The organism is Lonepinella koalarum, assembly GCF_004565475.1.
Classification (GTDB): Bacteria; Pseudomonadota; Gammaproteobacteria; order Enterobacterales; family Pasteurellaceae; genus Lonepinella; species Lonepinella koalarum.
Map to the genome: position 1 here is coordinate 1 of NZ_SRHX01000014.1, position 42,648 is coordinate 42,648.

A 42,648-nucleotide genomic window follows, 5' to 3' on the forward strand; every position below is an offset into this window, starting at 1 on the left:
ACCAACAACAAAAAATCACTTGAAATCCCCATTATCTCACAGGAGAAATACAATGCTAAACACAATTAAACAATGGTTCAAAAGCAAAAACAGCCTAATCACCACCATTCAACGCCTAGACAAAGAGCTAGACGAAGCCAATGATAAAACACAACAATATTCAAATGCGGAAAATCACATTCAAACCTTACTGGAACGAAACCGAATCATGTATAAAGAAAAGGGCATCGAAATCGCTCAACTACAAGCCAAACTACACAACCAACAAATCCAATACGAAAACAAGATTTCAGGCTTGCAAAAAATCATTGAAGGCCAAGCTCAAGATATTTTGCAACTCAAAGCAAAACTGGAAAAGAAAAAACAACGGTATTTTAAGAAAGGGAAAAAGTAAGGGGGAGTTATGGAGATTGATGTTTACACCGATTTTCTTTCTGATGAAGAAGTTGAGCATTTAACAGGAAGAAAGAAACTTAAAAAAGTAATTGAAAAATTAAACGAACAAGGCATACCCTTTGTCATCAATGCTCACGGTAAAGCCATTGTAAGGCGAGATTACCCGACACAAAACAAAGTAAAGCCCCAAATCATAACGCCTACCACAACACCCAACGAAAACAGATGGATGCCTGCTGTTCTAACGAACTAAGGGGGAATTATGGCTCGCCCACGCAAACGAGAAAATCAAGGCTTGCCGCAAAATATGCTTTGCCGTACACGTAAACGGAAAAATGGCAATGTCATCTATTATTTCTATGTACTCGCTGACGGCAAAGAAAAATCACTCGGCAAAGATAAAGCTCTCGCTATTTTAGAAACAGCCAAACTCAATTTAGACCGCATCACTCCAACTGGTATCATCACGTTCATTGATGTCATTGCTAAGTATGAAGTAGAAGTTATTCCCAGTAAAGCAAGAAGTACTCAAACCGCACATCGTTGTTATATCAGTAAGTTAAAAAAATTTTTTGGTGAGCCACCTGCTACCCTTGATCAAATAGAACCAAAACACATCAAAATGTATTTGGAATGGCGGAAAAAAAGTCCAGCATCGGCAAACAATGAAGTGAAAATATTTCATCATATTTGGCAAATGGCGAGAGAATGGGGCTATACAAAATATCCTTGTCCAAGCGAAGGAATTAGCAAACATAAACTTGATAAAAGGGATGTGTATATTGAAGACCATATTTATCAAAAGGTCTATGAATTATGCGATCAAGATATGAAAGATTTGATGGATGTCGCCTATTTAACAGGACAACGCCCTGTAGATGTTGTTAACATTCATCAAAATCATATTTTTGATGGCGTTCTTCACATAACACAACAAAAAACAGGTGCTAAGCTGAGAATGGCGATTAAAGGCGATTTAAAAGAAATATTCGATCGCAGACAAGCTAAATATTCAGGCTATTTATTTCTTAATTCTCGTGGAAGAAAATTAACCCCTGCTATGCTCTCCATTAGATTTAGAAAAGTGAGAGAGCTAGCCATCGCCACTTATCCATCACTGGAAAAAGAAATAAAACAATTTCAATTTAGAGATCTTCGTGCTAAAGCAGGCACAGACAAATCCCTAACCGCAGGGGATGACGCAGCCAGAAAACAGCTAGGTCACTCATCTATCCAAATGACGAAACGTTACATCAGAAGGGATGCTATCGTGGAGCCTACTAAAGTCTAGTTTCGGAACGTTTTACTATATTTCGGAACGGATTTTTAGTTATCTTCTATAATAGATTGATTTTGAAAGTTAAAATATTAGCTTTATTCTTTTTTCATTTACCGTTAGTATATAGAAATTATTGAATTTTGTCCCGACTCCATTAATTTTAGGATAACTAAGTATGTCAGAAACTGACGAGAAATCACTCTTTTTGCAAGAAACAAAAGGTATCAAGCCACTCAAACAAGATACTTATGTTCCGTCACAAAAACTGAATAAATTTAAACTCAAACAAAAAGCGGAATTGAAAGATAATCGAGAAAAGCAAGATACCTTATTTTACTTTTCCGATCAGTATGAGCCGTTATTAAACGAAGAAAGTGCGGTGAAATATTTACGAGAAAATGAAGATAGCTATTTGTTAAAACAACTTCGCCGTGGCGATTTTTCCCCAGAAATTTTTTTAGATCTGCACGGTTTAACCCGTGAACAAGCTAAATTAGAATTAGCGAGTCTAATTCAAGTCTGCGAAAACGATAATATTTTTTGTGCTAGTATTATGACTGGTTACGGCACATTTACCCTAAAAAAGCAAATCCCCCGCTGGCTTGTGCAACATCCCAAAGTACGAGCATTACATCAAGCCCCTAGAGAATGGGGAGGTGATGCGGCTATTTTGGTGTTGGTGGATGTGTAAAAAGGCATAGTAGACAAAATAGTTGGTATTTATTATTTTAATAATTCTTACCAACTCTTTTTATTCAGAAAATCCTATAAGAACAAAATCTTATGTTTAGTTGTTAATCCTTGATGAATTGATAGCATTTGTTTCAGTTCCTTAAATAGTATTTCGATCCTATTTATCGTTTTTCAATATTAAGTTCAGGATATTTCTCAAATATAAATAAATGATTTTGATGTCGCTTTAAACTTGAATAAGCACTGCGGATTTTTTTATGTTTATATAGAAAATACCTTTCTTGCTGGGATATTTAGAGCGTTCTTCTAAAAAGTCCTTATATTTCAAATACCATAAATGAAGTGATTTATAAAATTCATTTTTGCTTCTTGATTTAAGTATTTTGACTAATTCTTTAAGTTCCTTTCCTGCTTCTGATTTTGGATTTTGAGTTAATAATCTAATAACGCTCGCAACCTGATAAAATTGGCATAACTAGATTAGTGTGTTAAAAATGTCTTTCAATAATCCACCTTTACCATCGCAAGTAATGGATTGTATTATATAACCTTTTTCCCTGAGTTTATTGATAGCTACGGCATAATAAACAGACTTTTCTGTTTTCACAATTTGATGATAAATGACCTTCTTCATATGTAAATCCATAAAGACCATTACGCTGAAGTTTCTACCAAAGAAAGTGGTATCTATGATTAAGTTCAAATAATAGTTTTGTGGTTTGTTTAGTGGGGTTTTAGGAGCTTTTAATAAATATCTTTGAATAGTTCTTACTGAACAATGATATTTTTCTTCGAGTTGTTTGTAACATTATTTTCCTTCCGTGTAATCTTGCCAAATTTTAATTGGCTCTAATTTCTTTGTTAAGGAAAAAGTTTTATTACAAGATGTGCATTTGTAGCATTGAGTATTATTTTTAAAACCATTCTTCTTTATCGTCAATTTATGGCAAAAGGACTGTTTTTTTAGTCATAATTTAGAAAAGTAGGTTAAAGCTAAATTACTATCGGTATTATGTAGCAAATGCACAAAGCTATACTAACTAAATTATGTTAAGGTTTCCATATTAATCAATAGTGGAAACCTTTTTATTATGGCTCAAAAATATTCAAAAAGTGAATTAGCAGAGATGATTTTAGCGTTGCAAGAACGTCAGCAGATAGTGCGAGAGAATATGGATGAGATAGATAGTTTATTAGCTCGTTTGGCTAAATTTGTGACGAATAAGCCTACTCAAGATCGCTCTCTGTTTCATTTGTCGCTTAATTCATTGATTGCAAAAGTGCTGAAAGAACATCAGCATCAATGGCTTTCAACCATTGAAATTGTTGAACAAGTGGTAAAATTAGATAATCAGTGTGTTGATGTGGAAATTGGCGATCCGTTTTATATGGCGGTTAAACGTAAATTAAAACAACTACATAAACAAAAAGTCATTATTGGCGGTGGATTTCATTGGAAAATTAAGTAGTTGGCATTTTATAATAAGAATAAATTTGTAAAAACGAGTGATTTTTTTACCGCACTTTTTCAATCCATTTCCATTGAATAATTTTATGCTTTTTCACTACGATTTTTTCAATAAGCCCTTTTTTCACTAATCTAATCAGTGCAGTACCGATATTTTTCGTATGATATTCTGATATAGCTGTATTAGGCTGCTTATCTGCAATTAAAACAGCTTCGGTTAATTCTAATACTCGCCAATAGCGTTCAGGTTCGGCTTTCATTACCTTTTGAATTAACTGCGTAATTTTACCGTTAAATTGTTTACGATAAACCCGATACTGAAAATGCTCGGTATCAAATTGTTGAATATCTTTGCTATCCACGTCCATTACGTCTAAGGCTTGTTTTAGCCATTTTATACGGCGTTCAACCAGTTCAAGATGGGCTAATACTTGCTCTTTTTCTCGTTCAAATTGAGCGATTTTCTGTTTGATTTGGCTTTTATAAATCTCGTCTGCCATTAAATAATTACCCTTTCTATTTGTCTGTGATGACCTTGCCAATAACCTTTCCACGCATTTTCTGATGAAGTGGCAAGGCATTTAGTGGCAATATCCTTAAAAATCGTGAAATTATCTTGCTTGCGAGTATCTTCCCGATAAGCGATTTCATTGGCGTAATTATCAAGATAAATGTTACTCATTTTATGCACTTGTCCGTGGTACATACGTTTGAAACGTGCAAAGTAACTTTCCGCAAGGTTATTGGTAATGCCATCATCACTGCGATACTCTTTTTGATGATTGACACGGTGCAAATCATAACGAGCCATCAGTTCGTCATAAGCACTGTTTTCATCTGCGTGAATACGGCTATTTGGTTCAATGTAGGTTTCAGCTAGTTTGTTCACAATGTCGGTATTTTCTGACAAAATCGGAAAAGTCAGGGTTTTCTTTGCGCCGACTAAGTGCGGATTAGATAAGGTTTCTTGTTTAGAATAACGCTCACGCATCACCAATATTGCACGTTTGTTAGGATTAGCATTTGTTTTTAAACGTCTATCTACTCGGTCGGTTTTCTTATTCTTAGGGCGTGGGGCGGAATGGACATAAGTACCGTCAATATGGATTTCGCCTGATAAAGGGAAAAGCTGTTTTTGAACTTGCAAGCTCTCACGGATTTTATGAGATAAGGTAAAGGCGGTTTTGTACTGCACATTTAAATCACGAGAAAGCTGGCAAGCGGAAATGCCTTTTACGGCATTAACAAACAAAGCGATTGCCATTAAATAGACTTGAATCGGTAATTTATGGTAGGCGAAAATCGTACCTGATGTAACGCTAAAGGTATGTCGGCAATGTTTGCAACGCCACTGCTTGCGACTGGAAATAAAATAAGCCTGATGATTTACACCGCATTTCGGACAACAAACCATTTTCTCACTTCCCCAACGCAATGAGCAAAGCAAGCTAAACGCTTGTTCGTCCGACAAGGTAACAACCTTGCGGAGTGAAAGCGTACGAGCTTTGACGGAGAGTAGGAAGTGTTGTGTCATTTTCTTTAATATCGTTTGTGTAGTTTGTCTGGTTGTTATACAATATTGAGTATGTTTTGAGTGATAAATATACTCAAAAACAACATAAAAGTCAATAGGAATACATAAATGAGTATAGTAGATAGACTAAAATCGGTAATGGAAAATCAAGGGTTAAGCATCAAAAACCTTGCGAATCAATTAGATATACCTTATCGCACGCTGCAAAATTATTTATTGAATGAACGCACACCAAGCATTGATGTGTTAGTGAAAGTGAGCCAACAATTAAATGTAGATTTAAATTGGTTGGTTTTGGGGCAAGAAAATGAAAATTCGCCCACAAATAAAGACACTTTGACGAAAGAAGAATTAGATCTAATTACCCACTATCGTTCAATGGATAAAAATATACAAAATGCGTTTTTGATGTTATTTGAAAAAACATCAAAAAATTAAATTTATTACTTGACACTTTAATTAGACACCCTAATTTAGGATGTCTTTATTCAAAAATGAGCATTTATTACTTGATTACCATTGATAACCAACGGAAGCTGAATAACTTACATCTTTTTTGCCTGACATATTTGAGCCGACACCGAGTTTAATACCCACCTTGCCATTATCTGAAAGGCGAGAATAACCTACGGCAAGGGCAGCATAGTCACGATAACCGCCAACGCCAGCTGTGACTAATGAACGCTCTGAACCTGTGGCTTGCATTAAACCACTTAACGCATTGGCGGAAGCAAGTCCACGTCCTAAGCGTGGCATAATAGACAAAATGGTTGCTAATTTCTGATCAATTATGCCTATTGGACAAAATGGTTGCTATTTAGTATTTTCTTTCACTGAATAGCAACTTTTCTTATTCAAAAAATCCTGTATAAACAAGATCTTATTCTTTGTTTTTAGACCGCTGTGTACTGCTAATTTCTTCTTTAATTCTTTAAATAGTCCTTCAAGCCGATTTGTTGTTTTTTCGATCTTTAATTCGGGATATTTTTCAAAAGTAAATAAGACATTTTCATGCCGTTTTAAACTGAAATAGGCACTTCTAAGTTGTTTGTGTTTGAATGGCTTTCTACCGTTTTGTTCCGCTTTTTCTGAACGCTCTAACAGGTAGTTTTTGTGTTTCTGATACCATTCATTTAGATGACGATAAAACGTATTTTTAGTGCTATTTTTAAGTGTTTTAACCAGATCTTTTAACTCTTTTCCAGCTTCAGATTTTGGGTTTCTTGTGAGCTTTCGTGTACCCAACCACTTAAAATGAGAAAACATAAAATCAGGAATTAAATCAAATTTAGCGGAATTAAATTGAACACTAAACCATATAAACAGGGGCTTGGCGTAATGTTAAGCCTTTTTTATGGGTGAAATTTAGGTGAATGGGAAAAGTGGTAATAAATTCTTAAAAAGGCAAATTTAACCGCTTAAAGTGAGAAATTACTAAGGGGATTTAAAAGCGTTTAAATTGGTTTTAAATCCCTTTTTATTGAGTTTAAAAATCTCGGTAGCCACGGACGACTTGTCCGATGATGTTGAGTTGGTTGGCATCGTCTTCAGTTAGCACGATTGGGCTGTAAAAATCGTTATCGCTGATCAGTTCTATGCTGTCAAAATTGATTTTTACACGTTTAACCCACATTGTTCCCATGTGGTTTAAGACGAATATTTTACCTTCAGTTAAAGTTTGTTTTGAACGGTCCACGATGATTTCTTCGTTATCACTTAGCGTGGGTTCCATACTGTCGCCATGAACCTTAAACATTACGCAATTATTAGGATTTAAGCGGTTCCTGATTAGCCACGCACGTTCAACTTTAACCCAGTCTTGTTGATAAATTTCTTCATTTTCGCAACCAAAGCCTGCGGAAACATCAATTTCCCGAAAGTCCACAATATCGCAATAATCTTCATCATCCGTCTGTAAATTTAATGCTTTTCCAGAATAAGTTGGAGATTGGATTATGTCTGGGGTAAAGCCCAGTGCTTGTTGCACACTTGGGGGGAAAGATGTGTAATGGTATTCATAAACACGCCCTTTTACATTCTCTTTTCTCTTTCTTTCCCAGTTTTCCAATTTTGCTTTTTTGGTTATACCTTGAACAGTTGCAGGTAGCCCAGCAATTCCTAAAAGATCTTTTAATTCATACCAGTCTTGGATCATTTCAAAACCCCTAGATTTAATCCCTAAATTAAAATTAGTTTAAATCAGTAACTAATTGATATATAACAATATAATTTAAAATGGTAAAAAATATTGAAATTTTGTTTTAATCTCTTGTTGACTTTTGTTTTAAACTTGATTTAAACTTAGGATTAAACCAAGGGTGTAAGTCAAAAAGGTTACACCGTAAGTGTAACCCAAAAAGATTTTATTTTAAATAAAAGGATAGCTTATATGAAAAAAGATTGGAGTCGAAAGCGAATTGTTTACGAGTTACACGAGAGAAATATCACTTTAGGTTCTCTCTCTGTACAAGCAGGATTAGCACCGTCAACACTTAAAAACGCATTAAGAGCCAGTTATCCAAAAGGCGAACGAATTATTGCGGAAGCTATCGGAGTTAAACCAGAAGTCATCTGGGCTGGTCGTTATGCCGAAAGGGGAAAACAATATGTGGGTAGAGCTTAAAGATATTTTGGGGGTTGGTGGGCTACCTGCAACTGTTCAAGGTATAACCAAAAAAGCAAAATTAGAAAATTGGGAACGTCGTAGAAAAATAGGTGTAAAAGGTAAAGCCTACGAATACGCCCTATCCTCCCTCCCCCAATCCGTACAAGCGGAACTGCTATTAAAGCAACGGGTGGAAACGGTGGGAAACGAACCAAAATCGCTAAATTATCTGCCAGAAGTGATTTGGGCTCCGTTCGACAATGCCACAGAAAAACAACGTAGTGAGGCTCAGAGTAAGCTCACTCCCTTATATAAATTAGCTGATTTAACCGAGCATGGCATTAAATTTACTGATGCCTTGATCATGGTGGCAAATGAATACGGTTTTGCCAAAGGGTCTTTAAAAAGATGGTTTTACAAAGTGCGGTCATTTTCTCGCTCAGATTGGCTCCCTTTGTTGCTTGATAAACATAGTGGCAAACGTCCTAACAAAGAAGCTGATTTTAGCGAAGAAGCGTGGGACGCATTTAAAACCGATTATTTCCGCAAGGAACGCCCCCAATTTGGCGGTTGTTATGAACGGTTAAAACGAGCAGCGAAAGAAAAAGGTTGGATCGTCCCTTCGGCGAGCAGCATTAAACGCAAAATTGCCCGTGAAATCCCTAAAATCCAACAAGTGTATTTACGGGAAGGGGAAGATGCGGTGAGTAAATTTTTCCCAGCGATGCAACGCACGGTGGCAGAGCTTGAAGCGTTGGAATGGATCAACGGTGACGGCTATCAACACAACGTGTTTGTGCGGTGGCATAACGGCGAAATTGTCCGCCCTAAAACATGGCTTTGGCAAGATATTCGCACCCGTAAAATCTTAGCTTATCGGGTGGATTTAAGCGAAAACTCCGACAGTATCCGTTTAAGTTTAATGGATTTAATTTGGAAATATGGTATCCCGAAAAAGCTCACCATAGACAACACTAGAGCCGCTGCTAACAAATGGATGACAGGGGGCGTGAAAAACCGTTATCGCTTTAAAGTGAAAGAAGATGATGTGAAAGGGATTATCCCGTTACTTGGCATTGATTTGCACTGGACATCGGTGCAATTTGGCAAAGGACGGGGACAAGCCAAGCCCATTGAACGTGCCTTTTCGCATGGTGGTTTAGGTGAACTTGTCGATAAACACCCAAGTCTTGCAGGCTTTTACACAGGTTCAGGGGTTGCTGACCAACCTGACAACTATAACGGTGGTAAAAAAGGGGTGGATTACGGCACGTTTATTATGGCACTAGAAGACGGCATCCGCACCTTTAATGAACGAGAAAAACGAGAAACGGAAATCTGCCAAGGTGTGTACAGTTTTTCCCAAGTATTTGAACGGGATTACGCAAAAGCCCATATTCACAAGGCAAGTAGCGAACAAATGCGATTTCTAATGCTAATGAGCGAAGCCACCAGATTGAAAAAAGACGGCACCTTTGAGTTGGACTGTGGCGGAAAGGTAAATAACTGTAAGAACCGTTATTTAGCCACCGATTTAATCGGTACACCGCACAAAAAAGTAGTGGTGAAATTTGACCCTGCGGATTTACACAACAAAGTGTGGGTGTATAGCTTAGACGGCATTTTCTTAAGCGAAGCTATTTGTGATAAAGCTCTTGCCTTTGGCGATAAAGCGGCAGGACGTGAACATAACAAGGCTCGCCGTCAATTTGTGAAAGCCCAAAAACAAATGGCAAAAGCTCAAATCAAGATGACCACGCAAGAAGTGGCACGTTTTCAACCTGAATTTGAAGAAGAGGAACCGATTGAGCCGAAAATTATTGAGCTGTTTCAACAACAGGGCAACGCCGTACGCAAAGTGGAAGTCGGCTTGTTAGAAGATGAAGACACTAACGATTACGAACAAGCCCAATTTCAAGGCTTACGAGAATTTGCCAAAGAAAAAGGGTTAAAAACCACGATTTAAACCGAATTTTAATCACATTTAACTGAAATTTAAGGAGTACAAAATGTTTAATCAAATCCAACAAGCACGCCAATGCAGACAGATGAAAAAGGTGTCCCGATATAAAGCACGCCTTGAACAATATGAAGAAGCCTATGACTTTTTCAAAGCGGATTATTTACGCCAACAGGATGTGGCTATCGCTGAATGTTATCTTCGCCTTGTGAAAGTGGCAGAAAAGGAAGGCTGGCAAGTGCCAACCTTGCTGGAGGTGAAAGAGTGGGTTGAAAAGCCGTTGACACTTAAATCTTGCAAAATTGAACGGCGGAGATTTCAACAATAGGCACTCGGTCAAAACGCAATAGAAAGGCAATGCGATCTTGACAAGAAATAGGCAATAACAACTGGGTTTCATCGAGTTTTACTAAAGCCTTAGTGAGTTCATCTAGCTTGTAATGCAACACAGACAGGAACCCTGAAGAAAAACCAAAAAGATTTTGACTGTGATCAATGGTTTTAGGCACAAGCACCGCAGGTAATAGGTTAATCAGATCCACATAGCCTTTTCGAAAACTCGCCAAACTAGGTTTGCTTTCCGTATTAGCAAAGGAAAGCGGAAATTCATCTTTTAAAATTTGAATTTCACTCAATAAGGTTTGCGTATTCATCAGGGCTAACGGTTTTCCTTTTAGTTCTGCGGTATCAAATAGGCTAAGTGTTGAAATTTTCATTGTCATTATTCCATAAATTAAAGGGCTTTTATTATGACACTAAACACCCAAATCAAACAACTTTTAACCACAGGGCAGATCACCCAAACAGATCTCGCTCAACAGGCAGGGATTTCCACTTCCGCATTGAGTACCTATCTCAAAGGCACTTACAAAGGCAATGTGGAAAACGTGGAAAAATCCCTAGCCTTATGGCTAGAAACCCAAACCAAAAAGCAACAAGTGTTTGTGGAAGCACCGCAGTTTATTGAAACCCAGACCGCCAAAAACGTGTTTTACACGCTGGATATGGCACGCTTAATGCAAACTTCTATCACAGTTTACGGGGCAAGTGGTGTGGGAAAAACCAAGGCGTGCAGAGAATACACCCAACGCAATAACAACGTATGGATGGTGACTTCTAGCCCAAGCCGTTCCAGTTTAGGGGCGATTTTATACGACATCGCTTTAACCCTAGGGGTGAATAATCCGCCCCGTCGCAAAGACAATTTAAGCCGTTTAGTGATTAACAAACTGGAAGGCACCCAAGGCTTAGTGATTATTGATGAAAGCGACCATTTGACCTATGAAGCACTGGAAGAAATCCGCTTTATTCAAGAGAAAGCCGAAGTGGGTTTTGCCTTTATTGGCAACATTGAAGTGTATACCAAAATCCAAGGGGGCGTGAATCAAGCCAGCAAATACGCCCGAGTGTGGTCAAGAATTGGCAAACACTACGAAATCAAAGCCAGTCGCAAAGATGACATCAAAGCGATTGTGGCGGCGTGGGGGCTGGATACTACCGACAAAGACTTAATGAAAGTCGCTTGTGAGATTGGCGGTAAAGCAGGGAGCCTTAGGATTTTAACCCAATATTTACGCCTTGCTGGCATCACTGCCAAAGGACAAGGCACAGCGATTACCCTTGAGCTAATTTTGCAAGCTCAAGCCCAAATGAAAGGAGCCAACTAATGGACAGCAAAGAACAAAAACTCGCCCACAAAGTGGTGGGCGGACGCAATGATTTAACCCTTAAATATCTCAATCAAGTACAAAAATGTATTGAACATTTAGACCGTATCGGGCTACACGTGATCAACGTGGAATTTTGCAAAATCAAGCCAACGGTACGAGTACAAGCCCCTTATTTAGACCAAGAACAACGCCTTGTCAACGACTACCGAGCCATCCGCTTTATGAATGGCAACGACAGCGGACGCTTTCAAGAATATCAAATGATGGTCGAAGGCATTCGAGTCGTCTGGCGTGCGTATTTACATTAATTTTATTAACCACAGGAGAAAAAACAATGGCGAAAGCAACCAACCGAATCAAAGCCCCGACCCAAGCCTTGCGAGTGCAATCTCGTGACGAAGTGGAAGTGGCGATAAAACAGCTAGGCGACAAGCAGCGAGAGCTACAGCGCCTTGTCACCTATCAGAATGATGAAATCACGGCAATTACAGCAAGTTATGCTGAACCGTTGCAAGTGTTAAAAAATGAAATTAGCCACCAACAACAAGCTATTCAAGCATGGTGTGAAAGCCACCGTGATGAATTAACCCAAAACGGCAAACAAAAAACCGGCTACTTCAACACCGGCGAAGTGCAATGGCGAACCAATCCACCAAGCGTTCGCATTACCAAAGCGGATCAGGTGATTGAAAACTTGAAAACGCTGGGGATGTTGGAATTTATCCGCACCAAGGAAGAAATCAACAAGGATGCGATTTTGTTAGATCCAGAGAAAGCCAGAACGGTGAATGGCATTGCCATTAAATCGGGCGTGGGAGAGTTTGTGATCAAGCCGTTTGAGCAAGATGTGAAGTAAGGGGGAGCGAATGTTATCCGAACTGTATCCCTACGCTTATTTGGCCTTTATGGCGTTTATTTTTTGGTGTTTCGTGAAATATTAAAACCGTTTTCAATGCCCTTTAAAGGGAAATTTAAGGGGCATTTATAAACGATTTTATTGACGCAAGGAGCAACTATGACAACAAAGAAACCCACATCCATTGAAGACAAAGCACGCTACCGCCACTGGAGCGAAATAGCCAGTGATGCCGAAAAGCAAGGTGATTACCGCACTGCTGCCGAAGCGTGGAACTCGGCGATGCACTGTGCCAATCTTAAAAATCAAGAATGGTGTGCAGGGCGGCGAGAATTTTGCGAACGAATGATAAAACGACCATTTCGGGGGTAACAATGAACATCAGAAAACCGAGTTTTAACGAGCAACTGGATGATGTGTATCAAAGCCTTGATACCGCCCGTTATTTGCACGCCGAAGACGAGCCCCAATCCGCCCTGAAAATGCTAAAACAAGCACAACAGGAACTAAAGCAAATGATTTGGCGGTTGACGCCAATCACCCATTAATCAATTAATTAATTAACCCAGTTCAACAGGAGAACACAATGAAAAACAGTGATTTTATTAAAATGACCAGCGTGAGTATTTACAGTATGGCGTTTCCAACCGATAAACTGGTGGAAACCTTAGAAAATGCCATCTTTGATACGGTGAATAATCAAAAATTTGAACTGATTCACAACCCCATCACAGGGGAAAAAGTGCATAAATTAGGCGAAAATGGTTTGTTTTTCTCCATCCGTGCAGAATACAAACCGATAACAGCAATCATGTTATCCAGTAAATATTATGCCATGATGCAAGATAATCCTGAGGGACGAGCGGAAGAGGAAATAATACAATTGGCCCATACGGAATTAATGCAGACACTTCCTACCGTGTCAGAAATTTACAACTTTTTCTATAATACCGAAACCGAATTATTGATGATGAACAGCCGTTCACAGCGAGCCAAATTGGCATTGACACAATTAATTCATCTGTTCGGCTTGGCAGGGATGAAAAGCATCATTGTATCGGATGAGAAATTAGGCTTAAACCAAAAACTTGAAGATTATTTAAACAACGGCACACCATTATTTAAAGGCGTTGAATTTGATTTTGAAGCCACGCTGGTGCGTGAAAATGCCGATGAAAAAGCCTATCTCACCTGTAAACATGTAGATCAACCAAGTGGCAAGGAAAAAGCCTTGCAAGCCTTGAAAGACGGCTTTGCAGTGCAATCCTTGAAAATGAATTGCCTTGATGACGTGAAATTTAAACTGGATAGACAGTTAGAAATCCGTTCTATGCGTTGGACAGGCATGGCGAAAACCGCCAACAAATTAGACCGACAAGGCACAGGGTGTACTGGTATTTTTTATGGCTTTATCCAAAATCAATTTGACGTATTAAATCGGATTGAAAAGCATACGTTATTAACCTTTACGCAAGACACTAAGCTAGAAACCTTTGCCTAAAAGTTATTTACAGCTCATTGTGTTTTACGTTGTAGCAGTGAGCTGAATAATAAGTTTTACCCCAAAAGGAGTCACCCAAATGAAATGTAAATGCCCTGCTTGTGGGGCGGTGTTATCCCTTGATGTGTTGTTACAACATGAGCAAGCAAGTCAAGCCGTCTTTTCTGCCTTATCCATTAATGGCGAATTTGGTCGCTTGGCAGTGCAATATTTAGGACTCTTTCGCCCTGAAAAAACCATGCTGACAATGGAACGGCTGACGAAAGTGTTGAATGAATTGTTAGATATTGTCAATGCTGGGGGATTTAAACGCAATGGTCAGCAAGTGAATACCAGTTTAGACAGTTGGATTGACGGCTTAAATGCGGTGTTAACTAACCGCCATGCGATTAAACGTCCGCTCACGTCGCATAATTATTTATTAGAAGTGGTGAGCCAACGCCAAGGGCGAGTGGTGAGAGTGATAAACCACGCTGAATCACGCCGATTTGAAAGCAAAACCGGCAAAGCGGTGGCAAGTCTGGTGGAGTTTGCCAATGAGTAAGCCTTTGCCGCCAGAAACGAAATGGTTAAAAAGCGTGGTCGCTCAGGGGTTGGCAAGATTAATTGTGTTAGGTTTACCAGGGCGACCAGCGGAAGAAATGGCAAAACAGGTGGCAACTGTTTGGGTTGAAGCCTTGCTGTTTAAATTCAGTGGCTGGGACGAAAAATTAGACAGAAAACGTCTAGAAAAAGCCTTTATGCAATTATGCTGTGATTGTGACAAATTCCCTAGTCCAAAGTTATTACTAGATTGTTTACCCCCTAGGGATATTGTATGCCTACCATCGCCTAAAAGTGAACCGCTTAGCCCAGAACGGCAAGCCGAACTGGCACAGCGTTTTCAAGAGTTAAGACAATTTCTTGGACAAGCGAGCCAAACAAGACGAATAACCCCATAAGGAAAAAGCATTATGCACTACACCAAACCCAAATTAATTCAGCTGATCCACATTGCCAAGCAAAAACTCGGCATAGATGAATTTAGTTACCGAGCCATGTTGCAACGCATCGCTAAAAAAGATAGTTGCAAAGCCATGACCCTTGCTGAATTAATGCAAGTCATGCACGAATTAGAACAAAAAGGCTTTAAAGTGCGTGCAAACCATCGAAAATACTCGCCAAGCTCAAAAACTGCGGTGGTAAAAAGCCAAATTTCCAGCAAAATTAGAGCGATTTGGATTGATATGGCAAAACATGGCATCATTCGTGACGGTTCAGAACAGGCGTTGAATGCATGGGTACGTTCCATTGCCAACCCCATTTTAAATCGTCAAAACCAACCTATTGTGTTAAACGTGGGGGCGTTAGATGACAGAATGGCAAGTCTAGTACTAGAACGGTTAAAACAATGGCAAAAACGCACCGCAAGCAATTAGTCAAAAAATCTTTTCCATAAGCCAAACGGAACCGCTATAATTTTAACCATAGATCATTCTTACGGAGAGCAGACAATGTTAAACGAACAAATTGACAATTTTCAACAAAAAGCCCCTGAGCTATTGTCAGATCTTGCCAAACGTATTGAACTGGGCGTATTGTCTAAAATGTCGTCTGCCAACGATGAAAACCAGCAACAAGCTCGTCAAATTGGCATTGAAATTGCCCATGATATTGCCAACGCTTGGGGCGGTGAAGTGATTTATATTCCACGTAATTTGATTTTGTTATTAAGCGAACGTGATCGGCAAATTTACGCCGAATTTAACGGCAGAAACCATAGCGAATTGGCACGCAAATACAAAGTTTCTATGCAATGGGTATATCAAATTGTGAAGAAAATGCGAAAGGAAGAGATTGACCGCCAACAACCGCAGTTGTTTTAGTATTCTTTAAACTGTTTTAAAAGACAAGAAGGTTATTCATGTTTAAGCTTTACCTATTTTCTGGTAAGGCTTTTTCAGCATTCAATAATTAACTAAAAAGGTAAATTAATTTTATATAATATTGATTTTTTGTTTTTGGTTGTAGTAATCTTACACAAACTTTAATTCAAGTGAGGAGAACAATATTATGGCACTTACAGAATTTGGCAAAGCGGTTCGTAAGGCAAGAATTGATGCTAACGAAACATTGCTTAGTATGGCTAAAAAAATCGGAACAAGCCCAGCCTTTTTGAGTGGAATGGAAACTGGGCGAAAAAAAATATCTAATGAATGGATAGAAAAGGTCGTTGCTTTTTTCAATGAGAAAAAAGTCAAAATTGAGAATCTATCTGAATTGGCTCACATCTCTAATGCTACCATTCCCGTTGAAGGCTTGCCATTAAAACAACAAATGTTGGTGGCTGGGTTTGCAAAATCCGCCATGACAGCAGAGCAACTTAAAAAATTTGCAAATTTTTTGGAAGAAATTAATCATCAAAAGGAGAATAATTGATGAGTATACAAAGTCTTTTGTATCAAATGAACGGTTACCGAGTATCCCCAATGACGAGAAATGATATAGCACAAATTGCGACGCCAATAGCTAAACAATTTGGATTAAACTCTAAAAACAGAAAACAATTAGACAAAATCTTAGAAAAAGTCAGCGATATTGCCACTATAGACATTCTTTCTGATGAAGAGTGGCAAGAACTCACCTTAAATTTCACTAAAGGTCATTATAGTCCAGCAGAACTTACCATTCGCATTCCTGAGCGAACTTACATAGAGGCTTGTCAAGGCGATTATGATGCTCTTAGACAAGATTCACGAAAGAGTGTAGCAATTTTTTATAAAAATTACCACTTTTCTAAGTTTAAGTTGTAATAAATTCGCTCTTCTATCGTAAAAGGGGACGCTTATGTTCTTTGAAACGACACAAAACAGTGGTGTTGTGGTGGTTTATACCCCCTATATCACTAAAAATGGTAAACGTATCTACCGTAAAAATGGTGGTATGTTCCGTTTTGAAGTGCCAGCGAATGAATATCGTTGTCACATCTGATCTTTAAAGCCGTTTAAAATTAATTTTAAACGAAATTAATTACACTCCAGTTATTAAATTAAACTTGATAACTGGAGTTTTTTTATGACCATTCAAATCAACAAAATTGTGATCCACTGTTCCGCCACACGTAACGGCAAATCCCTTGCTCGCAATGGGTTAACTGCTGCCCAAGTGATTGACAGTTGGCACAAACAACGAGGTTTTAAACGCACTGAGGCGAACCGCAAAGACTTTAATCCTAATTTAGGTTCAATCGGCTATCACTATGTAATTGATATCGACGGCACGGTAGAAACGGGGCGGAAAATTGGCGAAACAGGGGCGCATGTGAAAGGGCATAATACCAACAGTATTGGCATTTGCCTTGTGGGCGGAATCACGGCAGACGGCAAGAACCATGGCGAATACACGGCTCAACAATGGTGGGCATTGTATGATTTATTGTTGAATTTAGAACAACGTTTCCCGCATGCCAAAATTTACGGACACCGTGACTTATCGCCTGATTTAAACGGCGACGGCAAAATCACTCGCAATGAGTGGCTGAAAGATTGCCCTTGTTTTGATGTGTGGCAATGGCTGGATAGTGGTGAAGTGATTAACGTAGATCATTTATTTAAGGGGTAGATTATGCAAATTTTTATCAATATTTTAACCCTTTTTGCAACAGGGTTTTCCTTGGCTACTGGGGCGATTTTTGCGGTGGTAATTTTTGAATATATCCGCAATCGGGTCATAAAATGGAAAGTAAGAAGAGAAATCAGAAATGAGCGTTAAGGAGCTGATTAGTAACCATGATGGACGGCTTTCCACGACGGCAACCATTCAATTTTTCGGCTTTGTGGCTGCGGTGGGCGTCATGCTGTATAGCGTGTATATGGATAAATCCTATGTTCCCGAATTATTTAGCACGTTTTTATTTGCCTGTGTTGGCACCGCTGCCACCAAAGGCGTGACGAATGCACTTCAGAGGACAGAGGACGGAAGGGGGTAAACCATGAATTTGATTTTAATTGGTGTTGTGTTGGCGGTGATTGGCGTGGTTGTGGGCTGGTTTAAATGGTTTATGGCAAGCCGAGAGGTGGAAAAATTACTAAAAACCACGGCAATCTTGCAAGAAGAAAAGGCGACACTACAACAGCAAAAAGCCGTAGTCGAAACCCAAGTAAAAAACTATCAGGTGAAACAGAACAATGAAAAAAACGCTCGCAATATTGACCGCACTGCTATTGTTGACCAGTTGCACACCCAAGGTGATCTCCGTGACTAATTCAAGTTGTGCAGGCTTTAGTTTGATTACCGCAAGCCGACAAGACACCACTGAAACCCTACGCCAGATTTTAGTGCATAACAGCAACTATCGGGCAATTTGTGAGCAAGGGGGCTTACAAACAGAACCACAAGGAGAGCCACACAATGAGTGATTTTTTAGATGCACTGCAACGCCACTGGGGGCTGATTGTTACCGTGGCAGGAGCAGTATGGGCAATTATGAAGTTATCCATGGACAGCAAATATCCCAATAAAAATGATTTAAAAGCCGTCTGTCAAAATATTTTTGAAGTGGAAGCTCGTATTACCCATATCGAAGATACCTTAGAACATCTACCGACCATGGAGCAAATCAGCGAATTAAACGTCTTGATGACCGCCATAAAAGGCGAAATGGGGACGGTTAATTCAAGGTTGAGTACGCTCACCTACCAAGTAAATTTATTAATTGAAGACCGAGTAAGGAATTAACCATGAGCATGCCAAGAAATATTTTTTATGAAGACCAACGTTTAGTGATATTACGTAGCCTTGTAGATTGTGGTTATGACGCCAACGAATCCATTTTAAATGATTGTTTAGGCTTATATGGTCACGATATTAGCCGTGATTTAGTCAAAAATCATCTGCACTGGCTAGAAGAGCAAGGCTTAGTCACCCTGACACATATTACCACGCTGGCCACACCGCAAAATCACGATTTTCTGGTCGCCAGTATTACCCAACGTGGGTTAGATGTGGCCCAAGGGCGAGCCATGGTGAACGGTGTAAAACGCCCAAGTCCAACATGTTAAACTGTCTTTAAAGGGGATTTAAATGAGCGACAAAAACACCCGAGGACGAGCCAGTAAAGTAGATTTACTGCCACCGGACATCAAAACCCGATTAGCCATGATGTTGCGTGACAAAATGTTTTCACAGGCGGAAATACTGGAAGAAATCAACGATCTTATCCGTGATTGTGGCTTACCTGATGACATGCGTTTAAGCAAAACTGGCTTAAACCGCTATGCCAACCGTATGGAGAAAATGGGAGCAAGAATCCGCCAGTCACGAGAAATAGCCGAAGTGTGGACCAAACAGTTTGGCGAAATGCCACAAAGTGATATTGGTAAAACCTTAATGGAATTGGTGAAACAAATTGCCTTTGATACGTCAATGTACTTAGGTGATCAACAAAATGGGGTGAGTGCTAAAGATTTATCTCTCTTGTCTGCGGCAGTGCAACGCCTAGAACAAGCCGAAAGCCTGAGCTTTAAACGTGAACAAGCGATTCGCCAAGAAACCATTAAACGAGCTGCTGAAGCAGTGGAACAAGCCGGTAAACAAGCCAACCTTTCTATTAATGATGTAAGTGAAATGATTAAGGCAGTATATGGACTTAACAGCTAAAGCGATCCTTTTTGACTATCAAAAAAAATGGCTCAACGACAAAAGCCGTTTCAAGGTAGCCATGTTTGCTCGTCAAACTGGCAAAACCTTTACCACTACCCTTGAAATTGTGTTGGATTGTATTGAACACGAAATGAAAGGCGAGCGTACTCGCTGGGTTATTCTGTCTCGTGGGGAACGCCAAGCCAAAGAAGCGATGAACGAAGGGGTAAAACGTCATCTTGAAGCCATGGGAATAGCTTGCAATGTATTAGAAGTGCCATTTAGCCCAACGGTGAACGCCCTTGAAGTAGTGTTTCCTAACGGCTCAAAAATCACCGCCCTACCAGCCAATCCCGACACGGCTCGGGGGTTTTCGGCTAACGTGTTTTTAGATGAATTTGCTTTTCATCAAGATAGCCGAGAAATTTGGAAAGCCTTGTTCCCAGTTATTTCCGCTGGTTGGAAATTACGAGTTGTCAGTACCCCAAATGGCAAAGGTAACAAGTTTTATGAGCTGATGACTGACCTAAATAATACCGAATGGTCACGCCATAGCGTAGATATTTACCAAGCAGTAAGAGACGGCTTGCCACGCAATATTGACCAACTCAAAAAAGGCTTAAATGATGAGGATGCGTGGTCACAAGAATTTGAACTGAAATGGCTAGATGAAGCCAGTAGCTGGCTTTCCTATGATTTAATCGACGGCGTGGAACATGAACACGCTGGCATCCCTGAATTTTACGGTCACAACCCTTGCTTTGTGGGTATGGATATTGCCGTTCGGGGCGACTTAACCGTGATTTGGGTGCTAGAACTGATCGGTGATGTCTATTGGACACGTGAAATCGTGGAATTAAAGCGAGTGCCTTTGCGTGAACAGTTAGACGAACTTGCCCATATTTTTAACCAATATAACGTCATCAGTTGCTACCTTGACCAAACAGGCATGGGCGAAAAAATGGTCGAAGACGCCCAATATCAACACGGCAAAAGCCGAGTACAGGGCGTGCTGTTTAACGTGGCAAGCAAACTCAATATGGCAATCATTGGCAAAAATGCCTTTGAAGATCGCAAGATTCGGATCCCACAAGGTGACAATGCCTTACGAGAAGATTTACATAAACTCAAAAAAATCACCGGCTCCACAGGGCAACCAAGATTTGTAGCAGAAAGCGACAGTCAAGGCCATGCGGATAGAACTTGGGCTTGTTTTCTGGCGCTGACTGCAGCGAGTGACGGTGTGGTGACACCGCTCAAAGCTCACAGTCGCCAAACCCGAACCAGTCGAAAACTTTTGCAAGGATATTAAACCATGAAAAATAAAAACGATTTAATCGGCGTGATAGCCAGCCGTGCCACCGCAGCGGATGTGTGGGCGTATTTACATTATTTGCCGAATCCCGATCCGGTACTCAAAAAAATGGGTAAAGATGTTTCGGCTTACCGTGAAATCTTGTCCGACAGCCATGTAGGCGGTTGTGTACGGCGACGTAAGGCAGCAATTAAAGGCCTTGAATGGCGACTGACGCCCACTGGTGATGAAAAAACAGATGAAATCTTAACCGCAGTTTTTGAAAGATTGCCACTTAATCAGATTATCAATCAGCTTTTAGATGCTCCTTTGTTTGGTTATCAAGTGTTGGAAATCGACTGGCAAAAAGATGAACAAGGGCGGTTAATCCCTGTGAATTTAGTCGGCAAGCCCCAAGAATGGTTTAACTTCGATGAAGATAACCAATTAATGCTACGAACGAAAAAAGACCGCTTTGGCGAACCGGTGAAAGAGAAGAAATTTTTGCTTGCAACGCATCAGGCAGATTATATCAACCCTTATGGCAAAGCAGATTTAGGGTTGTGCTTTTGGGCGGCGACCTTTAAAAAAGGCGGTTTCAAATATTGGTTAGAGTTTGTGGAAAAATACGGCTCACCCTATTTACTCGGCAAGCACCCAAGACAAGCCCAAATTCACGAAATCGAAGATTTGCTTGACAGCCTAGAACAAATGGCCGGTAGTGCTGTGGCTGCGATTCCTGATGACAGTAAAATTGAGATTTTACAAGGCAGTGATAAAAGCGGTAACTCGCAATTATTTGATGACTTCTTGCGAGCCTGTAAAGCGGAAATCTCAGTCGCCTTATTAGGACAAGACCAAACCACCGAAGCCGACAGCAACCGAGCTAGCAGTCAATCGGGCTTAGAAGTCACACGTGATATTCGCAACGAAGATGCCGCCATTGTAGAAAGTGCCTTTAATCAGCTTTTAGCTTGGATTTGTGAATTTAACTTTACCCAGCTTGAAACCTTGCCACGCTTTGAACTATACGAACAAGAAAGCATTGATAAATTACAAGCCGAACGTGACAAACTGCTCAGTGATATGGGCGTTCAGTTTACTGAACAATATCTCCACCGCACCTACGGCTTTGAAGATGGCGATATTATGCTGAAATCCGCAGAACAAGCCCCCGACTCAGTGAAAAGTGCGGTGAAAAATGGGGCAGAATTTGCCGAAAAACCGCAAAGCGTTCACCCGATAGCCGATGGCATTGTGGAACAGTTAGAAGTGGAAAGCCAAGATTTAATTGATGTGTGGCTACAAGATATTAAAGACCGTTTGTTGCAAGCCGATAGCCTAGAAGATTTTCAAAGTCAATTAGATAGCCTGATTCCTGAACTCACCTTTGCCGAATATGGGCAATTAATGGCGTTAGGTTCCGTTGTTGCAGAATTGGCAGGGCGACAATCTGTTTCAGATGAAAATATGTAGGGGCGTATTGCATACGCCCAAGGAAGCACAATGAATACATTCACTTTTGAACAACAAGCCAAATTTTTTGAGAAAAAACTCAATCTCAAAACCGACAGCTACCTTGATGTATTAGGCGAAGAACACGACTACTTTTTTATGGTTGCCGGTGCCAATCGTAATGAAGTGTTATTGGCATTTCGTGAAGCGGTGGATGCAGCCATTGAAAATGGCGAAACGCTGGAACAATTTAGAAGCCGTTTTGATGAAATCGTGGCTCAAACAGGTTGGGATTATAACGGCGGTCGTAACTGGCGAAGTCGGATTATTTACGATACCAACGTGTACGGCAGCTATAACCGTGGGCGGTTAATGCAACATTTAGAGCTGGCAGAAGCAATGCCCTATTGGGAATACCAACACAACGAATGTCTGCACCCACGCCCCGAACACGAAGACTGGGACGGCTTAGTATTGCGTTATGACGATCCGTGGTGGCGGTATCATTACCCGATTAAAGCCTACGGCTGCCATTGTACTGTAGTTGCTCACGATGAAGATGATTTGCAGACTTACGGCAAACGACTACAAACCGCTCCCCCTGTGGAAATGGAAACCAAGATAGTCGGCACCCGTTCGGGCAACCCACGCAAAGTGACCAAAGCCAAAGGCACGGATGTGGGTTTTAAGCCGTGGGATTTTGGCAAGATTAAAAGCGGACGAGTAGAAACTATTGACCAGATTTTGTTTAATAAGATGGTTGCGGCAAGTCAAAAAACAGATATTAGCAATCAATTTTTAAGCCGTTTAACTAGCAATGTGTTGGATAATCCAAACGCATTAAATCTGCTTAATCAATCAATGGCAAGTATGGTTGAGCAGGTGGTCGGCAATAAGGTTTCAAAAGGTGTGACAAAAACGGTGGGGGCAATCCCTGTGCAAGTGCTAGACAAGTTGGATAGCTTAAAGAAAACACCACAAACGCCATTTATTGCCGTGCGTGATGAAGATATTCTGCACGCCTTGCGAGACAGTAAACAGGCGAAAGAAATCAATTTACCAGTGGAGTTTTGGCAAAACTTGCCTGAGAAATTGCGGAAGCCGAAAGCTATTTTGTTACAGCCGAACACGTCCAAGAACGGCAAAGCAGAAAAAGATAGCTTGCTTTTTATCTACGATACCGACAAAGGCAAAGTAGCGATAATTATGGATTATGACGTGAAGTTAAAAGACCCCAAAACAGGGAAGAAAGTTAATGCACAGGTGAATATGGTTAGGACGGCAAGTGTTATTAATGGCGAGTTGGACTGGTTAAATTTGAAAAACAGTTTCGAATTATTATGGGGAAGTTTGGATTAGCTCGCTAGATTGCCTGATTCGAACAGGATAATACGGGCGACAAACCATTCGTAACCTTTCCAGTAGGAAACCACTAGCGAGCAAATTTGGAAATATTATGGAAAATTTTAGCAGTGGTTCGCCTGATTCGAACAGGATAATACGGGCGTACAACTTATGCTAGGCGTAACCTTTCCAGTAGGAAACCCCCACCGCATAGGTGAACTATACGCCCAAACTATTTTTAAATCAACAATAGGAGTAAAAATGGCACTCACTTAAATACTGGGTGGGACTTGAACCTCACAATATCACTTTAAGCTAACCAACAAAGCAGCGAGTGCCAATACTGTTTGCTGGCTATTAACACTTAAAGGGCAATCACCTTAATTTGCCCCTGCAATATTTAAGCAAGAAAGACTATACTGCAAAAGATCATATCGTTCAACACTAAAACGAAAAATATGGTATTTCAAAAAATGCTATATCGGGATTATCTTTACTTGGCATACCTGTTCTTCTTTCCTGCCAGCGGCGTTGATAACGTTTAAGTTTGAATGAATAATCAGCGTATTGTGAAATAAAGAAATCTCTTTGTTTGTGTTGGTGAACTAAATGATAAAGTGCAGCGGCTTGCCTGAAAAGAGAAACAAGTAATTTATGCTTTTGATTTGCTCGAGATGGAATAAACGTGTAACGATAGAAACGAGAATAATAATTTCCATAATACAAATAATCTTGATTGAATTTTTGTTCTATCGCATCGTATAAAATCTTAAATTCAGTTTGGGCTTCTTCAAAACGCCCTAGTTTGTATAAGCACCACGGGAAATAAAGAGTTAATTCAAAGTCATCTCTTAATTTAGGATTGTTAACAAAAGTTTGTCTTACACGATACAAACAAGTCAACGCGGCTTCATAATCTCCTTTTGACCATAATCGACGAGCTATATAAACTAACTTTGGCATATAGGTAGAATGTGGTTTAGCACGTTGCAATGCTTTTTTGTTTAATTTGTACTCTTTGTTACTTTTAAAGAAATTAGTCATATAACATCTCAATAAAATGAAATTGAATAACAATAAATATATGCTCAAAGGATTGTTTAATCAATAAATAGGAACAGATAAAATGATCAAAATCACCTTGGACAGCTCGACCGCCCAACGCCAGCTACAAGACATCGCAGGGCAACTTCGCCCCCCCCGATTATTATTCGGTGTGTTGGGTGAAACCTTAAAAAAAATTCACAGCGAACGCTTTAAGCAACAGATTGACCCACAAGGTCGGGCGTGGAAACCGTTAAGCCCGTTGACCCTGTCTGAAAAACGTGGTACAAAAATCTTGCGTGAACGTGGACAGCTGGCAGACACGCTGGCGTATAACTACGATGATAAAAGCCTAGAATTTGGATCGGGCTTACTTTACGCCCCCGTCCATCAATTTGGGGCAACCGTGCGACCGAAAAATGCCAAAATGCTCAAAACCAAAGGCGGACATTTTTTGCGTAAAGCCATGATCCCAGCTCGTCCATGGTTGGGTGTCAATAGCCAAAATGAGCAACAGTTATTAAGAAAAGCCAACGCCCATTTACAACGCCAATTAAACCAATCTGCCTAGTAACTCAAAATACCGTCTAAAAACGCCATACAGCGGTTTTATTTTTTAGTAATGGATTTTATCAAGCTAAAAAATTTAAACAAAATTGAACGGATTTAAACGGCTTTTGAACGACTTTAAAATGCTATTTTTTCTCAAATAGCATATTTACCCAAAAATCCCCCTATTTTATTCTTTAAACCCCTTTAAAAGCCTTTCCCCACCTTTTTCGTTAATCTGGCGTTAATTAGTGATGATTAACGGAAAGCTCAACCATGCAACTGATCGAAATTTTTAAAGCCGGTAAACGCCAATCTGCCAACGGCCAAGTATTTCATATTAGCCGTGATGACTTGCAAAAAGTGGTAGATAACTACAATGCCGAATTTCACGAAGCCCCTATGGTGGTTGGTCACCCTAAAATGGATGCTCCTGCTTATGGTTGGATTGAACGGCTTGAACTGGACGGTGATGTACTGAAAGCCCAACCGAAAGACGTAGATGCTGAATTTGCTGAACTGGTTCGCTGTGGTAAGTTTAAAAAAATCTCCGCTGCTTTTTATCTCCCTAACGCCAACAGCAACCCCAAACCTGACGGCTATTATCTTCGCCATGTGGGTTTTTTAGGGGCCATGCCCCCAGCGGTGAAAGGCTTAAAAGACCCGATTTTCAACGATAGCGAAAAAGATGTGGTGGAGTTTAGTGAGTTTAGCGACTGGGCGAACGCTGGGTTGTGGGCGAGATTGCGTGATTTTTTTATTGAGAAATTTGGCTTAGAAGAAACCGATAAAGTATTGCCAGCTTGGCAAGTGCAAGATTTACATGAACAAGCCATTCGAGATGAGATGAAAACCGAAAATCAGCCCGAATTTGCACCGCACTTTAGTGAAGAAACGGAACCGAACACGGCAGAACCAACCGACAACCATACAACGGATTTGATTACCTCAGATACTCAACCCCAAGGAGAAACTATGTCACTTGAAGACCAACAAAAATTGGCTGAATTAGAAGCTGAAAATGCCAAACTGCGTGCAACACAGGCGGAAATGGCGAAAGCTGCAACGGAAAAAGATAACGCCGAATTTGCCGAAAGCCTGTTAAATGCCGGCAAGCTCATTCCTCGCCAAAAGGAAGCAGCGTTAGCCTTGTTAAACACCGATTTTGACAGCGTAGAATTTGCGGAAAGCGATTTTAAACAGCATTTAAAAGCCTTTTTAAGCGAATTACCGAAAGCGGTGGAATTTGCCGAACAGGCCACCAAAGAAAATGTGGCTACCGCCCCCGATGAAACGGTGGAGTATGCTGAGGGAACTAGCCCAGAAAGCATTCAAGCAGATCAGGCTATTCGGACTTATATGAAAGAACACAACGTCGGTTATGCCGTCGCCTTTAACGCCATTTACCAATAAGGAGCAACCCATTATGGCTGATTTATCTAAACAACGCATTCAAGATCCTGTATTAACTGAACTGGCCAAAGGCTATCACAATGCCAATATGATCAGCGAAAGCCTGTTCCCTGTGGCAGAAACGGCCAAAGAAGGTGGCAAAATCCCTGTCTTTGGGCGTTTAGCGTTCCGTTTACAAACCACTAAGCGTGATGTGCGTGGGGCATCTAACCGTTTAACCCCTGAAGATATTAACTCTATCAGTATCGTGTTAGACGAAAACGATATTGAATACCCAATTGATTATCGTGAAGTCAATGAATCTGCGGATGTCTATCCACTTCGTCAATATGCCTTAGGGGTCACCCAAGATGTGATTGCGTTGGGGCGTGAAAAAGCCAGTGCAGCATTGGCATTAGATACCGCCAATTATGACGCCGGCAACAGTGTCACCTTAAGTGGCACGTCTCAATTCAGCGATGAGAAGTCTGATCCGATTGGTGTGATTAAACAAGGCATCCGCACTATTCAACGCAACACCGGTCGCAAGCCCAATGTGTGTGCGATTTCCGGTGATGTGTGGGCGGTGTTAAGCGAACACCCGAAAGTGTTGGAAAAAATCAAATATGTGCAGACCGCTATTTTAACCCCAGCCGATTTTGCTCGCTTAATCAATATTGACAGCGTAGTGATTGGTGAGGCTGTTTACGAAGAAAGCGGTGAACTCAAAGACATCTGGAGCAAGGATATTGTATTGGCGTATGTCGCCAACGGCACGGAACGTAAACGCAATATTTACGAACCGTCTTACGGTTACACCATTCGCCGTAAAAATGGCTTGTATGTCGATACCTATCAAGAAAACGGCGGAAAAATTGAAATTGTACGTACCACGGACATTCATAAAGCCCATATTGTGGGTAATGCAGCCGGTTATTTGATTAAAAATTGTATCTAGTGTTATCGGGGCATCTCGCCCCTTTACTCCCAAGGACTGATTATGGAAACGAAATTTTACCAACTTATTGCAAAAACTGCCCTGTTACATAACGGCGTACGTTATGAACAAGGCGAGAGTATCGAACTGACGGAGCAAGAAGCGGAAAATTTAACGCTTTATGTGCAGTTAGACGAAGCGGAAACAGCACGCAAAGCAGCGGAACAAAAAGCCAAAAAGGCAAAACAGAAAACCGTAGAACCTGATAAAACCAGCGATAAAACGGAATAGCAAGCATGTATATTCAAGCGGATGAATTGTTGGAAGTCATGAGCCAGCGTAATTTGATTGAACTGACTAACGACGAAAGCCGAGCCACGGAAATCAATTTAGCGGTGGCAGAAAAAGCCTGTATTCACGCCTGTGAAATCGTGGACGGTTATTTACGCTCACGCTATCTCACACCGTTAAATACGGTGCCAACCATCGTTCGCAATATTGCTTTACAGCTGGCTCGCTTTTGGTTGTATTCACGTCGCCCTGAAGGGAGTAAATTTCCCGACAACGTGAAAGACACCCACGCCCAAGCCTTGAAAGACTTGGAACGGATTCAAAATGGCAAATTACATTTAGGTTTGCCAACGCTGGCAGATGGGAATGATGACCATGTACTAGGGGAAGCAAAATTTCAGACCCGAAGCAAGCCAAAAATGGATTTAACAGGATACTAAGATGTCTGCCACTTTACCGATTTTAACCAGTATTCAGCAACGCTTGCTTGATACAACCAGTCAATTTGCGGTGGAGCTATTTCCCGATGATGTGGATAACTACTACCTGAAAGACGAAGTCGGGGCGGTGTTGGTGCAATATGCCGGTTCAAAGTTTGAAAGCCTAGACAGCGTGGACATTGTGCAACAACGCCGAGCGGTACAAATCGCTTTAACCGTGATTGCTCGCAGTCAACACAATGACCAAGGGGCGTTAGATATTTTAGACCAAATCCGTTTAAGCCTAACTGGCTTTCGCCCGACAAACTGCACGCCATGTCATTTAATCAGTGAGCAATTTATCGGTGAAGACAGTGGGCTGTGGCAGTATCAGTTATTGATACATACCGAAAGCTGGCAAGTGGAGCGAGTACAACCACAAGATTTACCCAAATTTACCACCGCACTTTATCGGGACAACACCCGAACCAGTGCGGCATTAACCAACAAATAGGAGCAATTATATGGCTTTTCATCACGGAACCAAAACCATTCGAGAAACTGGCGGTTCAGTCGCCGTTGAAACCGTTGACGGTGCCATTATCGGCATTGTCGGCACTGCCCCACAAGGGCCAGTAAACGAGCTGACGGTTTGCCAAACCACCAAAGATTTTAGCCAATTTGGCACCATTTTAAATCAGGGCTTTACCCTACCAGATGCCTTTGATGTATTGGCACGTTATGCTGCCGGCAAAGTCTATGTGGTCAACGTATTAGACCCAACCAAGCATCAAACCGCCGTCAATAGCGAAACCTTAACCCAAGATAACAGCACTTTAATAGCAAACACCCAAAAACAAGGCTTATTAACCTTGACCTTAAGCGGTGACGGTCAAACCCTGAGCGAAGGAACCGATTATGCGGTAACGCTACAAACCGGTGAAATTAAGCTCACCAAGTTATATGAAAATTTAACCGCTGATTACACTTACGCCGACCCAAGCAAGGTCACGGAGAATGACATTAAAGGCGGTATCAATGCTGCCACAGGCAAACGCCAAGGTTTTGAATTATTGCGTGATGGCTTTAACTTATACGGTGCCGATGCCAAAATTCTTATCTGCCCTGAATACGATGCCACTGCCAGCTGTGCGGCAAGCCTTGCCAGTCTTGCGGAACAATTAAAAGCCGTGGCTTATGTGCAATTGCCAAAAGGCACTAGCCTATCAAAAGCCATTTCAGGGCGTGGACCACTGGGCGATATTAATGCGTCCGCCAGTTCTGAACGAGTACGCCATTTCTTCCCTTATGCCGTAGGGTCAAGCAATACGCTCGAAAGCCTAGCGGTTCATGCCGCCGGCTTACGCATGAAAACCGATACCGATAATGGCTACTGGTTTAGCACTTCAAACCGTGAACTGTCTGGTGTGATTGGTATGGAAATTCCATTAACCGCTCGCATTGATGATGAACAAAGCGAAACCAACCTATTAAATGCGGTGGGGATTAGCACCATTTTTAACAGTTTTGGCACAGGCTTTAGATTATGGGGTAACCGTTCGTCTAACTATCCAACGGTCACCCATATTATCAATTTTGAAACGGCATTACGCACAGGCGATTTGATTGATGAAAGTATTCGCCGCACGGAATTGCAATTTATTGACCGTCCGATTGATGATGCACTGATTGACAGCCTTGTAGAAACTGTTGATACCTATATGCGAGCGTTACCAAGTATTGTGGGTTATTCGGTCGGGTTAGATTACGACTATGATTTAGTGGATGCCTTTAGTCAAGGCAAGGTGCCATTAACCTATGATTACACGCCAAAAATCCCAGCCGAACTCATTACTAACCGTTCCGTAATGACACGTAAATATTTGGCTAACTTAATTTCATCTAGCTAAGGAGAACAGCAATGAGCGTACAAATTAACCAAATCGTCAACGCCAATGTGTATATGGACGGTAATTCCTTACTGGGTAAGGCAAAAGATTTCAAACTGGCCGACATTGAGTTTGAAGAAATCGAACATAAAGGCCTTGGCTTACATGGCACCATTAAATTACCAGCTGGCATGAATGCTATTGAAGGGGAGGTGACTTGGGATAGTTTCTACCCTGAAGTGCGAGCCAAAGCCTATAACCCATACAAAAACGTGCAATTACAAGTGCGGTCAAATTTACAGGTGTTTGATGCCCGTGGCTTATTGGTGGAACAACCGATGGTCACCATTATGAACGTCAGTTTCAGCAAAACCACTGGCGGTAGCTTTAAAAACAAAGAGGCCACCGAACATGCAGACACGTTCCAGATTTACAGCATTAAGCAAACCGTGGCGGGCAAAGAGATCTTATTTATTGATGTCTTCGCTAATATCTTCCGTGTCAGTGGGCAAGATGTGCTAAGCACCTACCGCACGAATATCGGGCAATAACGCTAATTCAATGGGCGGTAAAACGTCCATTAAATCAACCTTAAACTTTATTTAAAAGGAACAAATGATGACAGACATTATTATCAAACTCGACTACCCCATCATCAACGGACAAGGCGAAGAAGTGACCGAACTCCACATCCGCCGAGCTAAAGCGAAAGACATCCGCAAAATGACAGGCAAAACCGAAGCGGAACAATCTATCAGTTTACTGGCTCAACTTACCGGACTGGTGCCAGAAGATATTGACGAGCTAGATATTGCCGACTTCACCAAAGCGGCAACGGAAGTGCAAAAAATGACGGGAAAGTCAGCCTAGACAAGCTCAATCAGGCGCAAGCGGATTTAATGTGGTGGTTTGGCTGGTCGCCCCGTGATGTGGATAATTTAACCCTAGATGAAACCGCACGCTGGCTGGAACAAGCCAACCGCCAAATTAAAGCCAGATACAGCAAAGCCGCTTTTTAGCGGCTTTTGGTTTAATTAACCAGTTTGTTAGGTGGGGTTTTGGGTTTTCGTTTGAAACGGGCTTTTATTTTTTCCCAGTCAGCTTGGTTTTTGGCGTTGAGTTTATCTTCATCAATAAAACTGCCGATTAAGACTAGAAGAAAAATTGCACCACTAATAAAAAACCATGTCAGGTGGGTTTGATAAAGCCAAACACCTAAAACCAACAGTAATAAGAAACCAATGAAGATGGCAATTTTGATAAAAACATTATCAATAAAATCGATTAACCATTTAAACATCATCTTTCTCCATAGAAACACATAAGGAAACTATAAATTATGTCGTCAAATTTAGCAATAGGTTTAGTGATTGGGGCTAGTGTGGGGTCTGCCCTTGCAGGCATTAAGAATGTGCGTAATAGTTTAAAGTTACTCAGCGATGACACGGTGAGCCACTGGAAAAAAGCGAGTATCTATGCAGGAAAATCCATTGCCAGCATAACCTCAGTGGCTACTGGGTTTAAAGGATTGAGTGCAATGACGGTCAATTTAGCCCAACCCGCCATTGAATTCGAATCTGCCATGGCAGGGGTGAAAAAAGTGGTGGATTTTGACACGCCACAACAGTTTAAGGAAATGAAGGAGGATATTTTAGCCTTAACTAGAACCATTCCGATGGCTGGGGAAGAGCTGGCAGCGATTGTGGCATCAGGCGGTCAGGCGGGGATTGCCCGTGAGAATCTGTTAGGCTTTGCCACGGATGCGGCGAAAATGGGGGTGGCGTTTGATATGGCGGCAGGGGATGCGGGTGGTGCGATGGCGACCATGGCAAATGTGCTGGGCAAGCCGATTGCGGAAATGGCACAATTAGGCGATGCCATTAACCATTTATCCGATAATGCCAACTCTAAAGCGGCGGATATTGTGAATGTGATCACCCGTGCGGGTTCAGATACCCGCATGCTAGGGTTAGATGCCAATCAGACCGCTGCCTTTGCTTCTACGTTTTTGTCAATGGGGAAAGCGCCAGAGCTTGCCGCACAAGCGATTAAGGGCATGAGTTCAAGTTTCATGCAGTTAAAAGCAGGACACGCCACCGATGAATTAAAACAACTGGGCTATACCACGGAAAGTTTTGCCAACGCCATGAATGAAGACGCACAGGGGGCAATTACGGGCTTTATTGCGAAGGTAAAACAATTACCAAAAGATAAGCAATATCCGCTTCTCGCCAAAATTTTTGGCAAACAATATGCCGATGATGTGTTATTGCTTGCCCAAAACACGGCGGAATATAACCGCCAGCTAGATTTACTCGAGCAAAAAGACGCAGGTGGTAATTTTGCCTATCTTGGCTCAATGGAGCGGGAATTTCAAAGCCAAGCAGGTACCACGCAAAATCAATTAAAAAAACTTAACTCAAGTTTTCAAGAAATTTTTGTCAAGCTAGGTGAAGCCTTATTGCCTGTTATTAATAATGTCATCAATGCGATTAAACCTGTGATTTTAACTATTTCTGATTGGATCTCAGCAAATGGACATATTATCGAAAGTTTGGTGACCGTGGGGGCGGGTCTTTTTGCCTTGGTTGGTGCAGGGTTAACCTTAAATGCAGCGTTTAACGCCCTGATGTTGCCTTTGGTGGCGGTGCGTGGCTTGATAGTGACGTTTTCCCCTTTGGTAATGAAACTTTGTTTAGCGTTCGGCTATGCCATTGGCTATGTATTTAAATTTGGTCGGTTTTTGTCGGGTTTTTTAGTTAAGGGCGTAACGTTAGCCGCTAAAGCCGTATTATTTTTAGGTCGCGCCTTACTCATGAACCCGATAGGCTTAATCATCACCGGCATTGCCGTGGCGGCTTACCTGATTTACCAATATTGGGAACCGATTAAAGCCTTTTTCATTATCCTATGGGCTACCGTAAAAACCGCCTTTGCTGGTTTTTGCAACTGGGTTGGCGGTATTTGGGATGGCATTTTAGGTTTATGGGCTGCGGTGTGGAATGGTGTAAGCGGTTGGTTTACTGGACTTTGGGGCAGTTTCAAAAGTTTGTTTAGTGGTAACTTTTCCGCTCTAGGCGAGATTATTCTCACCTTTAACCCCTTGAGTCTGTTCCAGTCTATTTTTAGCGGCGTGCTAAGCTGGTTCGGTGTCGATTTGCCCGCCAGTTTTAGCGGTTTCGGGCAAAATATCATTGATGGCTTAATCAATGGGATTAAAAATGCGTGGGAAGGGGCAAAAGAAATCGTCTCCAATTTAGGCTCAAGCATAAAAAACTGGTTTGCCGAGAAATTGGGGATCCATTCACCGAGCCGCGTGTTTAAAGGCTTTGGTGAAAATGTGGTGCAAGGGTTATCAATCGGGGTTGATGGAGAAAGTGCGGTTGCTATTCAGTCCGTCGGCAATGTGGCAGACAATATGCAAAAGGCTATGCCGAAAACCTTAAATACGCCAACCTTTAACCCATTGCAAATGGCAGTGGATATTGCCGCTAATACGGCAGATTTGCCTAAGGCAATGCCGAAAAAATTAGACGTGCCAACGCTTAACCCGTTGCAAATGGCGGTAGATATTGCCGCTAATACCGCCAATTTGCCGAAGACTATTCCGCAAAAAATAGAAACACCAACGTTGAATCCGTTGCAAATGGCAGTGGATATTGCCGCTAATACCGCCAATTTGCCGAAGACTATTCCGCAAAAAATAGAAACACCAACGTTGAATCCATTGCAAATGGCTGTCGATGTCGCCGCCAATACCGCTGGCATCGCCCCTAAGGTTACAAAACCTACTCAAAATGCGGTGAAAAAAATGAAAGTTTCTCCTGTGCAACCGCCATTGCCACAGGTAGCGAAAGCCGTAAAACCCACATTACCGCCTGTGGTGGATGCGGTGCCAGTAGTGCAAAATCCAGCCCCCGTCCCCGCCCCAATGCCAACAATGCAGCCCCTTGAAAATGCCCCAGCTCAACAAGGCTTTTGGGGCAATTTGTGGGATAGCATCAAAGGGATTGGAGCATCAATGGGTGACTGGATGCAAGGGTTCGATTTGACCAACGCTTTCAAATTTGGTTCGCAACTATTAGGGCAATCGCTTAATTTGCCTAATCTACCGAATCTGTTTCAGCAAAACGATTCGGATTTACGCACACCGAGCTTTAATCCGAACGCACAGCCAATGGCATTGCCACGCTTACAACGTCCAACAGAACCGCAAGGCGATACACAAACCACGGCCATTAATGGCGGTATAACGGTCAACTTTAACCCAACCATTCAAGTCAACGGTAATCAAGAGAAAAACGGCATTTTAAACGATATTCAACAGGGGTTAAATATGAGTTTAACTGAGTTTGAACGGCTGTTAGATCGGGTGCTTGACCAACGTCAACGTCGAGCGTATTAAGGAGATTATTATGTATTTTATGCTAGGCACCGTGGCCTTTGAGCCTATCAATCTTACCGATTTTTCTGAAACCTTTGCCGCACAATTTGCCGAACATCAGGTGTTAAAAGGCAAACCACGGCTACAAGCCATGGGCGAAAAGTTAATTGAGTTGCGTTTTTCCATTCGGTTACATTTTAAAATTGGCGGTGTAGAAAGCCGTTATCAAACTTTACTTACCGCAAAAGAAAAGCAACAAGCCTTAGCCTTAATGTGGGGAACCAAATACAAAGGCCAATTTGTGATCACTGATATTACTTCAACCACATTATTCACAGATGCCAAAGGTAATGCCTTATGCCGTGAAATGGACGTGAGTTTAAAAGAGTTTATCGGCGATGAACAAGCCGGCATATTGGGGGCGGCGTTAAGTTTAGGCGGTAAATCCTTGCTGGGTTCGATTTTACCCGATTCGGTGGTCAGTGCCTTATCCACCGCTAAACAAACTGTCAGCCGTGCGGTAGAACTTTATAACGCTGGCAAGCGTGCGGTGGATGAAGTCAAAAATACCGTAGCGATTATTCGCCAATTTGCCCAAGAACCAAGCACAGCGTTGGCTTATTTGCCGTCGGCTATCGGTAATTTAGATAGTGCCTTAGGCGGTTTTGGTGAGTTAACTTGCATGGGCGATATGTTGGACGGCGTACGCTCATTTTTACCGGTGGCATCCGAATTTAGCCAAGAAATGGGCAGTATTTATGGTGATTTACAACAGTTGCAACAATGCTTTGATTTAGGCAGTAACGGAGCAGATTGGTCGGACTGGGTGACACCGACTGTCAATAGCCTGGTAAGCCTTGATGACAGCTTTGATATGCTCGCCCCACGAGTGGCAGAAATGACCGCTTGGGTCGTATTACGCACTGATGAAACGGAGAATGAAGATGACCACACAAACCTTGCTTAAACATATTGTCAAACAGGGCGAACGTTGGGATCACCTTGCCTATTATTACTACGGCAACGCCTTAGAATATGCTCGTATCGTGCAGGCGAATCCGCATATTGCTTTTTGTGAAGTCTTGCCAACAGGGGCGGAAGTCTATATCCCTGTGTTAACGGTGAAACCCACCGATAATGCCGATATGCCGCCTTGGCTATCAGGAGGGTCGAATTGATGAACGTGCCACAACCTGATTTCTCGTTATTTTACGAAAAAACCAATATTACCGCCGATATTGAACCGCATTTAATTTCGCTGTCTTATACCGATTATTTAGAGGGGCAATCTGACGAATTACAAGTGGAATTTGAAGACATTTCGGGCAAATGGATTCGAGCGTGGTTTCCCACCCAAGGGGATAAACTCAAGGCAGCAATTGGCTATAAGCATCAACCGTTAGTGGAAATTGGAGCCTTTGAGATTGACGAAGTGGAATACAGTTACAAACCCACAACAGTAAGCCTAAAAGCCCTTAGCACAGGCATCAGCAAAGCCAACCGCACCAACAAGCCGAAAGCCTATGAGAACACTACGCTTGCTCAAATTGTGGCAAAAGTGGCGGAACGGTTAAAATTAAAAGTGGTCGGTAAAATTGACAATATTCCAATTAAACGTGTGACCCAATATCAAGAACGAGGTGTAGAATTTTTGGCTCGCCTTGCTCGTGAATATCACCACAGCTTTAAAATTGTGGGCGATCAGTTAGTTTTCACCAATAAAAGCGAACTGGGGCAAAGCGAACCGGTGTTGGTATTAGAAGAAAACCAGACCATTAGCCTACGACTTCGAGATCGGATCAAAGATACGGCTAAAGCCGTGAATATTAGCGGTTATGATGCCAACGGTAAGAAAGTCGTCAAAAAATACAAAAAACGCACCGCACTTCGACCACAACTAAAGCAAGCCAAAACGGCGAGCGAAGATACCTTACAAGTTATTACCCGAGGTGAAAGCCAACAACAAATTGATGCTCGTGGTGAAGCCGCATTGGCGGAGCAAAATGACGACCAAACTGCTGGCAAAATTACTTTAATTGGCAACCCGAAATTGGTGGCTGGAGCAACGATTTTATTAACCAATCTTGGCGTATTTTCTGGTAAATATTTGATTAAACAATCCCGCCACAGTATTATCCGTTCGCAAAGTTACACCACTGAAATTGAAGTGCGGATGCTGGAATTTATCCCTGATGATTTAGAAAATGTAGTCCAAGGAGAAAGCCATGTTAACTCATGATTTTACAGCAACCTTTCAACAAGGGATAGTGTCCGCCGTGGATAGTCAAGCCCACAAAGTGCGGTGTCAAATTCCAGCTTTAGAGAATTTAGAAACTGCTTGGCTACCCTTTTTAACACAAAATTCAGGCGGCAATCAGTTTTATTGTTTGCCTGACGCGGGCGAACTGGTGGCGATATTACTTGATGCCCGCGGGGAAGACGGTTGTGTACTGGGTACATTTTACAATGAGCAAGATCCACCGCCTACGAGCAACGGCAATCTATGGGTGAAAAAATTCAACAATGGAACCATTATTCAACATGATCGCCATAGCGGAGATTTGACTATTCACACCACAGGCAAAGTGATTGTGAATAATTGCGATGTCATCGTCAACAATGGCAATGTCAATGTGAATAGCGGTGATGTGGTCGCTGATGGTATTAGTTTAAAACACCATAAACACCAAGAACAAGGTGACGGAAACCCAACCTCCGCCCCACTTTAAACCACAATTAATACTTCTTTAAACCGCTTTAAAAGCTAATTTTAAGGCGGTTTTTTACAATGATTTTATGAACATATTAACCCCGATTCCCTCAACCCATTGGCAACTTGCCCCCGACCTTGCAGACGGTACGGTGTGGGGCATTGATGATATACATTTATGTATTGCCAATATTTTATCCACCCCGAAAGGGACGGATATTTTACGCCCTGAGTTTGGTTCCAATCATTTTGATTATTTAGACCAACCCTATGACGTGGCTTTGCCAAATATGGTGCGAGAAATCACTCAGGCATTGCAGAAATGGGAAACTCGTATCGTAGTGGATGAAGTGTTCATTGACGGACAAGCTCCGCATTTTACTCTGACCGTGAAATGGTCGCTGACCGATGCGGTTTACCCCGAGATTTATACCACGCAAGTGCAAGGATAATGCCAAATGACCCAAGATGAAATCAAAATTATCAGTGATGATGTAAGCCAAATTTTAGCCGAAAGCATTGCGGATTATGAACAACGCACCGGCAAAACCTTACAACCAGCTCATATTGAACGTTCCATTATTCAAACCTATGCCTACCGTGAACAGTTGGTCCGTGCTGGTATTAACCATGCTTTTTTACAGACATTTCCGCAATTTGCCACAGGCTTAGCGTTAGATTTATGTGGCGAGCCGATGGGCTGTTACCGATTAACCGATCAGGCGGCACGCTGTACATTACGCTTTAGCCTAGAAGACAGTCACGACAATGTGGTTATCCCCGCCAACACCCAGGTATCCGCTAGCGATAGTCTTTATTTTTCGACCGTGGCAGAGGTGGTCATTCGTTCAACAGAGCAATATGTTGACATAGAAGCGGTGGCGAATTTAACGGGCTTGATTGGCAATGGTTGGCAAATAGGACAAGTTAAAACCGTAAAAACACCGTTAGATAGCAATGTCACCGTGCAAAATATAGATGAAACCCGTGGCGGTATTGATACCGAAAGCGATGATGATTATCGCAAGCGGATATTACTTGCCCCTGAAGCCTTTACCACTTGTGGTTCTATTGCCGCTTATGAATATTATACTCGTGCGGTATCACAAACCATTGCAGATGTGGCTATTCATACGCCACAAGGCGGTACGGTAATCGTCACGGTATTAACAAAACAAGGCTTACCAACGCAGACTTTACTTAATCAGATAAAAGACTATTTAAGCGCAGAAAAACACCGTCCTCTATGTGATACGGTACAAGTACAAGCGCCGGAGAAAATTCCCTTTACCGTTGAGGCTAGTCTGGATTTATTCACCACCTACGCTGAAAATGAAGTAAAAGCCAAGGCTGAAACCGCACTTAAAAACTATTTGTCTGGTCGTAGTCAAAAATTGGGGGTAGACATTGTGCCATTAGATATTCAAACCGCATTAAAAGTGGAAGGTGTATACAACGTTACCCTGACACAACCGCCCCTCACTGAATTGACCGAGCAACAATGGGCAAACTGTGAAAACATTATTATTCACATTAATGAGGTGCGGAAAAATGGCTAGACTGAATTATCCCAATATTATTCAAACATCAGCTAAAAACACCGCACTCGCTGAGTTAGGCAAAGGATTTTCACAGCTTGATTTAACCTTAATCCTGTCAAATTTGGTAGATGTAGTACCTGCAAGAATGTTGCCGTTATTGGCAGAAAAATGGAGCGTCACCGGCTATGATGGTTGGCTGTTAGCTGAAAGTGACAGTGCTAAACGCCAACTGATTAAAAATGCCGTGCAACTACATCGTTACAAAGGCACGCCGTGGTCAATTCGTGAAATCATTCGCCAGTTGGGCTTTGGTGACGTGGTAATTTTAGAGGGATTATTTGATAAACGCCACGATAACAGCATTAAACGGGACGGCAATTTCTATCACGGTGACCGCTCAAAATGGGCTTGTTACCGAGTGATTTTGAACCAAGCCATCACTAACGACCAAGCCGAGCAAATTCGCCAAACCTTACAAGTATTCGCCCCTGCTAGATGTGTGTTGGCAAGCCTAGATTACCGTTCCGTTGCTATTCGTCATAACAACAAGGCCACTCGTAACGGTATTTACAATCGTGGCACAGCATAACTTATTCATATTATAGGAGAACCTATGGCAAACTTAAAAGAAACCGCCCAATGGGAAACGGGTATTTATCAGTTAGAAACCAGCGACCCTGTCATGGGTGGTGAAGACGGTGTAGACAATCGGCAAGCTAAACAACTTGCCAACCGTACGGCTTATTTAAAAGAACAAGTGGAAAGCCTCGGCTCAGACAAAGCCAACGCCAACCACAGCCACGCCATTGCGGATATTACCAATTTACAAACCACGCTAAATAGCAAAGCTAATGCCACGGATTTAACCAGTGCCAATAGCAATTTCACTACGTTGAGAAATATTTTAGTGGGTGTGCCGATTCCCCACCCTTTATCTTCTGTACCAACAGGCTGTTTAGTCATGAATGGGCAAAGTTTTAACAAAACCCTTTATCCCGTGCTTGCCACCAAATACCCGAGCGGTGTATTGCCTGATTTACGGGGTGAATTTATTCGGGGTTGGGATAATGGGCGAGGGGTGGATAGTGGGCGTAATTTGTTGAGTTTGCAAGGAGATGCTATTCGAAATTTAGAAGGTCGGATTTCTGGTATTGTCACGCAGTTTGGTGGTGTATTAAATGCAACTGGTGTATTCAAAGTCGATCCAACTAAATTTGATAATATTTTTGGTTCAAGCACTAAAGTTAGTGATTATGGCGATTATTTAGGATTTGATGCAAGCCTAGTTGTACCAACTGCATCAGAAAACCGCCCACGCAACATCGCTTTCCACTACATCTGCCTAGCTGCATAAGGAGTTAAACAATGATCCAATTTGACCAACAGGGCTTTGCCCTAGAAAGCGGTGAAATCACCGTTTACCAAACCAACAGCAATAATGAATTTTCGGGAGCAACCACGGAATTTGTCAGTGTTGGCGGGGGGCTTTCCGCCAATAGTTATTTAGATGCCCCACCCAATGTGAAAAACGGCTTTGCCATTGTGCGTGAAAATAACAGCTGGCAATATGTGGAAGATCACCGTGGGGAAACCGTGTATTCCACCGTTGACCGTTCAAGTTTTGAAATTAAAGAACTGGGTAAAATTCCCGAAAATTACACCGCAGTTAAACCTGAAAATGATTATTGCGACTGGAATGGTATGCAATGGGTGATTAACGCCGAAAAATAAGCCGAATTAAAAGCCAGCCAACAGGCCCAAGTGTGGGAGAAAATCAAACAAAAACGCCATGAAAACGGACGGGCGGGCGTGTATGTAGAATCCGTGGATAAATGGTTTCACACCGATGACAACAGCCGTCAACAATATATTTTCTTACGCACCCTGGAAAACTATTCCACGCTTCAATGGAAAACCATGGACAACAGCTTTGTGGCGTTAGATAAAGCCTTGCTTGATGAACTTTCTTTGGTGATTTTAAACAACGAACAGGCGGATTTTACCAATGCGGAAACGCATCGCTTGAATATGTTACAGGCGGAAAATCCACTGGATTATGACTTCTCAACAGGCTGGAGTGAAACCTATGGAAACTAAAATCTATTTAGCGTTGTACAAAAACAAGCGTTCGTGGTTAAAAGAACCTGTGAAAGCCTTTAGTGATTGGTTGACTCGAAAGCTCACCAAAGGGCAATATTCCCATTGTGAAATTGCGGTGCAAAAAACCGTATTTACTCGGGGCAGCCATTATGAGCAAGAAAGTTATTTTGAGTGCTATTCGTCTTCGGTGCAAGATGGCGGCGTGCGTTGCAAAGAAATCAATTTAACAGGCGAAAAGTGGGATCTAATCCCACTTAAACACGTCACAGAAAGCCAAGTTAAAGGCTATTTTGAACAGACCAAGGGCATGGCATATGACTGGTGGGGAGCGATTGGCGTGGTGTTAGGCATTAAGCAAAAACGCAGTAAATTCTTTTGCAGTGAGTGGTGTTTTAATGCGTTATATCAGTCAGAGAGTGGTTGGAGGTTTAGTCCGAATGATTTGGCGGTGATGGTGAGAAATTAAGGGGACTTCAATGAAGAAAAATTTAGTCGCATTAGCTGTTGCAGCTACAATAGCTCAAGCACATACTAAAAATAGCAAGCAAGCAAGCAAGCAAGCAAGCAAGCAAGCAAGCAAGCAAGCAAGCAAGCAAGCAAGCAAGCAAGCAAGCAAGCAAGCAAGCAATTTCTAGTATAAGTTATTTTAAACAAGCTCCGCTACCTTTTATTGGACAAAAGCGGATGTTTTTAAAATATTTTGAACGCATATTAAATGAGAATATTCCCGATGACGGCGAGGGGTGGACGATTGTAGATGCCTTTGGTGGTAGCGGTTTGTTGAGTCATGTGGCGAAACGATTAAAGCCGAAAGCTAGAGTAATTTATAATGATTTTGACAGCTATGCAGAACGTCTAAAACATATTGATGATATTAACCGTTTGCGTGGGTTGATTGCTCCGTTACTTGCTACCACTCAAAAGCAAAAACGTGTAGATGGCAGAGTTAAACAACAAATTATTGATGTGATTAATGGGTTTGATGGCTATATTAATGAGCATATTCTATGCAGTTGGCTTTGTTTTAGTGGGCAACAGGTCAAAGACTTAGACGCATTATTTAAAGAAGATTTTTGGAATTGTATTCGTCAGTCGGATTACCCAAGTGCAGACGGCTATTTAGATGGTTTAGAAGTGGTGAACGAGAGTTTTCATAAACTACTACCACAATTTAAAGATGACCCAAAAGCCTTATTGGTGTTAGATCCTCCATATTTATGTACACATCAAGCTAGCTATAAGCAAGCCACTTACTTTGATTTAATTGATTTCCTGCGGTTGGTGGATTTGACTCGCCCACCGTACATTTTCTTTAGCTCCACCAAGAGCGAATTTATTCGGTTTATTGAGTATATGGTGGCGGAGAAAAAAGATAATTGGCAAGCGTTTGAAAACTGCGAGCGAATCGTGGTGAAAACGTCGGTGAGTTATAGTGGTAAATATGAGGATAATTTGGTTTTTAAATTCAATTAAAACAGCATTTAAAACCAAGTTAAAATAGGTTCAAAAAACCACTTAAAATGAGAAAAATTGCATTTTAAAATTTCTCACTTTAAGTGGTTTTGTTTCTCATTTTAAGCGGTCGGCAACATTTCGTATAACCATTGCCACCTGATGAAAATGACAAAGTTGAATAGGAGTATCAAAAAGATCTTTCAGTAATCCACGCTTCCCATCACATGTAATAGATTGAATTTTATAGCCTTTTTCTCTCAGTT

The 42,648-nt window shown here is 41.6% G+C and carries 66 protein-coding genes; 57 read left to right on the top strand and 9 right to left on the bottom strand.

The window, feature by feature from the left end:
• Positions 1 to 52 precede the first annotated feature (52 nt).
• The 4 genes from E0709_RS11675 to smrB all read left to right on the top strand — a co-directional run bounded on the left by E0709_RS11675 (position 53) and on the right by smrB (position 2,366).
• Positions 53 to 394 carry a hypothetical protein gene (locus E0709_RS11675; RefSeq protein ID WP_132302993.1) on the top strand — a complete coding sequence of 114 codons (342 nt, stop codon included), beginning with the start codon at positions 53 to 55 and terminating at the stop codon, positions 392 to 394.
• A gap of 9 nt (positions 395 to 403) precedes the next feature.
• Entirely contained in the window at positions 404 to 649 is a 246-nt protein-coding gene (locus E0709_RS11680) for a DUF4224 domain-containing protein (RefSeq protein ID WP_243640880.1), read from the top strand.
• A gap of 9 nt (positions 650 to 658) precedes the next feature.
• Positions 659 to 1,687: a tyrosine-type recombinase/integrase gene (locus E0709_RS11685; RefSeq protein WP_132302992.1), complete on the top strand. Its 1,029-nt coding sequence runs from the start codon at positions 659 to 661 to the stop codon at positions 1,685 to 1,687.
• Between the two features lie 163 nt (positions 1,688 to 1,850).
• Positions 1,851 to 2,366, top strand: a complete 516-nt coding sequence (gene smrB / locus E0709_RS11690; RefSeq protein ID WP_132302991.1) for an endonuclease SmrB — start codon at positions 1,851 to 1,853, stop codon at positions 2,364 to 2,366.
• 810 nt (positions 2,367 to 3,176) lie between these two features.
• Here the strand turns inward: smrB and E0709_RS12585 are convergent.
• A complete protein-coding gene (locus E0709_RS12585) occupies positions 3,177 to 3,308 on the bottom strand; it encodes an IS1/IS1595 family N-terminal zinc-binding domain-containing protein (RefSeq protein ID WP_424353159.1) in 132 nt (43 codons plus the stop codon).
• Between the two features lie 151 nt (positions 3,309 to 3,459).
• Between E0709_RS12585 and E0709_RS11700 the strand changes: the two genes are divergently transcribed.
• On the top strand, positions 3,460 to 3,837 hold the full coding sequence (locus E0709_RS11700; RefSeq protein WP_132302990.1) for a hypothetical protein: 378 nt from the start codon (positions 3,460 to 3,462) through the stop codon (positions 3,835 to 3,837).
• Between the two features lie 46 nt (positions 3,838 to 3,883).
• On the opposite strand, the gene E0709_RS11705 is transcribed toward E0709_RS11700, so the two are convergent.
• Entirely contained in the window at positions 3,884 to 4,336 is a 453-nt protein-coding gene (locus tag E0709_RS11705; RefSeq protein ID WP_132302989.1) for a hypothetical protein, read from the bottom strand.
• Positions 4,336 to 5,370, bottom strand: coding sequence for an IS1595 family transposase (locus tag E0709_RS11710; RefSeq protein WP_132302988.1), 1,035 nt, complete (start codon positions 5,368 to 5,370; stop codon positions 4,336 to 4,338). The genes E0709_RS11705 and E0709_RS11710 overlap by 1 nt, the downstream gene beginning before the upstream one ends.
• Before the next feature lie 108 nt (positions 5,371 to 5,478).
• Here E0709_RS11710 and E0709_RS11715 point away from each other — a divergent pair, with 108 nt between their 5' ends.
• Positions 5,479 to 5,808 (top strand): helix-turn-helix domain-containing protein, encoded by a 330-nt coding sequence (locus tag E0709_RS11715; RefSeq protein ID WP_132302987.1) that lies wholly within the window; start codon positions 5,479 to 5,481, stop codon positions 5,806 to 5,808.
• A gap of 75 nt (positions 5,809 to 5,883) precedes the next feature.
• Here E0709_RS11715 and E0709_RS11720 read toward each other — a convergent pair whose 3' ends face one another.
• From E0709_RS11720 to E0709_RS11730, 3 genes are all read right to left on the bottom strand, one after another.
• On the bottom strand, positions 5,884 to 6,126 hold the full coding sequence (locus E0709_RS11720) for a YadA C-terminal domain-containing protein (protein ID WP_243640881.1): 243 nt from the start codon (positions 6,124 to 6,126) through the stop codon (positions 5,884 to 5,886).
• A gap of 57 nt (positions 6,127 to 6,183) precedes the next feature.
• Positions 6,184 to 6,636, bottom strand: a complete 453-nt coding sequence (locus E0709_RS11725; protein ID WP_135107937.1) for a hypothetical protein — start codon at positions 6,634 to 6,636, stop codon at positions 6,184 to 6,186.
• 220 nt (positions 6,637 to 6,856) lie between these two features.
• Complete coding sequence (locus E0709_RS11730; protein WP_132302984.1) at positions 6,857 to 7,525, bottom strand: helix-turn-helix domain-containing protein; 669 nt, start codon at positions 7,523 to 7,525, stop codon at positions 6,857 to 6,859.
• 234 nt (positions 7,526 to 7,759) lie between these two features.
• On the opposite strand from E0709_RS11730, the gene E0709_RS11735 reads away from it, so the two are divergent.
• The 3 genes from E0709_RS11735 to E0709_RS11745 are packed head-to-tail and all read left to right on the top strand — an operon-like array spanning position 7,760 to position 10,263.
• On the top strand, positions 7,760 to 7,993 hold the full coding sequence (locus E0709_RS11735) for a helix-turn-helix domain-containing protein (RefSeq protein WP_132302983.1): 234 nt from the start codon (positions 7,760 to 7,762) through the stop codon (positions 7,991 to 7,993).
• Complete coding sequence (locus E0709_RS11740) at positions 7,977 to 9,941, top strand: transposase domain-containing protein (protein ID WP_132302982.1); 1,965 nt, start codon at positions 7,977 to 7,979, stop codon at positions 9,939 to 9,941. The genes E0709_RS11735 and E0709_RS11740 overlap by 17 nt, the downstream gene beginning before the upstream one ends.
• Before the next feature lie 43 nt (positions 9,942 to 9,984).
• The gene (locus E0709_RS11745) at positions 9,985 to 10,263 is read left to right on the top strand and encodes a DNA-binding domain-containing protein (protein ID WP_132302981.1); all 279 of its coding nucleotides are present in this window, start codon (positions 9,985 to 9,987) and stop codon (positions 10,261 to 10,263) included.
• Here E0709_RS11745 and E0709_RS11750 read toward each other — a convergent pair.
• Complete coding sequence (locus tag E0709_RS11750; protein WP_132302980.1) at positions 10,223 to 10,651, bottom strand: hypothetical protein; 429 nt, start codon at positions 10,649 to 10,651, stop codon at positions 10,223 to 10,225. The genes E0709_RS11745 and E0709_RS11750 overlap by 41 nt on opposite strands.
• A 33-nt stretch (positions 10,652 to 10,684) precedes the next feature.
• On the opposite strand from E0709_RS11750, the gene E0709_RS11755 reads away from it, so the two are divergent.
• From E0709_RS11755 to E0709_RS11850, 24 genes are all read left to right on the top strand, one after another.
• Entirely contained in the window at positions 10,685 to 11,602 is a 918-nt protein-coding gene (locus E0709_RS11755; RefSeq protein WP_132302979.1) for an AAA family ATPase, read from the top strand.
• Positions 11,602 to 11,913 carry a hypothetical protein gene (locus E0709_RS11760; RefSeq protein WP_132302978.1) on the top strand — a complete coding sequence of 104 codons (312 nt, stop codon included), beginning with the start codon at positions 11,602 to 11,604 and terminating at the stop codon, positions 11,911 to 11,913. Before E0709_RS11755 ends, E0709_RS11760 begins: the two co-directional genes overlap by 1 nt.
• A gap of 26 nt (positions 11,914 to 11,939) precedes the next feature.
• Positions 11,940 to 12,461 carry a host-nuclease inhibitor Gam family protein gene (locus E0709_RS11765; RefSeq protein ID WP_132302977.1) on the top strand — a complete coding sequence of 174 codons (522 nt, stop codon included), beginning with the start codon at positions 11,940 to 11,942 and terminating at the stop codon, positions 12,459 to 12,461.
• A gap of 159 nt (positions 12,462 to 12,620) precedes the next feature.
• Entirely contained in the window at positions 12,621 to 12,833 is a 213-nt protein-coding gene (locus E0709_RS11770) for an ANR family transcriptional regulator (RefSeq protein ID WP_132302976.1), read from the top strand.
• 2 nt (positions 12,834 to 12,835) lie between these two features.
• A complete protein-coding gene (locus E0709_RS12345; RefSeq protein ID WP_165867254.1) occupies positions 12,836 to 13,009 on the top strand; it encodes a hypothetical protein in 174 nt (57 codons plus the stop codon).
• Between the two features lie 38 nt (positions 13,010 to 13,047).
• Positions 13,048 to 13,962, top strand: coding sequence for a hypothetical protein (locus E0709_RS11775; protein WP_132302975.1), 915 nt, complete (start codon positions 13,048 to 13,050; stop codon positions 13,960 to 13,962).
• 79 nt (positions 13,963 to 14,041) lie between these two features.
• A complete protein-coding gene (locus E0709_RS11780; RefSeq protein ID WP_132302974.1) occupies positions 14,042 to 14,506 on the top strand; it encodes a hypothetical protein in 465 nt (154 codons plus the stop codon).
• A complete protein-coding gene (locus E0709_RS11785) occupies positions 14,499 to 14,903 on the top strand; it encodes a hypothetical protein (RefSeq protein WP_194965376.1) in 405 nt (134 codons plus the stop codon). Before E0709_RS11780 ends, E0709_RS11785 begins: the two co-directional genes overlap by 8 nt.
• Before the next feature lie 12 nt (positions 14,904 to 14,915).
• Complete coding sequence (locus E0709_RS11790) at positions 14,916 to 15,380, top strand: gp16 family protein (protein ID WP_132302973.1); 465 nt, start codon at positions 14,916 to 14,918, stop codon at positions 15,378 to 15,380.
• Between the two features lie 75 nt (positions 15,381 to 15,455).
• Complete coding sequence (locus E0709_RS11795) at positions 15,456 to 15,827, top strand: Mor transcription activator family protein (RefSeq protein WP_132302972.1); 372 nt, start codon at positions 15,456 to 15,458, stop codon at positions 15,825 to 15,827.
• A gap of 187 nt (positions 15,828 to 16,014) precedes the next feature.
• Entirely contained in the window at positions 16,015 to 16,380 is a 366-nt protein-coding gene (locus E0709_RS11800) for a helix-turn-helix domain-containing protein (RefSeq protein WP_132302971.1), read from the top strand.
• Positions 16,380 to 16,754: a hypothetical protein gene (locus E0709_RS11805; protein WP_132302970.1), complete on the top strand. Its 375-nt coding sequence runs from the start codon at positions 16,380 to 16,382 to the stop codon at positions 16,752 to 16,754. Before E0709_RS11800 ends, E0709_RS11805 begins: the two co-directional genes overlap by 1 nt.
• Before the next feature lie 34 nt (positions 16,755 to 16,788).
• Positions 16,789 to 16,932 carry a hypothetical protein gene (locus E0709_RS12350; RefSeq protein ID WP_165867253.1) on the top strand — a complete coding sequence of 48 codons (144 nt, stop codon included), beginning with the start codon at positions 16,789 to 16,791 and terminating at the stop codon, positions 16,930 to 16,932.
• 84 nt (positions 16,933 to 17,016) lie between these two features.
• Positions 17,017 to 17,562 (top strand): N-acetylmuramoyl-L-alanine amidase, encoded by a 546-nt coding sequence (locus tag E0709_RS11810; protein WP_132302969.1) that lies wholly within the window; start codon positions 17,017 to 17,019, stop codon positions 17,560 to 17,562.
• Positions 17,563 to 17,565: 3 nt separating this feature from the next.
• A complete protein-coding gene (locus E0709_RS12355) occupies positions 17,566 to 17,712 on the top strand; it encodes a hypothetical protein (protein WP_165867252.1) in 147 nt (48 codons plus the stop codon).
• Entirely contained in the window at positions 17,702 to 17,929 is a 228-nt protein-coding gene (locus tag E0709_RS11815) for a DUF2644 domain-containing protein (RefSeq protein WP_132302968.1), read from the top strand. Before E0709_RS12355 ends, E0709_RS11815 begins: the two co-directional genes overlap by 11 nt.
• Positions 17,930 to 17,932: 3 nt before the next feature.
• The gene (locus tag E0709_RS11820) at positions 17,933 to 18,205 is read left to right on the top strand and encodes a DUF2681 domain-containing protein (RefSeq protein WP_132302967.1); all 273 of its coding nucleotides are present in this window, start codon (positions 17,933 to 17,935) and stop codon (positions 18,203 to 18,205) included.
• Positions 18,198 to 18,359 (top strand): hypothetical protein, encoded by a 162-nt coding sequence (locus E0709_RS12360; RefSeq protein ID WP_165867251.1) that lies wholly within the window; start codon positions 18,198 to 18,200, stop codon positions 18,357 to 18,359. The genes E0709_RS11820 and E0709_RS12360 overlap by 8 nt, the downstream gene beginning before the upstream one ends.
• The gene (locus E0709_RS11825) at positions 18,352 to 18,678 is read left to right on the top strand and encodes a DUF2730 family protein (RefSeq protein WP_132302966.1); all 327 of its coding nucleotides are present in this window, start codon (positions 18,352 to 18,354) and stop codon (positions 18,676 to 18,678) included. Before E0709_RS12360 ends, E0709_RS11825 begins: the two co-directional genes overlap by 8 nt.
• An 8-nt stretch (positions 18,679 to 18,686) precedes the next feature.
• Positions 18,687 to 19,001: a VpaChn25_0724 family phage protein gene (locus E0709_RS11830; protein ID WP_132302985.1), complete on the top strand. Its 315-nt coding sequence runs from the start codon at positions 18,687 to 18,689 to the stop codon at positions 18,999 to 19,001.
• Positions 19,002 to 19,023: 22 nt separating this feature from the next.
• Positions 19,024 to 19,599, top strand: a complete 576-nt coding sequence (locus E0709_RS11835) for a DUF3486 family protein (protein ID WP_132302965.1) — start codon at positions 19,024 to 19,026, stop codon at positions 19,597 to 19,599.
• Positions 19,583 to 20,893, top strand: coding sequence for a terminase large subunit domain-containing protein (locus E0709_RS11840; RefSeq protein ID WP_132302964.1), 1,311 nt, complete (start codon positions 19,583 to 19,585; stop codon positions 20,891 to 20,893). The genes E0709_RS11835 and E0709_RS11840 overlap by 17 nt, the downstream gene beginning before the upstream one ends.
• Before the next feature lie 3 nt (positions 20,894 to 20,896).
• Positions 20,897 to 22,351, top strand: a complete 1,455-nt coding sequence (locus E0709_RS11845; RefSeq protein ID WP_132302963.1) for a DUF935 domain-containing protein — start codon at positions 20,897 to 20,899, stop codon at positions 22,349 to 22,351.
• 30 nt (positions 22,352 to 22,381) lie between these two features.
• On the top strand, positions 22,382 to 23,689 hold the full coding sequence (locus tag E0709_RS11850) for a phage head morphogenesis protein (RefSeq protein ID WP_132302962.1): 1,308 nt from the start codon (positions 22,382 to 22,384) through the stop codon (positions 23,687 to 23,689).
• A gap of 429 nt (positions 23,690 to 24,118) precedes the next feature.
• Here the strand turns inward: E0709_RS11850 and E0709_RS11855 are convergent, their stop codons facing one another.
• Positions 24,119 to 24,718, bottom strand: coding sequence for a hypothetical protein (locus E0709_RS11855; RefSeq protein WP_132302961.1), 600 nt, complete (start codon positions 24,716 to 24,718; stop codon positions 24,119 to 24,121).
• An 82-nt stretch (positions 24,719 to 24,800) separates the two neighbouring features.
• On the opposite strand from E0709_RS11855, the gene E0709_RS11860 reads away from it, so the two are divergent.
• The 10 genes from E0709_RS11860 (at position 24,801) to E0709_RS11905 (ending at position 31,214) form a co-directional block, all read left to right on the top strand.
• Complete coding sequence (locus tag E0709_RS11860) at positions 24,801 to 25,289, top strand: phage virion morphogenesis protein (RefSeq protein ID WP_132302960.1); 489 nt, start codon at positions 24,801 to 24,803, stop codon at positions 25,287 to 25,289.
• 254 nt (positions 25,290 to 25,543) lie between these two features.
• Positions 25,544 to 26,680 carry a peptidase gene (locus tag E0709_RS11865; RefSeq protein WP_132302959.1) on the top strand — a complete coding sequence of 379 codons (1,137 nt, stop codon included), beginning with the start codon at positions 25,544 to 25,546 and terminating at the stop codon, positions 26,678 to 26,680.
• 13 nt (positions 26,681 to 26,693) lie between these two features.
• Positions 26,694 to 27,617, top strand: coding sequence for a major capsid protein (locus tag E0709_RS11870; RefSeq protein WP_132302958.1), 924 nt, complete (start codon positions 26,694 to 26,696; stop codon positions 27,615 to 27,617).
• A gap of 42 nt (positions 27,618 to 27,659) precedes the next feature.
• Entirely contained in the window at positions 27,660 to 27,887 is a 228-nt protein-coding gene (locus E0709_RS11875; protein ID WP_132302957.1) for a DUF7210 family protein, read from the top strand.
• 5 nt (positions 27,888 to 27,892) lie between these two features.
• Entirely contained in the window at positions 27,893 to 28,327 is a 435-nt protein-coding gene (locus E0709_RS11880) for a gp436 family protein (protein ID WP_132302956.1), read from the top strand.
• Between the two features lies 1 nt (position 28,328).
• Positions 28,329 to 28,820: a Gp37 family protein gene (locus E0709_RS11885; RefSeq protein ID WP_132302955.1), complete on the top strand. Its 492-nt coding sequence runs from the start codon at positions 28,329 to 28,331 to the stop codon at positions 28,818 to 28,820.
• A 10-nt stretch (positions 28,821 to 28,830) separates the two neighbouring features.
• Positions 28,831 to 30,216, top strand: a complete 1,386-nt coding sequence (locus E0709_RS11890) for a phage tail sheath family protein (protein ID WP_132302954.1) — start codon at positions 28,831 to 28,833, stop codon at positions 30,214 to 30,216.
• Positions 30,217 to 30,227: 11 nt separating this feature from the next.
• Positions 30,228 to 30,746: a phage major tail tube protein gene (locus E0709_RS11895; protein ID WP_132302953.1), complete on the top strand. Its 519-nt coding sequence runs from the start codon at positions 30,228 to 30,230 to the stop codon at positions 30,744 to 30,746.
• 67 nt (positions 30,747 to 30,813) lie between these two features.
• On the top strand, positions 30,814 to 31,065 hold the full coding sequence (locus E0709_RS11900) for a phage tail assembly protein (RefSeq protein ID WP_132302952.1): 252 nt from the start codon (positions 30,814 to 30,816) through the stop codon (positions 31,063 to 31,065).
• A gap of 29 nt (positions 31,066 to 31,094) precedes the next feature.
• A complete protein-coding gene (locus E0709_RS11905) occupies positions 31,095 to 31,214 on the top strand; it encodes a GpE family phage tail protein (RefSeq protein ID WP_132302951.1) in 120 nt (39 codons plus the stop codon).
• A gap of 11 nt (positions 31,215 to 31,225) precedes the next feature.
• Here the strand turns inward: E0709_RS11905 and E0709_RS11910 are convergent, their stop codons facing one another.
• Positions 31,226 to 31,495, bottom strand: coding sequence for a hypothetical protein (locus E0709_RS11910; protein ID WP_132302950.1), 270 nt, complete (start codon positions 31,493 to 31,495; stop codon positions 31,226 to 31,228).
• A 39-nt stretch (positions 31,496 to 31,534) separates the two neighbouring features.
• Between E0709_RS11910 and E0709_RS11915 the strand changes: the two genes are divergently transcribed.
• From E0709_RS11915 to E0709_RS11980, 14 genes are all read left to right on the top strand, one after another.
• The gene (locus tag E0709_RS11915) at positions 31,535 to 34,600 is read left to right on the top strand and encodes a phage tail tape measure protein (protein ID WP_132302949.1); all 3,066 of its coding nucleotides are present in this window, start codon (positions 31,535 to 31,537) and stop codon (positions 34,598 to 34,600) included.
• Between the two features lie 10 nt (positions 34,601 to 34,610).
• The gene (locus tag E0709_RS11920; RefSeq protein ID WP_132302948.1) at positions 34,611 to 35,546 is read left to right on the top strand and encodes a phage tail protein; all 936 of its coding nucleotides are present in this window, start codon (positions 34,611 to 34,613) and stop codon (positions 35,544 to 35,546) included.
• Positions 35,524 to 35,757, top strand: coding sequence for a tail protein X (locus E0709_RS11925; protein ID WP_132302947.1), 234 nt, complete (start codon positions 35,524 to 35,526; stop codon positions 35,755 to 35,757). Before E0709_RS11920 ends, E0709_RS11925 begins: the two co-directional genes overlap by 23 nt.
• On the top strand, positions 35,754 to 36,818 hold the full coding sequence (locus E0709_RS11930) for a phage late control D family protein (protein ID WP_132302946.1): 1,065 nt from the start codon (positions 35,754 to 35,756) through the stop codon (positions 36,816 to 36,818). The genes E0709_RS11925 and E0709_RS11930 overlap by 4 nt, the downstream gene beginning before the upstream one ends.
• Positions 36,805 to 37,308, top strand: coding sequence for a phage baseplate assembly protein V (locus E0709_RS11935; RefSeq protein ID WP_132302945.1), 504 nt, complete (start codon positions 36,805 to 36,807; stop codon positions 37,306 to 37,308). Before E0709_RS11930 ends, E0709_RS11935 begins: the two co-directional genes overlap by 14 nt.
• A 67-nt stretch (positions 37,309 to 37,375) precedes the next feature.
• Positions 37,376 to 37,741: a GPW/gp25 family protein gene (locus E0709_RS11940; protein WP_132302944.1), complete on the top strand. Its 366-nt coding sequence runs from the start codon at positions 37,376 to 37,378 to the stop codon at positions 37,739 to 37,741.
• A gap of 6 nt (positions 37,742 to 37,747) precedes the next feature.
• Complete coding sequence (locus tag E0709_RS11945; RefSeq protein ID WP_132302943.1) at positions 37,748 to 38,848, top strand: baseplate assembly protein; 1,101 nt, start codon at positions 37,748 to 37,750, stop codon at positions 38,846 to 38,848.
• The gene (locus E0709_RS11950; RefSeq protein ID WP_132302942.1) at positions 38,841 to 39,419 is read left to right on the top strand and encodes a phage tail protein I; all 579 of its coding nucleotides are present in this window, start codon (positions 38,841 to 38,843) and stop codon (positions 39,417 to 39,419) included. Before E0709_RS11945 ends, E0709_RS11950 begins: the two co-directional genes overlap by 8 nt.
• 24 nt (positions 39,420 to 39,443) lie before the next feature.
• Entirely contained in the window at positions 39,444 to 40,184 is a 741-nt protein-coding gene (locus E0709_RS11955) for a tail fiber protein (protein WP_132302941.1), read from the top strand.
• Positions 40,185 to 40,195: 11 nt separating this feature from the next.
• Positions 40,196 to 40,561, top strand: a complete 366-nt coding sequence (locus tag E0709_RS11960; RefSeq protein ID WP_132302940.1) for a tail fiber assembly protein — start codon at positions 40,196 to 40,198, stop codon at positions 40,559 to 40,561.
• 30 nt (positions 40,562 to 40,591) lie between these two features.
• The gene (locus E0709_RS11965) at positions 40,592 to 40,927 is read left to right on the top strand and encodes a DUF4376 domain-containing protein (RefSeq protein WP_132302939.1); all 336 of its coding nucleotides are present in this window, start codon (positions 40,592 to 40,594) and stop codon (positions 40,925 to 40,927) included.
• On the top strand, positions 40,917 to 41,396 hold the full coding sequence (locus E0709_RS11970) for an enoyl-CoA hydratase (protein ID WP_132302938.1): 480 nt from the start codon (positions 40,917 to 40,919) through the stop codon (positions 41,394 to 41,396). Before E0709_RS11965 ends, E0709_RS11970 begins: the two co-directional genes overlap by 11 nt.
• Positions 41,397 to 41,406: 10 nt before the next feature.
• Positions 41,407 to 41,565, top strand: a complete 159-nt coding sequence (locus tag E0709_RS11975; protein WP_135107938.1) for an adhesin — start codon at positions 41,407 to 41,409, stop codon at positions 41,563 to 41,565.
• 49 nt (positions 41,566 to 41,614) lie between these two features.
• Entirely contained in the window at positions 41,615 to 42,403 is a 789-nt protein-coding gene (locus tag E0709_RS11980; RefSeq protein WP_243640879.1) for a hypothetical protein, read from the top strand.
• The last annotated feature ends 245 nt before the right edge of the window (positions 42,404 to 42,648 follow it).

Excerpts from the sequence above, each read along its gene's own strand:
- E0709_RS11675 (WP_132302993.1), top strand. The coding sequence starts at position 53 with ATGCTAAACACAATTAAACAATGGTTCAAAAGCAAAAACAGCCTAATC.
- E0709_RS11680 (WP_243640880.1), top strand. The coding sequence starts at position 404 with ATGGAGATTGATGTTTACACCGATTTTCTTTCTGATGAAGAAGTTGAG.
- E0709_RS11685 (WP_132302992.1), top strand. The coding sequence starts at position 659 with ATGGCTCGCCCACGCAAACGAGAAAATCAAGGCTTGCCGCAAAATATG.
- smrB (WP_132302991.1), top strand. The coding sequence starts at position 1,851 with ATGTCAGAAACTGACGAGAAATCACTCTTTTTGCAAGAAACAAAAGGT.
- E0709_RS11700 (WP_132302990.1), top strand. The coding sequence starts at position 3,460 with ATGGCTCAAAAATATTCAAAAAGTGAATTAGCAGAGATGATTTTAGCG.
- E0709_RS11705 (WP_132302989.1), bottom strand. The coding sequence starts at position 4,336 with ATGGCAGACGAGATTTATAAAAGCCAAATCAAACAGAAAATCGCTCAA.
- E0709_RS11710 (WP_132302988.1), bottom strand. The coding sequence starts at position 5,370 with ATGACACAACACTTCCTACTCTCCGTCAAAGCTCGTACGCTTTCACTC.
- E0709_RS11715 (WP_132302987.1), top strand. The coding sequence starts at position 5,479 with ATGAGTATAGTAGATAGACTAAAATCGGTAATGGAAAATCAAGGGTTA.
- E0709_RS11720 (WP_243640881.1), bottom strand. The coding sequence starts at position 6,126 with ATGCCACGCTTAGGACGTGGACTTGCTTCCGCCAATGCGTTAAGTGGT.
- E0709_RS11725 (WP_135107937.1), bottom strand. The coding sequence starts at position 6,636 with ATGTTTTCTCATTTTAAGTGGTTGGGTACACGAAAGCTCACAAGAAAC.
- E0709_RS11730 (WP_132302984.1), bottom strand. The coding sequence starts at position 7,525 with ATGATCCAAGACTGGTATGAATTAAAAGATCTTTTAGGAATTGCTGGG.
- E0709_RS11735 (WP_132302983.1), top strand. The coding sequence starts at position 7,760 with ATGAAAAAAGATTGGAGTCGAAAGCGAATTGTTTACGAGTTACACGAG.
- E0709_RS11740 (WP_132302982.1), top strand. The coding sequence starts at position 7,977 with ATGTGGGTAGAGCTTAAAGATATTTTGGGGGTTGGTGGGCTACCTGCA.
- E0709_RS11745 (WP_132302981.1), top strand. The coding sequence starts at position 9,985 with ATGTTTAATCAAATCCAACAAGCACGCCAATGCAGACAGATGAAAAAG.
- E0709_RS11750 (WP_132302980.1), bottom strand. The coding sequence starts at position 10,651 with ATGAAAATTTCAACACTTAGCCTATTTGATACCGCAGAACTAAAAGGA.
- E0709_RS11755 (WP_132302979.1), top strand. The coding sequence starts at position 10,685 with ATGACACTAAACACCCAAATCAAACAACTTTTAACCACAGGGCAGATC.
- E0709_RS11760 (WP_132302978.1), top strand. The coding sequence starts at position 11,602 with ATGGACAGCAAAGAACAAAAACTCGCCCACAAAGTGGTGGGCGGACGC.
- E0709_RS11765 (WP_132302977.1), top strand. The coding sequence starts at position 11,940 with ATGGCGAAAGCAACCAACCGAATCAAAGCCCCGACCCAAGCCTTGCGA.
- E0709_RS11770 (WP_132302976.1), top strand. The coding sequence starts at position 12,621 with ATGACAACAAAGAAACCCACATCCATTGAAGACAAAGCACGCTACCGC.
- E0709_RS12345 (WP_165867254.1), top strand. The coding sequence starts at position 12,836 with ATGAACATCAGAAAACCGAGTTTTAACGAGCAACTGGATGATGTGTAT.
- E0709_RS11775 (WP_132302975.1), top strand. The coding sequence starts at position 13,048 with ATGAAAAACAGTGATTTTATTAAAATGACCAGCGTGAGTATTTACAGT.
- E0709_RS11780 (WP_132302974.1), top strand. The coding sequence starts at position 14,042 with ATGAAATGTAAATGCCCTGCTTGTGGGGCGGTGTTATCCCTTGATGTG.
- E0709_RS11785 (WP_194965376.1), top strand. The coding sequence starts at position 14,499 with ATGAGTAAGCCTTTGCCGCCAGAAACGAAATGGTTAAAAAGCGTGGTC.
- E0709_RS11790 (WP_132302973.1), top strand. The coding sequence starts at position 14,916 with ATGCACTACACCAAACCCAAATTAATTCAGCTGATCCACATTGCCAAG.
- E0709_RS11795 (WP_132302972.1), top strand. The coding sequence starts at position 15,456 with ATGTTAAACGAACAAATTGACAATTTTCAACAAAAAGCCCCTGAGCTA.
- E0709_RS11800 (WP_132302971.1), top strand. The coding sequence starts at position 16,015 with ATGGCACTTACAGAATTTGGCAAAGCGGTTCGTAAGGCAAGAATTGAT.
- E0709_RS11805 (WP_132302970.1), top strand. The coding sequence starts at position 16,380 with ATGAGTATACAAAGTCTTTTGTATCAAATGAACGGTTACCGAGTATCC.
- E0709_RS12350 (WP_165867253.1), top strand. The coding sequence starts at position 16,789 with ATGTTCTTTGAAACGACACAAAACAGTGGTGTTGTGGTGGTTTATACC.
- E0709_RS11810 (WP_132302969.1), top strand. The coding sequence starts at position 17,017 with ATGACCATTCAAATCAACAAAATTGTGATCCACTGTTCCGCCACACGT.
- E0709_RS12355 (WP_165867252.1), top strand. The coding sequence starts at position 17,566 with ATGCAAATTTTTATCAATATTTTAACCCTTTTTGCAACAGGGTTTTCC.
- E0709_RS11815 (WP_132302968.1), top strand. The coding sequence starts at position 17,702 with ATGAGCGTTAAGGAGCTGATTAGTAACCATGATGGACGGCTTTCCACG.
- E0709_RS11820 (WP_132302967.1), top strand. The coding sequence starts at position 17,933 with ATGAATTTGATTTTAATTGGTGTTGTGTTGGCGGTGATTGGCGTGGTT.
- E0709_RS11825 (WP_132302966.1), top strand. The coding sequence starts at position 18,352 with ATGAGTGATTTTTTAGATGCACTGCAACGCCACTGGGGGCTGATTGTT.
- E0709_RS11830 (WP_132302985.1), top strand. The coding sequence starts at position 18,687 with ATGCCAAGAAATATTTTTTATGAAGACCAACGTTTAGTGATATTACGT.
- E0709_RS11835 (WP_132302965.1), top strand. The coding sequence starts at position 19,024 with ATGAGCGACAAAAACACCCGAGGACGAGCCAGTAAAGTAGATTTACTG.
- E0709_RS11840 (WP_132302964.1), top strand. The coding sequence starts at position 19,583 with ATGGACTTAACAGCTAAAGCGATCCTTTTTGACTATCAAAAAAAATGG.
- E0709_RS11845 (WP_132302963.1), top strand. The coding sequence starts at position 20,897 with ATGAAAAATAAAAACGATTTAATCGGCGTGATAGCCAGCCGTGCCACC.
- E0709_RS11850 (WP_132302962.1), top strand. The coding sequence starts at position 22,382 with ATGAATACATTCACTTTTGAACAACAAGCCAAATTTTTTGAGAAAAAA.
- E0709_RS11855 (WP_132302961.1), bottom strand. The coding sequence starts at position 24,718 with ATGACTAATTTCTTTAAAAGTAACAAAGAGTACAAATTAAACAAAAAA.
- E0709_RS11860 (WP_132302960.1), top strand. The coding sequence starts at position 24,801 with ATGATCAAAATCACCTTGGACAGCTCGACCGCCCAACGCCAGCTACAA.
- E0709_RS11865 (WP_132302959.1), top strand. The coding sequence starts at position 25,544 with ATGCAACTGATCGAAATTTTTAAAGCCGGTAAACGCCAATCTGCCAAC.
- E0709_RS11870 (WP_132302958.1), top strand. The coding sequence starts at position 26,694 with ATGGCTGATTTATCTAAACAACGCATTCAAGATCCTGTATTAACTGAA.
- E0709_RS11875 (WP_132302957.1), top strand. The coding sequence starts at position 27,660 with ATGGAAACGAAATTTTACCAACTTATTGCAAAAACTGCCCTGTTACAT.
- E0709_RS11880 (WP_132302956.1), top strand. The coding sequence starts at position 27,893 with ATGTATATTCAAGCGGATGAATTGTTGGAAGTCATGAGCCAGCGTAAT.
- E0709_RS11885 (WP_132302955.1), top strand. The coding sequence starts at position 28,329 with ATGTCTGCCACTTTACCGATTTTAACCAGTATTCAGCAACGCTTGCTT.
- E0709_RS11890 (WP_132302954.1), top strand. The coding sequence starts at position 28,831 with ATGGCTTTTCATCACGGAACCAAAACCATTCGAGAAACTGGCGGTTCA.
- E0709_RS11895 (WP_132302953.1), top strand. The coding sequence starts at position 30,228 with ATGAGCGTACAAATTAACCAAATCGTCAACGCCAATGTGTATATGGAC.
- E0709_RS11900 (WP_132302952.1), top strand. The coding sequence starts at position 30,814 with ATGACAGACATTATTATCAAACTCGACTACCCCATCATCAACGGACAA.
- E0709_RS11905 (WP_132302951.1), top strand. The coding sequence starts at position 31,095 with ATGTGGTGGTTTGGCTGGTCGCCCCGTGATGTGGATAATTTAACCCTA.
- E0709_RS11910 (WP_132302950.1), bottom strand. The coding sequence starts at position 31,495 with ATGTTTAAATGGTTAATCGATTTTATTGATAATGTTTTTATCAAAATT.
- E0709_RS11915 (WP_132302949.1), top strand. The coding sequence starts at position 31,535 with ATGTCGTCAAATTTAGCAATAGGTTTAGTGATTGGGGCTAGTGTGGGG.
- E0709_RS11920 (WP_132302948.1), top strand. The coding sequence starts at position 34,611 with ATGTATTTTATGCTAGGCACCGTGGCCTTTGAGCCTATCAATCTTACC.
- E0709_RS11925 (WP_132302947.1), top strand. The coding sequence starts at position 35,524 with ATGACCACACAAACCTTGCTTAAACATATTGTCAAACAGGGCGAACGT.
- E0709_RS11935 (WP_132302945.1), top strand. The coding sequence starts at position 36,805 with ATGTTAACTCATGATTTTACAGCAACCTTTCAACAAGGGATAGTGTCC.
- E0709_RS11940 (WP_132302944.1), top strand. The coding sequence starts at position 37,376 with ATGAACATATTAACCCCGATTCCCTCAACCCATTGGCAACTTGCCCCC.
- E0709_RS11945 (WP_132302943.1), top strand. The coding sequence starts at position 37,748 with ATGACCCAAGATGAAATCAAAATTATCAGTGATGATGTAAGCCAAATT.
- E0709_RS11950 (WP_132302942.1), top strand. The coding sequence starts at position 38,841 with ATGGCTAGACTGAATTATCCCAATATTATTCAAACATCAGCTAAAAAC.
- E0709_RS11955 (WP_132302941.1), top strand. The coding sequence starts at position 39,444 with ATGGCAAACTTAAAAGAAACCGCCCAATGGGAAACGGGTATTTATCAG.
- E0709_RS11960 (WP_132302940.1), top strand. The coding sequence starts at position 40,196 with ATGATCCAATTTGACCAACAGGGCTTTGCCCTAGAAAGCGGTGAAATC.
- E0709_RS11970 (WP_132302938.1), top strand. The coding sequence starts at position 40,917 with ATGGAAACTAAAATCTATTTAGCGTTGTACAAAAACAAGCGTTCGTGG.
- E0709_RS11975 (WP_135107938.1), top strand. The coding sequence starts at position 41,407 with ATGAAGAAAAATTTAGTCGCATTAGCTGTTGCAGCTACAATAGCTCAA.
- E0709_RS11980 (WP_243640879.1), top strand. The coding sequence starts at position 41,615 with ATGTTTTTAAAATATTTTGAACGCATATTAAATGAGAATATTCCCGAT.